This window comes from Pararobbsia silviterrae, from assembly GCF_003628125.1.
In the GTDB taxonomy this organism is placed as follows: domain Bacteria; phylum Pseudomonadota; class Gammaproteobacteria; order Burkholderiales; family Burkholderiaceae; genus Pararobbsia; species Pararobbsia silviterrae.
This window is the reverse complement of record NZ_RBZU01000007.1, coordinates 115,705-172,456: the sequence shown is the minus strand read 5'-3', so window position 1 is coordinate 172,456 and position 56,752 is coordinate 115,705. Positions and strand designations below refer to the sequence as shown.

General features: G+C 63.5%; 53 protein-coding genes and 1 pseudogene (2 of these 54 running past the window's edge). 29 read left to right on the top strand and 25 right to left on the bottom strand.

Features of this window, described 5'->3' with window-relative positions:
* Positions 1–138, bottom strand: partial view of an ABC transporter substrate-binding protein gene (locus tag D7S86_RS16765; RefSeq protein WP_205962833.1) — the 5' end (the start) only. 1,092 nt of this gene lie to the left of the window's left edge; 138 of the gene's 1,230 nt are visible here — the first part of the coding sequence; the start codon lies at positions 136–138; its stop codon lies beyond the left edge, outside the window.
* Positions 139–573: 435 nt separating this feature from the next.
* On the opposite strand from D7S86_RS16765, the gene abiEi reads away from it, so the two are divergent.
* Together abiEi and D7S86_RS16755 are read left to right on the top strand one after the other, a co-directional pair.
* A complete protein-coding gene (gene abiEi / locus D7S86_RS16760; protein WP_240648225.1) occupies positions 574–1,116 on the top strand; it encodes a type IV toxin-antitoxin system AbiEi family antitoxin in 543 nt (180 codons plus the stop codon).
* Positions 1,109–2,008 carry a nucleotidyl transferase AbiEii/AbiGii toxin family protein gene (locus D7S86_RS16755; RefSeq protein ID WP_121087997.1) on the top strand — a complete coding sequence of 300 codons (900 nt, stop codon included), beginning with the start codon at positions 1,109–1,111 and terminating at the stop codon, positions 2,006–2,008. Before abiEi ends, D7S86_RS16755 begins: the two co-directional genes overlap by 8 nt.
* On the opposite strand, the gene D7S86_RS16750 is transcribed toward D7S86_RS16755, so the two are convergent.
* From D7S86_RS16750 to mhpA, 5 genes are all read right to left on the bottom strand, one after another.
* Positions 2,005–2,382: a nuclear transport factor 2 family protein gene (locus tag D7S86_RS16750; protein WP_121087996.1), complete on the bottom strand. Its 378-nt coding sequence runs from the start codon at positions 2,380–2,382 to the stop codon at positions 2,005–2,007. The genes D7S86_RS16755 and D7S86_RS16750 overlap by 4 nt on opposite strands.
* 185 nt (positions 2,383–2,567) lie before the next feature.
* Positions 2,568–3,497 (bottom strand): 3,5-dioxohexanoate:acetyl-CoA acetone transferase, encoded by a 930-nt coding sequence (gene kce / locus D7S86_RS16745; RefSeq protein WP_121088124.1) that lies wholly within the window; start codon positions 3,495–3,497, stop codon positions 2,568–2,570.
* Positions 3,498–3,532: 35 nt separating this feature from the next.
* Entirely contained in the window at positions 3,533–4,402 is an 870-nt protein-coding gene (locus D7S86_RS16740; protein ID WP_121087995.1) for a fumarylacetoacetate hydrolase family protein, read from the bottom strand.
* Positions 4,403–4,547: 145 nt separating this feature from the next.
* Positions 4,548–5,513 (bottom strand): VOC family protein, encoded by a 966-nt coding sequence (locus D7S86_RS16735; protein WP_121087994.1) that lies wholly within the window; start codon positions 5,511–5,513, stop codon positions 4,548–4,550.
* Between the two features lie 34 nt (positions 5,514–5,547).
* A complete protein-coding gene (gene mhpA / locus D7S86_RS16730; protein ID WP_121087993.1) occupies positions 5,548–7,116 on the bottom strand; it encodes a bifunctional 3-(3-hydroxy-phenyl)propionate/3-hydroxycinnamic acid hydroxylase MhpA in 1,569 nt (522 codons plus the stop codon).
* 110 nt (positions 7,117–7,226) lie between these two features.
* Here mhpA and D7S86_RS16725 point away from each other — a divergent pair, with 110 nt between their 5' ends.
* Complete coding sequence (locus D7S86_RS16725) at positions 7,227–7,946, top strand: TetR/AcrR family transcriptional regulator (RefSeq protein WP_158602000.1); 720 nt, start codon at positions 7,227–7,229, stop codon at positions 7,944–7,946.
* 26 nt (positions 7,947–7,972) lie between these two features.
* Here the strand turns inward: D7S86_RS16725 and D7S86_RS16720 are convergent, their stop codons facing one another.
* Entirely contained in the window at positions 7,973–9,796 is a 1,824-nt protein-coding gene (locus tag D7S86_RS16720) for a sigma-54-dependent Fis family transcriptional regulator (RefSeq protein ID WP_121087991.1), read from the bottom strand.
* 209 nt (positions 9,797–10,005) lie between these two features.
* Between D7S86_RS16720 and D7S86_RS16715 the strand changes: the two genes are divergently transcribed.
* From D7S86_RS16715 to D7S86_RS16685, 7 genes are all read left to right on the top strand, one after another.
* Positions 10,006–10,779 (top strand): coniferyl-alcohol dehydrogenase, encoded by a 774-nt coding sequence (locus D7S86_RS16715; RefSeq protein ID WP_121088123.1) that lies wholly within the window; start codon positions 10,006–10,008, stop codon positions 10,777–10,779.
* A gap of 127 nt (positions 10,780–10,906) precedes the next feature.
* The gene (locus D7S86_RS16710; protein ID WP_121087990.1) at positions 10,907–12,358 is read left to right on the top strand and encodes an aldehyde dehydrogenase; all 1,452 of its coding nucleotides are present in this window, start codon (positions 10,907–10,909) and stop codon (positions 12,356–12,358) included.
* A gap of 111 nt (positions 12,359–12,469) precedes the next feature.
* The gene (locus D7S86_RS16705; RefSeq protein WP_121087989.1) at positions 12,470–13,792 is read left to right on the top strand and encodes an ABC transporter substrate-binding protein; all 1,323 of its coding nucleotides are present in this window, start codon (positions 12,470–12,472) and stop codon (positions 13,790–13,792) included.
* Between the two features lie 25 nt (positions 13,793–13,817).
* Positions 13,818–14,549, top strand: a complete 732-nt coding sequence (locus D7S86_RS16700) for an ABC transporter ATP-binding protein (protein ID WP_121087988.1) — start codon at positions 13,818–13,820, stop codon at positions 14,547–14,549.
* The gene (locus tag D7S86_RS16695) at positions 14,546–15,274 is read left to right on the top strand and encodes an ABC transporter ATP-binding protein (protein WP_121087987.1); all 729 of its coding nucleotides are present in this window, start codon (positions 14,546–14,548) and stop codon (positions 15,272–15,274) included. The genes D7S86_RS16700 and D7S86_RS16695 overlap by 4 nt, the downstream gene beginning before the upstream one ends.
* Positions 15,271–16,155, top strand: coding sequence for a branched-chain amino acid ABC transporter permease (locus tag D7S86_RS16690; RefSeq protein ID WP_121087986.1), 885 nt, complete (start codon positions 15,271–15,273; stop codon positions 16,153–16,155). Before D7S86_RS16695 ends, D7S86_RS16690 begins: the two co-directional genes overlap by 4 nt.
* Positions 16,156–16,159: 4 nt before the next feature.
* Complete coding sequence (locus D7S86_RS16685) at positions 16,160–17,230, top strand: branched-chain amino acid ABC transporter permease (RefSeq protein ID WP_121088122.1); 1,071 nt, start codon at positions 16,160–16,162, stop codon at positions 17,228–17,230.
* A 14-nt stretch (positions 17,231–17,244) separates the two neighbouring features.
* On the opposite strand, the gene D7S86_RS16680 is transcribed toward D7S86_RS16685, so the two are convergent.
* Entirely contained in the window at positions 17,245–18,279 is a 1,035-nt protein-coding gene (locus D7S86_RS16680) for a substrate-binding domain-containing protein (protein ID WP_158601999.1), read from the bottom strand.
* A 169-nt stretch (positions 18,280–18,448) separates the two neighbouring features.
* Here D7S86_RS16680 and D7S86_RS16675 point away from each other — a divergent pair, with 169 nt between their 5' ends.
* Complete coding sequence (locus D7S86_RS16675) at positions 18,449–18,742, top strand: acylphosphatase (RefSeq protein WP_121087984.1); 294 nt, start codon at positions 18,449–18,451, stop codon at positions 18,740–18,742.
* 21 nt (positions 18,743–18,763) lie between these two features.
* On the opposite strand, the gene ydiK is transcribed toward D7S86_RS16675, so the two are convergent.
* Positions 18,764–19,906, bottom strand: coding sequence for an AI-2E family transporter YdiK (ydiK, locus tag D7S86_RS16670; RefSeq protein ID WP_240648224.1), 1,143 nt, complete (start codon positions 19,904–19,906; stop codon positions 18,764–18,766).
* 271 nt (positions 19,907–20,177) lie between these two features.
* Between ydiK and D7S86_RS16665 the strand changes: the two genes are divergently transcribed.
* On the top strand, positions 20,178–21,035 hold the full coding sequence (locus D7S86_RS16665; protein ID WP_121087982.1) for an NAD-dependent epimerase/dehydratase family protein: 858 nt from the start codon (positions 20,178–20,180) through the stop codon (positions 21,033–21,035).
* A 56-nt stretch (positions 21,036–21,091) separates the two neighbouring features.
* Here D7S86_RS16665 and D7S86_RS16660 read toward each other — a convergent pair whose 3' ends face one another.
* From D7S86_RS16660 to D7S86_RS16645, 4 genes are all read right to left on the bottom strand, one after another.
* Complete coding sequence (locus tag D7S86_RS16660) at positions 21,092–22,345, bottom strand: enoyl-CoA hydratase/isomerase family protein (protein WP_121088121.1); 1,254 nt, start codon at positions 22,343–22,345, stop codon at positions 21,092–21,094.
* A 414-nt stretch (positions 22,346–22,759) separates the two neighbouring features.
* Positions 22,760–22,972 carry a 30S ribosomal protein S21 gene (gene rpsU, locus D7S86_RS16655; protein ID WP_121087981.1) on the bottom strand — a complete coding sequence of 71 codons (213 nt, stop codon included), beginning with the start codon at positions 22,970–22,972 and terminating at the stop codon, positions 22,760–22,762.
* 418 nt (positions 22,973–23,390) lie between these two features.
* Positions 23,391–23,987 (bottom strand): IMPACT family protein, encoded by a 597-nt coding sequence (locus tag D7S86_RS16650; protein ID WP_121087980.1) that lies wholly within the window; start codon positions 23,985–23,987, stop codon positions 23,391–23,393.
* A 113-nt stretch (positions 23,988–24,100) separates the two neighbouring features.
* Positions 24,101–24,772 (bottom strand): NAD-dependent epimerase/dehydratase family protein, encoded by a 672-nt coding sequence (locus tag D7S86_RS16645; protein ID WP_121087979.1) that lies wholly within the window; start codon positions 24,770–24,772, stop codon positions 24,101–24,103.
* A 206-nt stretch (positions 24,773–24,978) separates the two neighbouring features.
* On the opposite strand from D7S86_RS16645, the gene D7S86_RS16640 reads away from it, so the two are divergent.
* Entirely contained in the window at positions 24,979–25,389 is a 411-nt protein-coding gene (locus D7S86_RS16640) for a VOC family protein (protein ID WP_121087978.1), read from the top strand.
* Between the two features lie 680 nt (positions 25,390–26,069).
* Here the strand turns inward: D7S86_RS16640 and D7S86_RS30440 are convergent.
* From D7S86_RS30440 to D7S86_RS16625, 3 genes are all read right to left on the bottom strand, one after another.
* Positions 26,070–27,344 carry a DUF2242 domain-containing protein gene (locus D7S86_RS30440; RefSeq protein ID WP_121087977.1) on the bottom strand — a complete coding sequence of 425 codons (1,275 nt, stop codon included), beginning with the start codon at positions 27,342–27,344 and terminating at the stop codon, positions 26,070–26,072.
* 291 nt (positions 27,345–27,635) lie between these two features.
* The gene (locus tag D7S86_RS16630) at positions 27,636–28,580 is read right to left on the bottom strand and encodes an SMP-30/gluconolactonase/LRE family protein (protein ID WP_420813252.1); all 945 of its coding nucleotides are present in this window, start codon (positions 28,578–28,580) and stop codon (positions 27,636–27,638) included.
* Positions 28,581–28,845: 265 nt separating this feature from the next.
* Positions 28,846–29,091, bottom strand: a complete 246-nt coding sequence (locus tag D7S86_RS16625; RefSeq protein WP_147432369.1) for a hypothetical protein — start codon at positions 29,089–29,091, stop codon at positions 28,846–28,848.
* 490 nt (positions 29,092–29,581) lie between these two features.
* Here D7S86_RS16625 and D7S86_RS16620 point away from each other — a divergent pair, with 490 nt between their 5' ends.
* The 3 genes from D7S86_RS16620 to D7S86_RS16610 all read left to right on the top strand — a co-directional run bounded on the left by D7S86_RS16620 (position 29,582) and on the right by D7S86_RS16610 (position 33,067).
* Positions 29,582–29,851 carry a bacteriocin gene (locus tag D7S86_RS16620; protein ID WP_121087975.1) on the top strand — a complete coding sequence of 90 codons (270 nt, stop codon included), beginning with the start codon at positions 29,582–29,584 and terminating at the stop codon, positions 29,849–29,851.
* A 199-nt stretch (positions 29,852–30,050) separates the two neighbouring features.
* Positions 30,051–30,320: a hypothetical protein gene (locus D7S86_RS16615; protein ID WP_147432368.1), complete on the top strand. Its 270-nt coding sequence runs from the start codon at positions 30,051–30,053 to the stop codon at positions 30,318–30,320.
* Between the two features lie 329 nt (positions 30,321–30,649).
* A complete protein-coding gene (locus tag D7S86_RS16610; RefSeq protein ID WP_121087973.1) occupies positions 30,650–33,067 on the top strand; it encodes a serine/threonine protein kinase in 2,418 nt (805 codons plus the stop codon).
* 18 nt (positions 33,068–33,085) lie between these two features.
* On the opposite strand, the pseudogene D7S86_RS16605 reads toward D7S86_RS16610, so the two are convergent.
* Positions 33,086–34,279, bottom strand: a pseudogene (locus tag D7S86_RS16605) (formylglycine-generating enzyme family protein); the annotation flags it as partial.
* A gap of 524 nt (positions 34,280–34,803) precedes the next feature.
* Here D7S86_RS16605 and D7S86_RS16600 point away from each other — a divergent pair.
* The 8 genes from D7S86_RS16600 to D7S86_RS16565 all read left to right on the top strand — a co-directional run bounded on the left by D7S86_RS16600 (position 34,804) and on the right by D7S86_RS16565 (position 46,709).
* Entirely contained in the window at positions 34,804–35,211 is a 408-nt protein-coding gene (locus D7S86_RS16600) for a DUF4399 domain-containing protein (RefSeq protein WP_240648242.1), read from the top strand.
* A 56-nt stretch (positions 35,212–35,267) separates the two neighbouring features.
* Positions 35,268–35,699 carry a DUF4399 domain-containing protein gene (locus D7S86_RS16595; protein ID WP_121087971.1) on the top strand — a complete coding sequence of 144 codons (432 nt, stop codon included), beginning with the start codon at positions 35,268–35,270 and terminating at the stop codon, positions 35,697–35,699.
* A gap of 259 nt (positions 35,700–35,958) precedes the next feature.
* Positions 35,959–37,383 (top strand): efflux transporter outer membrane subunit, encoded by a 1,425-nt coding sequence (locus tag D7S86_RS16590; protein ID WP_121087970.1) that lies wholly within the window; start codon positions 35,959–35,961, stop codon positions 37,381–37,383.
* A gap of 142 nt (positions 37,384–37,525) precedes the next feature.
* The gene (locus tag D7S86_RS16585; protein WP_121087969.1) at positions 37,526–40,036 is read left to right on the top strand and encodes an FHA domain-containing protein; all 2,511 of its coding nucleotides are present in this window, start codon (positions 37,526–37,528) and stop codon (positions 40,034–40,036) included.
* Positions 40,014–41,387, top strand: coding sequence for a beta-barrel domain-containing protein (locus tag D7S86_RS16580; RefSeq protein ID WP_121087968.1), 1,374 nt, complete (start codon positions 40,014–40,016; stop codon positions 41,385–41,387). The genes D7S86_RS16585 and D7S86_RS16580 overlap by 23 nt, the downstream gene beginning before the upstream one ends.
* 165 nt (positions 41,388–41,552) lie before the next feature.
* Positions 41,553–42,305 (top strand): peptidylprolyl isomerase, encoded by a 753-nt coding sequence (locus tag D7S86_RS16575; RefSeq protein WP_121088118.1) that lies wholly within the window; start codon positions 41,553–41,555, stop codon positions 42,303–42,305.
* Between the two features lie 25 nt (positions 42,306–42,330).
* Positions 42,331–45,390, top strand: a complete 3,060-nt coding sequence (locus D7S86_RS16570; protein WP_121087967.1) for a peptidase domain-containing ABC transporter — start codon at positions 42,331–42,333, stop codon at positions 45,388–45,390.
* Positions 45,387–46,709, top strand: a complete 1,323-nt coding sequence (locus D7S86_RS16565; RefSeq protein ID WP_121087966.1) for a sigma-54 interaction domain-containing protein — start codon at positions 45,387–45,389, stop codon at positions 46,707–46,709. The genes D7S86_RS16570 and D7S86_RS16565 overlap by 4 nt, the downstream gene beginning before the upstream one ends.
* 116 nt (positions 46,710–46,825) lie before the next feature.
* Here D7S86_RS16565 and D7S86_RS16560 read toward each other — a convergent pair whose 3' ends face one another.
* Together D7S86_RS16560 and D7S86_RS16555 are read right to left on the bottom strand one after the other, a co-directional pair.
* Positions 46,826–47,593: a PP2C family protein-serine/threonine phosphatase gene (locus tag D7S86_RS16560; RefSeq protein WP_121087965.1), complete on the bottom strand. Its 768-nt coding sequence runs from the start codon at positions 47,591–47,593 to the stop codon at positions 46,826–46,828.
* Between the two features lie 122 nt (positions 47,594–47,715).
* Positions 47,716–48,003, bottom strand: a complete 288-nt coding sequence (locus tag D7S86_RS16555; RefSeq protein WP_121087964.1) for a hypothetical protein — start codon at positions 48,001–48,003, stop codon at positions 47,716–47,718.
* 635 nt (positions 48,004–48,638) lie between these two features.
* Here D7S86_RS16555 and D7S86_RS16545 point away from each other — a divergent pair.
* Positions 48,639–49,118, top strand: a complete 480-nt coding sequence (locus tag D7S86_RS16545) for a lecithin retinol acyltransferase family protein (protein ID WP_205962836.1) — start codon at positions 48,639–48,641, stop codon at positions 49,116–49,118.
* Positions 49,119–49,223: 105 nt separating this feature from the next.
* Entirely contained in the window at positions 49,224–49,460 is a 237-nt protein-coding gene (locus tag D7S86_RS16540; RefSeq protein WP_121087961.1) for a hypothetical protein, read from the top strand.
* Between the two features lie 53 nt (positions 49,461–49,513).
* Here D7S86_RS16540 and D7S86_RS16535 read toward each other — a convergent pair whose 3' ends face one another.
* On the bottom strand, positions 49,514–49,987 hold the full coding sequence (locus D7S86_RS16535) for a response regulator (RefSeq protein WP_158601998.1): 474 nt from the start codon (positions 49,985–49,987) through the stop codon (positions 49,514–49,516).
* Between the two features lie 243 nt (positions 49,988–50,230).
* Complete coding sequence (locus D7S86_RS16530) at positions 50,231–50,824, bottom strand: hypothetical protein (RefSeq protein ID WP_147432366.1); 594 nt, start codon at positions 50,822–50,824, stop codon at positions 50,231–50,233.
* A gap of 586 nt (positions 50,825–51,410) precedes the next feature.
* Between D7S86_RS16530 and D7S86_RS16525 the strand changes: the two genes are divergently transcribed.
* The gene (locus tag D7S86_RS16525; RefSeq protein ID WP_121087958.1) at positions 51,411–51,974 is read left to right on the top strand and encodes a cytochrome b; all 564 of its coding nucleotides are present in this window, start codon (positions 51,411–51,413) and stop codon (positions 51,972–51,974) included.
* Positions 51,975–52,108: 134 nt separating this feature from the next.
* Here the strand turns inward: D7S86_RS16525 and D7S86_RS16520 are convergent, their stop codons facing one another.
* Together D7S86_RS16520 and D7S86_RS16515 are read right to left on the bottom strand one after the other, a co-directional pair.
* On the bottom strand, positions 52,109–52,435 hold the full coding sequence (locus D7S86_RS16520; RefSeq protein ID WP_121087957.1) for a nucleotide pyrophosphohydrolase: 327 nt from the start codon (positions 52,433–52,435) through the stop codon (positions 52,109–52,111).
* A 36-nt stretch (positions 52,436–52,471) separates the two neighbouring features.
* On the bottom strand, positions 52,472–53,860 hold the full coding sequence (locus D7S86_RS16515) for a TIGR00366 family protein (protein ID WP_121087956.1): 1,389 nt from the start codon (positions 53,858–53,860) through the stop codon (positions 52,472–52,474).
* 587 nt (positions 53,861–54,447) lie between these two features.
* Between D7S86_RS16515 and D7S86_RS16510 the strand changes: the two genes are divergently transcribed.
* Both D7S86_RS16510 and D7S86_RS16505 read left to right on the top strand, forming a co-directional pair.
* Positions 54,448–54,711, top strand: coding sequence for a hypothetical protein (locus D7S86_RS16510; protein WP_205962832.1), 264 nt, complete (start codon positions 54,448–54,450; stop codon positions 54,709–54,711).
* 48 nt (positions 54,712–54,759) lie between these two features.
* Positions 54,760–54,978 (top strand): RNA-binding S4 domain-containing protein, encoded by a 219-nt coding sequence (locus D7S86_RS16505; RefSeq protein WP_121087955.1) that lies wholly within the window; start codon positions 54,760–54,762, stop codon positions 54,976–54,978.
* A gap of 99 nt (positions 54,979–55,077) precedes the next feature.
* Here D7S86_RS16505 and ppk2 read toward each other — a convergent pair whose 3' ends face one another.
* The gene (gene ppk2, locus D7S86_RS16500; RefSeq protein ID WP_121087954.1) at positions 55,078–56,004 is read right to left on the bottom strand and encodes a polyphosphate kinase 2; all 927 of its coding nucleotides are present in this window, start codon (positions 56,002–56,004) and stop codon (positions 55,078–55,080) included.
* Positions 56,005–56,176: 172 nt separating this feature from the next.
* A protein-coding gene (locus D7S86_RS16495; RefSeq protein WP_121087953.1) for an IclR family transcriptional regulator crosses the window boundary here: on the bottom strand, positions 56,177–56,752 show its 3' portion. It continues 243 nt past the right edge of the window; the window shows 576 of its 819 coding nt (coding positions 244–819); the start codon falls outside the window, past its right edge — the gene reads right to left on this strand; the stop codon is at positions 56,177–56,179.

Genomic DNA, 56,752 nt, shown 5'->3' with positions numbered 1-56,752 from the left:
TTCGGTGAACGGGTTCGGTTCGTCGACGGTCCAGACGTTGAGCGTCTGCTGGTCGGCCGCGAGCGCGGCGGGCGACACCGACATCATTGAAACGACGGCGCTGATCGCCGCGGCGGCGGCGGTCAAAGTCTTTCTCATGTGCTCCTCCAGATGGAATATGGGCGCGCATTATCGCGCTTCTTGTATGCCCGTCGCCCCGAGGACGTCCGCTTCGAGGTCAGGCAAGGCGACCTTTTCCGGAACGTTCCGGAAACGTTTCCGGGAATGGCTTAGATTTTTGTCCGTGATCGAGCGGATGTCAAGGCTCGATCCGATTTTGTCGTGCTAGACGAGACGGGGGTCTGCGGTCGAGGCGACCGCGCGGCGCGGGTTTCGCTCGCATGAGCAGCGAGCGCGTGGTAACCCGTTCAGGGAAATTCCGGATGTCGAAGCGTCGAATCGACGCTTTTTCGCGGTTTTATCGTCGAATTCAATATCTCGACATGAAATCGACTTTTTTATCGTATTGACGTCGAGCGATTGACGATCTGTATCTCTACGCCTAATCTACTTAAATATCGATTTCATGTAGGGATGACTATGCGCACGAAAGCGCTGATTTCGGCGCTGGATCGCTGGGATCGCGCGGGGATCTGGGCGTACAGCGACAAGACGCTCGAACTGATGTTTCGCGGCGAATCCAAAGCCACGCTTCGCAAGGCGCTGACCGCGCACTGCCGGTCAGGCTTGCTCCTGCGCGTCACGCGCGGGCTCTATGTCAATCCACGCGCGCGCAGTTTGCCGGGCGACGTGCAAAGCGCGTTAGTGCCCTTTCTCCGACCGTGGGACAGCAATTATGTGAGCCTTGAATCGTCGTTGTCGGACGCAGGCTGGATTTCACAGATTCCGTCGCGGCTGACTTTGATGACGACGGGTCGCGGCCAGACGTTCGACACGCCGTGGGGCGTCATCGAGTTTGTTCATACCGCGCGACGCGGCGGGAGTCTGTCTGACGGCGTCGTGTTCGACGAGCGTCGAAAACTTCATGTCGCGACGGCGGAGCGCGCTTGGCGCGATTTGAAGCGTGTCGGGCGAAACCAGAACCTCGTTGCACCTCCCGAGATGCTCCATGCGTAATCAAGAAGATCTTTTGGCGCTTGCGCGGCGTTATGCGACTGATCGTCGCGCCCCGGTTGCTACGATCACCAAGGAAATTCTGCACTACGAGATCCTGCACGCGTTGCAGGAGAGTGGTGCGCTCGGGTATTTGACCTTTCAAGGCGGAACATCGCTGAGACTCTGTTACCAGGGCAATCGCTATTCGGAGGATCTCGATTTTGCCGGTGGTCGAGCATTCGATCCGGCGGTGATGACTTCGTTTTGCGATCTGCTTAGGCGGGAAATCGCCGACGCGTATGGACTGGTCGTGACGGTCAACGAACCGGAAGTCGGCGCGCATGACGGAAATGCGGCCGTCAAGGTGTCGCGTTGGAGCGCGCGTATCGCGGTTCCCAATGCAGATCGCAGCGCGCCGCAACGCGAGTTGATCAAGATCGAAGTGGCGAACGTGCCGGCATACGACCCCGACTTGGTGCCGGTGGCGATCAACTATCCCCACTTGCCCGTGCCCATCTCGCAGATGCTGATTCCCGTCGAATCTCGCGACGAAATTCTCGGGGACAAGATTGTGGCGCTCGGCGCACGCCCATACTTCAAAGCGCGTGATGTCTGGGACATCAAGTTTTTGCTCGACAAAGGTGTCGCGGAATCCAACGGGCTCAAGTACGTCGGACGCAAGCTTGGCGACTATGGCCTGCCGATCGATGCCTTCAAAGCGAGCCTGGCCGAACGTATTCAAGAACTCGGCAGGGCAGACACAGCCGAACGATTCCGAAAGGAGATGATCCGCTTCGTGGACGCGACTGTCGCGCACTATCTCGAAGGGCCTGCCTTTGTCGCGAAGTGGATGGAGCGCTCGATTCGGCTCGCGGAGCAGGTTATTGCCGCCGATCTCGAGCGGTTTGATTAGCTCGCCACGAACCCCTGGATCGCGATGGCGCGCCATGTGCCGTCGCTGTGCATCCAGACGGCTTCGTAATCGCTCGCGACATCGAACGTGCCCTTCGGCGTCGTGATCGTGGCCGACATCTTGGCGCGCAGCAGCGCAAAGCGCTCGCGCGCGATGAGTTCGGTGACGTCGAAAGCCAGCGCTTCATAACGCATCGTGCCGTCTTCGAGCTTGTCGAGGTAGCTCTCGCGAGTGTCGCGCAGGCCCGTCGAATGGAGATAGACGAGCGATGCGTCGAACAGCGTGCGCAATGTCGCGGTGTCGGCCGCGAGCATCGCGATGCGCCGCCGTTCTTCAAGCGCGCGGATATCGGCCGCGAAATCACGGTCGGTCATGGAGGTTCTTCCTTTGAATGGTGTTGCTTGGCGCCGACCATCTGGACGACGCACGACGCACGACGCACGACGCACGACGCACGACGTGCCGATGTTCGAGCATTCGGACGGTTCGATGTGCGAATGCGGTGTGCGCTCGCCGACACGCCCGCGCGGAGCCTCGTGCGCGCCCTCGACACGCAGACTCAAAGCCGCGTCTTATCGCGCCCCTTGAGCCCTAGCATCTGCCGCGCATCGGCCGGTGTCGCGATCTCGAAGCCGAGCCTTTCGAGCACCTCGCGGATCATCTCGACCTGTTCGGCATTCGATGTCGCGAGCCGGCCCGGCCCGATCGACAGCGAATCCTCGAGACCCACGCGCACATTGCCGCCCATCAGCGCGGCCTGCGTGATCAGCGGCATCTGATACTTGCCCGCGCCGAGCACCGACCAATGATAGCCGTCGCCGAACAGCTTGTCGGCGATGCGCTTCATATGCACGAGATTCTCGGGGTCCGGTCCGATGCCGCCGAGTACGCCGAGCACGAACTGCAGGAACATCGGCCCCTTGATCAGACCGCGATCGACAAAGTGCTTGAGGTTGTAGAGATGCCCGACGTCATAGCACTCGAACTCGAACCGCGTGCCGTGTCCGTCGCCGAGCCGCGCCATGACTTCCTCGATATCCGCGAACGTGTTGCGGAAGATCGTATGACGCGAGCCGTCGATGAACGGACGCTCCCATTCATGCTTGAACGTCTTGAGCTTGTCGAGGATCGGGAAGATCCCGAAATTCATCGAGCCCATATTGCACGAGGCCATTTCGGCCGACGCATCGAGCGCGCCCGCCAGCCGCTCGTCGAGCGTCATATTGACCGCACCGCCCGTCGTGATGTTGATCACGGCATCGGTCGCGGCATGAATCTTCGGCAGAAACTGCCGGTAGACATCGGGCGAAAACGCGGGCCGGCCGTCTTCGGCGTGGCGCGCGTGCAGATGCAGCACCGCCGCGCCGGCCTGGGCGGCCGCGATCGCGTCGCGCGCGATGTCCTCGGGCGTGGCCGGCAGATACGGCGACATGCTCGGCGTATGAATCGAACCCGTCACCGCGCAGGTGATGATGACTTTGCGTGTCATGGTCGTATGTCCCGGTTGTGTGCTTTTGTTGTCGATCAAAACGGTTCGGCGACGACCACGTTCTCGATATGTCCGAGACCGTCGATCTCGACGCGCATCACGTCGCCGACATTCAGAAAGCGCGGCGGCTTGTGCGCGGCGCCGACGCCCGAGGGCGTGCCCGTCGCGATCACGTCGCCGGGTTCGAGCGTCATGACGGTCGACAGATAGGCGATCTGCTGCCAGACGTTGAAGATCATCTCGCCCGTGCTGACCTCCTGGCGGCATTCGCCGTTGATGAGCATGCGCATCTGCAACGCATGCGGATCGGCGATCTCGTCGGGCGTCACGAGCCACGGGCCGAACGGACCATGCGTGTTGAACGACTTGCCGAGCATCATCGTCGGCGAACGCATTTGCCAATCGCGAACCGAGACGTCGTTGCAGACGACATAGCCCGCGATGACCGACGCCGCATCGGCTTCGGACACATGCCGGCACCGGCGGCCGATGACGACGCCGAGTTCGGCTTCGTAGTCGAGCTTGTCGGACACCTTCGGCATATGCACGGGATCGAAGGGGCCGTTCACGCACGACACCTGCTTGTTGAACCAGACTTGACTATCGGGAACCTGGAGGCCCGCGGCCTTCGCTTCCTCGACGTGGCGGCGGTAGTTCATGCCGATCGCAAGGAACTTCGACGGATTCGGCACGGGCGCGTCGAGGCTCACGTCGGCGAGCGGATAGGTCACGGCATCGGCGACGCGAATCTCACGTGCGCGATCGAGCAGCGCGGGGCCGCCTTGAAGCAGCGCAAGCATCGTGTTCGGCAATGTGCGATCGCTGGCGGGCAGATCGACGATCTGCTGTCCTTCGACTTTGCCGATCGAGCGATGGCCGCGGCATTGGAATGTGACGAGTTTCATATCGGGTGATGAAGCGTTCTGAAATAAGGGGAAAGGAGGGCGACCGCGTGGGCGCGTCGCCGTGACGTTCGTCGAACGCGCCGGATGCGCGCGCCGTGCTTTAGGCGTTTTGCGTCTGTTCGGTTGCGTCGATGCGCGACGTCCGTTACGCGCCGTGCTCAGAATTCGCGAAGAAGATCGGCGGCAGGTCCGGGCCCCAGAGATACATCGAGTCTTCGGGCGCATGGTCCTGGGCGACCCAGTCGACCGACGCGGGGATGTAGTCGAGCGTCGCGCTGAACTCGGAAAAGCTGCCCCACGGGTCCTGCACGTAATAGAAGTAGTTCGAACCCAACACATGACGGCCGAGCCCCCAGCCGTTCTTGTAGCCCGCCGCGGCCATCTGCATGGATCCGAGTCCGACTTCCTCGACGGTCGGCACGTCCCAGCTCAGGTGATGCAGCGCCGGGCCCGAGCTCATGGCCATCGCGAACAGATGATGATCGCCGCCGTGCGGCGCATGAATGAACGCGACGCCGTCGCCCGAGCGATCCGACAAGCGCAGCCCGAGCACGCGCTCGCAAAAGTCGATCTGCGCGGGCACGCTCGCCGTCGCGAACGCGATATGCGACAAGCGCGTGGGCCGGACCTGTTGCGTGACGCGCCGGTAAGGCGCGCAGCGCGTGCCGTCGACGGGGAGCGGCGGGCTCGTATGGCTCGCTTCGTCGAGCGTCGTCTTGACGCCGGGCCGAATCTGCAGCGGCACGCCGTCGGGATTGCGGATCCAGAATCCCGATGAATTCGAGTCCGAGTCGGAATCCGAGTTGGCGTCGGACGGCGGCGCGATGGTTTCGACACCGGCCGCAATCGCGCGCGAGCGCAATGCATCGAGGTCGTCCGCGAAGCAATGAAGCGTGAGCCAGTCGAACTTCTTGCGCGCGCCTTCGCGCAGCCGTCCCCAGACATGGGGCGAACCGAAGGTCCGGATCAGCAGGCCGCGCTCGCCGTCGGGCTGCACGTCGAGGCCGAAGGCCGTATAGAAGCGGCGGGCCTCGTCGAGCGAGGGCACCGTCATGTGGAACTCACCGATCGAATGAATACCGAGGCGGTCGTGCCGGCGATGTGACGTCATGCGTGTCTCCTGTGCGATAGGGGCGATGGGCCGTTCAGGCCGGTTCCATGGCGAGGCGCCATGCGTCGACGAGCGCATCGAGTTCGTGTGCCGTACGGGCGGCGCCGTAGCTGTAGAAATCGGGCCGCACGAGCACGGCGAGCGCGTCGTGCTCGGTCAGATACTTCGCGTACACGCCGTTGACGTCGCGAAAACCGCCGGGACCGAAGTGTGCGACTGTCACGCCTTGCGCGTCGAGTGCGTCGCGATTCTCGCGGCTGAGCGCATCGAGCGCGGCCTGATCGCGCGCGATCAACGCGAAGCCCGCGCCGAAGACGTCGTCGAACAGATCGCACCGGCCCTCGAATTCGACGACGCCTTGCGGCGTCAGCCATCCGCTGCCCGGCGACTGCGCGTCATAAAGCCCCGCGCCGAGCCGCGGCTGCGGCGACGCGGGCGGTGTGAAGCCGGGCATCGCCTGGGCGGCGAGCATGGCCGCGTCGCGCGCGGCCGCCGCCGCGGGATCGGTGATGCAGATGACTTTGCCGAGTTCGATCGAGAAGCCGATCATTTCGCGCACGTGATTCAGGCGCTCGGGCCCGTAGCTGTCGAGCAGACGCTCGCTCGCGGTGCCGCTCAGAATGCCGTCAAGACGCCAGGCGAGCGCGGCAGCATCGCGCAGGCCGCTGCACATGCCCTGGCCCGCGAAAGGCGGCATCAAGTGCGCGGCGTCGCCCGCGAGCAGCACGCGGCCCGCGCGCCAGTCCTTGGCCCAGCGTCCGCGGAACGTATAGACGGCGTGCCGCTCGAGGATCGCGTTGTGCGGCGCGATATCCCATCGTGCGAGCAGATCCCACGCCACGCTGTCCTGGTTCATCTGCTCGGCGGTTTCGCCGGGCAACAGCATGAATTCCCAGCGACGCCTGCCGGGTCCGCCCGGCACGATCGACGTCGGGCGCGCGGGGTCGCAGAGCTGCCACGTCTTGGGCACCCACTCGCGCGGCTCGGTCGGCTTGACGTCGATGACGAGCCAGTCGAACGCAAAGCCCAGATCCTCGAACGCGATGCCGAGCGCCTGACGTACGACCGAATTCGCGCCGTCCGCGCCGACCACATAGCGTGCGCGCACCGTATCGACGTCGCCGCTCGCGGTCCACTTGCCGTTCACGAGCTGTCCGGCCTCAATGTCGATGCGCACGCCGTCGGCGTCCTCGTGCACGGCGGCGGCCGACCAGCCCGAGCGCACGGTCACGTTCGGCAGCCGCCGGACATGGGTATCGAGCACGCGTTCGAGCTCAGGCTGCGCGAACATCGTCGATACGGGCCATCCGCTCGGTCCCGTGCCGCTCCAATTGAAGTCCATGAGCACGTCGTGATTCGCGTTGCGCCATTGATAGCGCTCGGTGGGCTCGACGATGCGCTTGATATCATCCATGACGCCGGAGACCTGAAACAGGCGCGCGATCTCGTGGTCGTAATGAACCGCGCGCGGCAGCGGATAGAGGTCGGGCCAGCGTTCGACGACGGTCACGCGATGTCCCGCGCGGCCGAGCATCAGCGCGAGCAGTTGCCCGGTCGGTCCATAGCCGACGATCGCGACGTCGACAGGGATGTCTGCCTTCATGTCTCCTCCAGAGTCTGCTTTTTTATAATGACAAATCAGTTCAAATTGGAAATCATTGTCAACTTGATGAATCGGTCCATGCAATGGGGGAAACCCGAGGAGGCGTGTTAATGGCCAAGGGTTCGAAGATGCCGCGCGGCGAGGAAGAGGCGGCCGCGGAAGATCATCGCGTGCGGACCGGCGCCGTGCGTCGTGAAGCGACGCGGCGCAAGCTGCTGAGCGCGGCGGTCGAAGTGTTTGCGCAGAAGGGACCGGACGCGGCGTCGATCGACGATTTCCTCGCGGCGGCCGGTGTCGCGCGCGGGACGTTCTACAACTACTTCAAGACGACGAGCGAGCTGCTCGACGCGGTGACCGCGGAACTCAACGACGAGGTGATTCTCGCGATCGAGATGTGCGTCGCGAAGATCGAGAATCCGATCGAACGTGTCTGGACCGGGTGTCTGATCTTTGTCGACATCGCGGTCATGCATCCCGCATGGGGCGCGTTCATCACGCGCACGGGGATCCGCGAGGCCGCGAGCGGGCGTTTGACGAACGTCTATCTGCCGCGCGATCTCGCCGCGGCACGCGAGCGCGGCATCGCGAAGTTCACGAACGTGCGCGCGGCCAAGGACTTGCTGCTCGGCGCCATTCATCAAAGCATCGAGACGGTGCTCGCGGGCGTGGAGCCGGCCGAGCATTCGCGCGCGGTCATGCGGCTCGCATTGAGCGCGCTCGGCGTGCTGAAGTCGACGATCGACCGGCTCGAACGCATGCCGCTGCCCGATATCGCGTTGCCCGACGGCTTGCAATCGCTCGAAGCGGCCGCCGACAAGATACGCGCCTGAGGCATCGGGGGCATCGCGCTCGCGCGCTAGATGAGTCCGTGCCGCTTCAGGCGATACGCGAGTTGCGCGCGTGTGAGACCGAGCTGGCGCGCGGTCTCGGCGACGTTATAGCGATTGGCCGTGAGCGCATTGCGATACGTCGCGATCTCCTTCGCCGAGACGGGCGCGGCGCCGTTCGCGTGTGCGGCCGCGTGGGCGCCGTCGCGTGAGGGGGGCGGCTTGCGCACGGGCGCCTCGTGCGCGGGAACGGACGCCGCGCCCGCCGCCTGCACAAGGCGTCCGCCTTCGTTGACCGAGAGCATCGAAATCTGATGCGCTTCTCCGCCGCGAAACATGTGGTGGACATCGATCGGCTCGCCGGGGCTCACCATGATGACGCCGCGTTCGACAAGGTTCTGCAGCTCGCGGATATTGCCCGGAAAGTCGTACTGCAGCAGCGCCTGCACCGCATGCAGCGTGAAACCCGGGACCGCGCGTCCGTGCTGCTCCGTGTAGCGCCGCAAGAACACGTCCATCAGCAGCGGGATGTCGTCGCGCCGCTCCTTGAGCGGCGGCAGCACGATCGGAAACACATTGAGCCGGAAGAACAAATCCTCGCGAAAGCGTCCGGCCTCGACTTCATGCCGGAGATCGCGATTCGTCGCGGCGACGACGCGCACGTCGACTTCGATTTCGCGCGTGCCGCCGACGCGTTCGATGCGGCGCTCCTGGAGCGCGCGCAAGAGCTTGCCTTGCGCGACGAAGCTCAATTGCGCGATCTCGTCGAGAAACAGCGTACCGCCTTGCGCGCGTTCGAAGCGTCCGGGACGCGAGACCAGCGCGCCCGTAAACGCGCCTTTTTCGACGCCGAACAATTCGGATTCGATCAACGTATCGGGGATTGCCGCGCAATTGACCGCAATGAATGGCGCATTCGCGCGCGGGCTGATCGCATGGAGCGTTTGCGCGAAGCGTTCCTTGCCCGCGCCCGACGGACCCGTGAACAGCACGGTCGCCTGCGTCGAGGCGACGCGTTCGCACAGATGCCGCGCGGCGCTGAAGCTCGACGAAATACCGACGAGTTGCGAGCTTGCCGCATCGGATGCCGCGTGCGGCGCAGGCGTATGCCGCGCGTGGCGATCGGTACGCGGCGTCGTGGCGACAAAGCTTTGCCGGATCTGCATCGCCGATGTATCCGGCACGAAGTAACGCAAGTCCTGTTCGGGATCGTCCCAATGATCGGCGGGGCGTCCGACGATGCGGCAGACGTCGGCGCCGCTCGAACGGCACGCGACTTCGCGATAGATGATCATCTTGCCCATGAACGCGCTCGCGTATCCGCTCGCATAGCCGATCTGCATCCAGCACGCGGGTTCGGCGCCGATGCCGAATGCGGCGATATGTTCGTCGTCCTCGCTCGAGTCGTGCCACAAGTACTCGGCGAAGAAATCGCCGCGCGCGATATCGAATTCGAACTTGATCGTCTCGGGCCGCACGATGCCTTCGAGCTTGTGCATGCGCGGGCCCGCGTGAAACGCATTGGCCGGATCGCTGTCGGGCCATTTCCTCAAGACGAGTTCCGCGTCGCGCGCGCCGGCCGAATATCCGACGCGCGTGAGCAGCGAGCGCGCGTGCTCGTGTCCCATGCTCGCGATGAGCTCGTTGCGGAACGCGCCGAATGTCGAGGCGCGCCAGAGCAGCATGCGTTGATCGTTGAGCCAGATGCGTCCGTCGCCGGGAGAAAACACGAGCGATTCCGTGAGGTCGCGCAGCGTCGGTTGCGCGCCTTCGTCGATGTCCGCGCTCGTGCGGGCCATGGCGGCATGACGTTGGAGTTCGGTCAGCGACAGGCGCGACGGTGTTCTTTTCATGCAGGGGAAACCCTCAAGCCGGATGAGACTTTGATCAAAAAGTGATGATCGATTTTAAATCAATATCGCAGTTTTCGATTCGGGGTAATCACGAGGCGTCTTGCATGAGCACATTGTTTTCATGAGTGAATTTTTCGCGCATGATGCTGGCATCGCGTTTGCGTATATCCGGCCTCATTCCACTCAAATCAAAACGGAGACGGATGTTCATGCTGGACGGCAAAACTCTCATCGTGACCGGCGCGTCGTCGGGTATCGGCGCGGCGACCGCGGCGCTCGTCGCGTCGCAAGGCGCCGATGTCATCTCGGTCGACATCGTCGCGCCGGCGATGCCCGTGGGCCGTTTTATTCAGGCCGATCTCTCGGATCGCGCATCGATCGATCGATTGGTCGCGAGCTTGCCCGACGGGATCGACGGGCTTGCGAACATCGCGGGCCTGCCGCCGACCCGGCCGGCCGCGGACGTCGTGCGCGTCAATCTCGTGGGTCTCAAGTATCTGACCGAAGCGATCGTGCCGAAACTCGCGAACGATGCGTCGATCGTCAATCTCGCCTCGCTCGCGGGTCTCGGATGGCCCGAGGCGACCGAGGCGATTCGCGCGAGCGCAGCGCTCGATTTCGACGGCGTGCCGGCGTTTTGCGATGCGCATGCGATCGAAGGCGCGCGCAGCTATTTCTTCTCCAAAGAGGCCTTGATCGTCTGGACGATGCAGCATCGCTGGACCTGGCGTTCGCGCGGCATCCGCATGAATGCCGTAAGCCCGGGGCCCGTCGATACCCCGATTCTCAAGGATTTCATCGAGACGCTCGGTGCGCGCGCCGAAGAAGACATGCGCACGATGGATCGCCCGGGCAGGCCCGGCGATATCGCGCCCGTCGTGGCGTTTTTGCTTTCCGACGCGTCGGCCTGGATACGCGGGACGAATATTCCGGTCGACGGCGGCATGTTTTCGGATGTGCTGTGCCGGATGCACGGCCTCTGATGCGTCGCTCGATCGTGATCGAGCGAGCGGCACCCTGGCACGATCGCCGTCGTCATGACGGCTCCTTCAACCCTTGCGGACATGGTCGAGTCGCATCGCATCCGTGCGATGCGCAGACCCAAAACGAATGAACGAAATATCCATGCTGATTGGCGGCGAGTCGGTCAAGGCTCGTAACGGAAAGACTTTCACACGCGCGAACCCGCTCGACGGCAGCGTGGCGACGACGGCGCCGGCCGCGTCCCCCGAAGACGCGCAGGCCGCCGTGTCGGCCGCCGCGGCCGCGTTTGAAGGCTGGTCGCGCACAGGCCCGGGCGAACGCCGCGCGCTGTTGAGCAAGGCCGCGCACGCGCTCGAAGCGCGCGGCGCGGATATCGCGGCCGCGATGGCGGCGGAGACGGGCGCATCGGGTCTGTGGGCGGGCTTCAACGTGCACCTCGCGGCGCGGATGCTGCTCGAAGCCGCGTCGCTGACGACGCAGATCAACGGCGAAGTCATTCCGTCGGACGTGCCGGGCAGCCTCGCGATGGCGGTGCGGCAACCGGCCGGCGTCGTCGCGGGTATCGCGCCGTGGAACGCGCCGGTCATTCTCGGCGTGCGCGCGATCGCGGTCCCGCTCGCATGCGGCAATACGGTCGTCTTCAAGGGCAGCGAACTGTGCCCCGCGACGCAAGGCCTGATCGTGCAGGCGCTGCAGGAAGCCGGTTTGCCCAAGGGCGTCGTGAACTTCGTGACGAACGCGCCTGAAGATGCGCCCGCCGTCGTCGAGGCGATGATTGCGCATCCGGCGGTCAAGCGCGTGAACTTCACGGGCTCGACGCACGTCGGCCGCATCATCGCGGGCACCTGTGCGAAGTATCTGAAATCGTCGGTGCTCGAACTCGGCGGCAAGGCCCCGTTCATCGTGCTCGACGACGCGGACATCGATGCGGCCGTCAACGGTGCGGCGTTCGGCGCGTTCGCGAATTCCGGCCAGATCTGCATGTCGACCGAACGCATCATCGTCGACGAACAGGTCGCGGACGCCTTCGTCGCGAAGCTTGCCGCGAAGGCGCAGGCGCTGCCGCTCGGCGATCCGCGCAAGGGGCCGACCGTCCTCGGTTCGGTCGTCGACATGTCGACCGTGCGCCGCTGCAACGAACTCATCGACGATGCGCTCGCCAAGGGCGCGAAGCTCGTGTGCGGCGGCAAGGCCGAAAACACGCTGATGCCCGCGACGCTCATCGATCACGTCACGCCGCAAATGCGTATTTATGCCGAGGAGACTTTTGGTCCCGTCAAGGCCATCGTGCGAGTGAAGGGCGAGGAGGCGGCGGTGGCCTGCGCGAACGACAACGCATTCGGTCTGTCTTCCGCGGTGTTCACGCGCGATACGGCACGCGGCTGGCGCGTCGCGCAGCGCATCGAGGCGGGGATCTGCCACGTCAACGGCCCGACGGTTCACGACGAGGCGCAGATGCCGTTCGGCGGCGTCAAGGGAAGCGGCTGGGGCCGCTTCGGCGGCCGCGCGGGCGTCGAGGCGTTCAGCGAACTCCGGTGGGTCACGCTGCAGACGGCGGAACGGCACTACCCGTTCTGATCGGCTGAAGGCGGCAGCTTACGGGTATCACGCGGCATGCGCGCGGTCGCGCGCATGCCGCGGCGTCGGTCAATACAGTCGGTCAATACAACTACACGGACGGAGACACAGATGACGGACACGAAAAACAGCACCCCTGCCTCGGCAACGCTCGACAGCGCTTCGCGTCGCACCGTACTGGGCGTCGCGGGCGCGACGGGCCTGGCGCTCATGCTGCCGACGCTTGCGCGCGCGCAATCCGCGGGCACGCTCAAAGTCGGTTTCGTGAGCCCGCGCACGGGGCCGCTCGGCAGCTTCGGCGAAGGCGATCCGTATGTGCTCGATCTCGCGCGCAAGTCGCTTGCGAACGGCGTGACGATCGCCGGCAAGAAGTATGCGGTCGAGATTCTCGATCGTGATACGCAGTCGGATCCGGCGCGCGCGAGCCAGCTCGCGAAAACGCTGATCAATAGCGACAAGATCGATCTGATGCTGACGACGTCGACACCCGAGGTCGTCAATCCGGTGTCCGATGCCTGCGAAGCCGCGGGCGTGCCGTGCATCGCGACGGTCATGCCGTGGGAGGCCTGGTATTTCGGCCGCGGCGCGAAGCCGGGCCAGCCGTCGCCGTTCAAATGGAGTTATCTGTTCTCGTTCGGCGTCGCCGACTTCGTCAAGTCGTATCTGTCGCAATGGGCGCAAGTGCCGAACAACAAGAAGGTCGCGGCCCTGTTGCCGAACGACGCGGACGGCAACGCGATTCGCGCGGCGATGCTGCCCGATCTGACCAAGGCGGGTTATACGGTCGTCGACGGCGGCCGCTACGAGACGGGCACGACCGATTTCTCCGCGCAGATCGCGAAGTTCAAGGAAGAGCACTGCGAGATCCTGCTGACGTTCCCGATTCCGCCGGATTTCGCGACGTTCTGGCGTCAATCGGCGCAACAAGGGCTGACCAAGCAGATGAAGGTCGTGCAGGTCGCGAAGACGGGCCTGTTCGCCTCGACGATCGAAGTGCTCGGACCGCTCGGCTACAACATCTCGGTGGCCGCCTACTGGCACAAGAACTTCCCGTACAAGTCGACCTTGACGGGCGTCTCGGGTGTCGAGCTTGCCGATGGCTATGAAAAGGGCACGGGCAAGCAATGGAACCAGCAGCTGGGCGCGACGCTGTCGCTGCTCGACGTCGGTTTCGCGGCGCTGGCCGCGAGTTCGGACCCGCGCGACAAGGCCGCGGTCGCGAAGGCGATCAGCAGCCTCAAGACGCAGACGATGATGGGTCAGATCGACTTTGCGAAGGGCCCGGTGCCGAACGTGTCGCCGACGGCGATGATCGGCGCGCAGTGGATCAAGGCGCCCGCGGGATCGAAGTTCAAGTACGAGTACGTGATCACGGAGAACGCGTCCGATCCGACCGTGCCCGTCGCGCACAAGCTGATTCCGTACGCGTCGTGACGGCGCAGGAGTGTCTTTGAGCACCATGGCAGAGCAGATCCTTCTGAATGCTCAGGGCATCGTCAAGCGATTCGGCGCGCTGACCGTGCTCTCGGGCGTGGACTTCACGGTTCGCGCCGGAGAGGCGGTCGGCATCGTCGGACCGAACGGCGCGGGGAAAACGACGTTGCTCGCGGCGCTGTCGGGGTCGTTCGGCATCTCGGCGGGCACGATCGCGTTGCGCGGCGAGGACATCACGCACGTGAGTGCCGCGCAGCGTTGCCGTCTCGGCATCGCGCGCAGCCATCAGGTTCCGCGTCCGTTCAACGGCATGACGGTCTTCGAGAACGTCCTGACCGCCGCGATGCACGGCGGCGGATTCGGCCGGCAAGAAGCGTATGACCGCAGCCTCGACGCGATCGAACTTTGCGCGATGACGCACGTCGCGAACCGGCGCGCGGAAACGCTCGGGCTGCTCGATCGCAAGCGTCTCGAACTCACGCGCGCGTTGGCGACGAATCCGCAATTGCTGCTGCTCGATGAAATCGGCGGCGGCCTCACGGACGGCGAGGCCGTCGAACTGATCGGCACGATCCAGACGCTGCGCAAGCGCGATATCACGCTCGTCTGGATCGAACATATCGTGCACGTGCTCGTTCAGGTCGTCGAACGCCTGGTCTGCATGGATGCGGGCAAGGTCATCGCGGACGGCACGCCCGATGCGGTGTTGTCCGATGCGGCGGTCGTCAGCGCCTATCTCGGGGGACACGCGGCATGACAGCGCTCAAAGTCAGGGGACTCGAAGCCCAGCACGGTCTGCTCAAGGCCGTGCGCGGCGTCGATCTCGATTTGCAGGACGGCGAGCGTCTCGCACTCGTCGGCGCCAACGGCGCGGGCAAGACGACGCTCTTGCGTACGCTCGCCGGGATTCATCGCGCGTCGGCCGGCACGATCGAATTCGACGGCGTCGACGTCACGTCGACGCCGGCCCATCGGCGCGCATCGATGGGCATCGCGCTCGTGCCCGAGGGCCGGCGCTTGTTCGGTTCGTTGTCGGTCATCGAAAATCTGCGCGTCGCAAGCGCGGCGAACCGCAAGGGCGCATGGAACGTCGATACCGTGCTTGACGCGTTTCCGCAGCTCAAGCCCAAGATCAAAGCGGCGGCCGGATCGTTGTCGGGCGGTCAGCAGCAAGCCGTCGCGATCGGGCGCGCGTTGATGACCAATCCGCGTTTGCTGCTTCTCGACGAAGTCTCGCTCGGTCTGTCGCCCGCGGCCGTGCAGGGCGTCTACGAGTCGCTGGCCACGGTCGTCAAGCAACGCACGACGCTGATCCTCGTCGAACAGGACCTGCAGCGCACGTTCGATTTCGCGGAGCGCATCGTCTGCATGCTCGAAGGCGGCGTCGTCGCCACGGGTCGCACGGATCAGATGACGCGCGACGAAGTCATGGGGTATTACTTCGGCCATCGGGTCCGCAAGGAAAGCGAGGCGCATGCATGAGCTGGTTGAATCAGATTGTTCAGGGTGTCTTGCTTGGCGGGTATTACGCGCTGCTCGCTTGCGGCATTTCGTTCATGTTCGGCGTCATGCGGATCATCAATCTCGCGCATGGCAGTCTCGCGGTCGTCGCGGCCTACGGTGTGTTCTATCTGGCCGACCGCTATGAGCTGAATCCGTTTATCGGGCTCGCGTGCGCGATCCCCGTCATGGCGATCGTCGGCTGGATTCTGCATCGGCTCGTGCTCGAACGCAGCGCGCGCGCCGGCGAACTCGTGCCGATCCTCGCGACGTTCGGCCTCGCCGTCGTGCTCGACAACACCTTGTTCGTTTCGTTCGGCGCCGATACGCGGTCGCTCGCACCGTATATCGACACGCTCGCGTACGACGGCGTCGATATCGCGGGGCTCACGCTCGGGCATCTGTCGTTGCTGACGTTCGGCGTGGCGGTCGTGCTGCTCGGCGGGCTTCAGCTCATGCTCGACCGCACGCCGCTCGGACGCAAGATCCGCGCGGTGGCCGACGATCCCGCGACCGCGCAACTCGTCGGCGTGAACGCCGTCGCGATCAATGCGATCGCCGCGGCGATCGCGATGGCCACGGTCGCGATCGCGGGCGTCTTTCTCGCGATGCGCGCGACGGTCGATCCCTATGCGGGCGGTCCGCAACTGATCTTCGCATTCGAGGCCGTCATGATCGGCGGCATCGGTTCGCTCTGGGGCACGCTCGGCGGCGGTATCGCGCTGGGCGTCGCGCAGAGCATCGGCGCGAAGATTCATAGCCAGGGCTTTCTGATTGCGGGCCACGTGCTGTTCCTGGTCGTGCTGCTGTCGCGCATTGTCCTGAACGGGCGCTCGCTGCGCTCTTTTGTCCGCACTCGTTGACATGATGAATTCGAAATCGACCGCGCCGCGCGCGAACGACGATACGCTGCGCGAAAGCCCCGCGGGCGCGGCGCGCGAGGGCTATGCCATTCATCGCTGGACGCGGACCTCGCGGGCCTCGGTCACGGGACTCGTGCTCGTCCAGTGCGCGCTGATCTTCGCGCCGTGGCTGCTGAGCGCCGAGTTCGTCGATCGGCTCACGATCCTCTTTATCTACGCGATTCTCGCGTTGATGTGGAATGCACTCGCCGGCTATGCGGGACTCGTATCGGTGGGCCAGCAGGCATTCTTCGGACTCGGCGCGTATGCGGCGGTCCGCATCGCGAGCTTCGGGGTCAATCCGTATCTCGCGATCGTGCTCGGAGGGCTCGCGATCGCGCTCGTGTCCGTGCCGATCGCGTCGTTCATGCTCAGACTCGGCGGCGGCGAGTTTGCGATCGGCATGTGGGTCGTTGCGGCGCTCGCGCATTTGCTCGTGAATCTCGATACGCTCGTTCAGGGCGAGACGGGCACTTCGTTGATATCGCTTCAGTCGTATGCGACCGACACACGCCGGATGTTCACGTACTGGCTCGCGCTTGCCTGCATGGCGGGGCTCGGATGGTGCGTGTTCGCGTTGTTGAGGAGCCGGGCCGGCAGCGCGTTGCAGGCGATCCGCGACAACGAGGAGGCCGCCGCATCGATCGGGATTCGCGTGTTTCCGGCCAAGCGCCTGATCTTCGTGCTGTCGGCATTCGGCTGCGCGCTCGCGGGCGCGCTCTGGCTCGCGACGGCGATCACGTTCCAGCCGAACACCTACTTCGGCGTTCAGTGGACGGCATATATGCTGTTCATGGTGCTCGTCGGCGGCATCGGCACGTATGAAGGGCCGATCATCGGCGCGGTCGTCTTCTTTGTCATCGAGACGCTGTTCGGCGGCACCGGCGTCGCCTATCTGATCGGACTCGGCGTCGTCGCGGTACTGTTTGCGCTCGTGTTGCCCAAGGGGATCTGGGGCGCCGTCGAAGCCCGATTCGGCATTCAATTGCTGCCCGTCGGCTATTGGATTCGACGCGGAGACGCACGGCGTTCGTGAGCCGCCGTGCGCATTTATGTCTGCGGACCGGCGTCGCTCGTGCGTGCCTTGAGTTGAAGCGGCCACACTTCCTGCACGAGCGTCGCGGACCGCTGCGCGTTGACGCTCGGCAGCCGGGCCAGCATCGCTTCGCCCATGCGGATGCCGAGTTCGCGCACGGCGATCGAAAAGCCCGTGAGGCGCGGCGATAAATACTCGGGGACTTCGCCCGTCAGCACGCCGCCGCTGATCGCGACGTCCTTGCCGGGCCGCAAGCCGAGTTCGGCGAGCTTGCGATAGGCGCCGATCGCCATGCAGTCGCTCTGAAAAATAATCGCCGTCGGCGGTTCGGCGGACTCAAGCAGCGCGCCCGTCACGCGATAGCCGCCGCGCTCGCTCAATTCGTCATGCCGCGCGAGTGACGCGTCATACGCGATGCCGCAGCGTTTGAGCGCGCGTTGATAGCCGTTCAGATAGACGTGCGCCTGCATCGCATCCTGCCCCGGCATGCCGATCGCGATCCGCGTGTGACCGAAACCGACGAGCCGCTCGATCGCCTGCTCGGCCGCCGTTTCGAAATCGAGGTCGATCCAGGCGTGCTCGCCGCCCGATTCGCTGCGGCCGAACGCGACGAACGGAAAGTTCTTTTCGGCGAGATAGTCGAGCCGCGGATCGTGACGCCGCGTGCCGGAGATGATGACGCCGTCGACCTGCCGGCGTTCGACGATGCGCTTGAGCCGCGTCAGTTCGTCCTCGTCGGTCTTGCTCTGGTACATCGCGAGATCGAGCTGCGATTTCGACAACGACTCCTGGATGCCGTCGGCAAGCGTCAGGAACAGCGAGAGCGTGTAGTTTTCCTCGGGGCTGCGCATCGGCAACATCAATCCGACCGTGTCCAGACGTCCCTTGCGCAGGCTTTCGGCCGCCTTGTTCGGCGAATAGCCGAGTTCGGCCGCGGCTTCGAGCACGCGTTGGCGCGTCGCCGCGCTGACTTCGTCGCTGGCGTTGAGCGCGCGCGAGACCGTCGCGATCGACAGGTTCAGGTGGTTGGCGAGTTTCTTGATGCCCACAGCGACTCCGGAAAGTTCGGCTGGATTATAAACGCGCCCCTCGGGGCCAAGGCCGATTTGCACTTGGCGCCGGCCGAGCACGATTGTTGCGTCGTGCATGCGGGGCCTGTCATTCGCGCGAACAGGCCCTAGAATATCGCCCGACTTGAACTTGCATCGGAGCGTCATCATGGTGAGCCACGCCAAAGAACAGATCGAGACGTATCACGTCCATGTGCGCGGGCGCGTGCAGGGCGTCGGGTACCGGTTTTCGACCGTGCGCCGTGCCCATGAACTCGGCATCGGCGGATGGGTGCAGAACCGCGAGGACGGCACGGTCGAGGCCGTCATCCAAGGGCCGCCCGATCAGGTCGACCGCATGCTCGAATTCATGCGCAAGGGACCGCCCGCGGCGCGCGTGACGGAACTCGAAAGCGAACGCAGCTACGCCGAACGCAAATACGACCGCTTCGAACAGCGTTAAACGCCGCGTGCGCCGAACCTCCTAGACGTCTTGCGCGCGCTTGACGGGTGCATGATCGGCGTCGGCCGGCGCCGTGAGCAAGGCGTCGATGACGGGGTCCGCCGAGTGTTCGGGCGGGACTTCGTCGATCCATGCGCGCAGCAGCGTGAACGTCACGGCGAGAATCACGGGTCCCATGAACAGGCCCACGATGCCGAACGCGAACATGCCGCCGAGCACGCCCGAAAGAATCAGCAGCATCGGCAGATCGACGCCGCGCCGGATCAGCATCGGACGCAGGAAGTTGTCGAGCATCGCGGCGAGCACGGTGATCACGATGAGCACGACGCCCGTCACATGCGCGTCGTGCCAGAACAGATAGACGATGCCGCCGACGAGCGGCGGCAGCGGGCCGATCTGCGCGAGGCAGAGCATCAGCATGATCGCCGTGAGGATGCCCGCGCCGGGCACGCCGCAGATCCACAGACCGATGCCGCCGATCGCCGATTGCGCGATCGCCGTAACGACGATGCCGAGCGCGACGGCGCGGATCGACAGCCCCGTGAGCCGAATCGCCGCCGTGCCGCGTTCACCGGCCGTGCGCGCCGCGAAGCGCATCATGAGGCTCGCCGCGGCCTCGCCGTTCATATAGAGAATGCCCGCGATGATGATCGTGATGCACATATGCACGACGAACGCGCCGACGATGGCCGCATGCCCGAGCATCCAGCGCGCGGCAAGCGTCAGATAGGGTTCGAGCTTTGCGAGCAGGCCGCCGGGGCCCGCATCCGAGAGCTTTTGCCATTCGCTGGCGGCGCGGCTGCCGAGCAGCGGCAGTTTCGCGACCCAGTCGGGCGGCGGCGGCAGCGAATAGGTCGGCAGCGCCTTGATCGAGTCCATGATGTCCGCGGCGTGCTCGGCGAGCGTCGAGATCGCCGAATAGAGCGGCAGGACGATGACGACGACGAGACCCGCGAGCAGGATCGCGGTCGCGAGCCAGCGCCGGTTGCCGAGCCGGTGCTGGAGGCCGAGCATCAGCGGCCAGGTCGCGATGACGATCGTCGCCGCCCAGATCAGGCCCGGTATGAAGGGCCGCATCACATAGAAGCTGCCGGCCGCCAGCGCGGACAGGATCACAATGACCAGCAGATTGCGGGCGAGGTCGATGTTCTGGGCTCGATTCAATATGGGCTCCATGGCGTGAGCGCGCAAGCGTACCGCAACGGCGATCGCGAAATGCGCGGTCTCGATTCTGGCACATCATCGGGTCAATCGATTTGACAACAAGAATAGGCGATGCATCGCGCCTCGGATCGATGCGGTGCGCACCTCGTGTCGATGTATCGAGGCCATTGCTGAGCCCGATGCATTTCACCGTTGCCGATCGCGTACAGGCAGAGCCGTCGAATCGGGCGTACGCTGTGCGCCACACTCAAAACCCACAGGAGACAGCGGTATGGCAAGAATCGTCGTGACGGGCGGAAGCGGCAAACTCGGCCGCGCATGTGTGCGCGATCTGCTCGAACATGGGTACGATGTCGTCAACGTCGATACGGTATTGCCCGCGCAGCGCGTGTGCCCGTTCGTCAAAGCCGATCTCGAGGACCTCGGGCAGACGCTGGAAGTGCTCTCGCAGATCGACGACCGGTTCGACGGTGTCGACGGCGTGGTCCACCTCGCGGCGATTCCGGCGCCCGGGCTGCAAACGAACGCGGTGATTTTCCGCACGAACGCGATCACGACCTATAACGTGTTCGAGGCAGCTCGGCGGCTCAAGATTCGCAATGTCGTCTGGGCGTCGAGCGAGACGCTGCTCGGCCTGCCGCTCGATATCCCGCCGCAACGGATTCCGATCGACGAGGCATGCGATGCGCGTCCCGAGTCGGCGTATTCGCTGTCGAAACTCGTCGGCGAAGAAATCGCGAAGCAGTTCGCGCGCTGGGATCCCGAGCTCAAGATCCTTGGCCTGCGGTTTTCGAACGTCATGGAGCCGGCCGATTACGCGGCCTTTCCGTTCGATGCCGACCCGGCCTCGCGCAAATGGAATCTCTGGGGCTATATCGACGCGCGCGACGGCGCGCAGGCGATCCGCCGCGCGCTCGAAGCCGACGTCAAGGGCGCCGATCATTTCATCATTGCCAATGCCGATACGGTCATGACGCGGTCGAACCGCGAACTCGTCGCGGCGTTCTTCCCGTCGGTGCCGTTCAGCGAGCCGTCAGGCCCGAACGACACATTGTTGTCGATCGACAAGGCGCGGCGCGTGCTCGGCTTCGCACCGCAATTCAGTTGGCGAGACCCGGCCTCGCGTTAAATCGCGCGCTCAATCTCGTGTTAGCACGCGTGTTAAACCCCGCGCTTTAGCGCGCGTCAATGCGCGCCAAGATCGCGCAACGGATGAGCATCGGGCGACCACGGCGAGGTCATGAAATGCTCGATGCGCTCGCGCGAGACCGCGTCGAGCGTGGCAGGATCCCACTTCGGCGCGCGGTCCTTGTCGACGAGGTGGGCGCGAACGCCTTCGCGAAAATCGCCTTCCTCGATCGAGCGGATCACGATGCCCATTTCCATCCGGAAGCTGTCCGCGAGCGTCATCCCGCGGCCGCGAAGCAGGGCCTCGCGCGTGACATGGATCATCGTCGGCGAGTACGCGGTCAGCGCACTGAGCGTTGCATCGAGCCAATCGCGTTCGGCCTGTGCGGCTGTGTCGTCGGGCAAGGCTCGACGCGCGGCGCGCAGCGATTCGACGATGGCCTGCGGCGACCGGTCGCTTCGAAAATGTTCGGCAATCCAGGCGTGTTGACGCGCGATCGGCGCGTGCGCGGCCTGCGATGACGCGGCGTGCCCGGATGTCGATGCCGACGGTGCGCAGGCGTGTTGGAGCGCGGCGCGCAGTGCGTCGAATGACGGCGTGCCCGACGTATCGATGCGGGCGAGGCGCGCATCGAGGCCTGATGGATGGCCGGAATTGAGATCTGAATCAAGGCCTGAATCGTGGCCCGCAAGCGTGTCATGTGGGACGCAGACGTCGGCGAGACCGCATGCGAGCGCGTCCGGGCCGCTGAGCGTGACGCCCGTGAGGCCGACATACAGCGCGGTTTCGATGGGCATGGCCGCGAGAAAATGCGTCGCGCCGACGTCGGGCACGAGACCGATTTTCGTCTCGGGCATCGCGATCCGGCTACGGTCGGTCGCGACGCGTAACGACGCGCCTTGCGCGAGCCCCATGCCGCCGCCCATCGTGACGGCATCCATGATCGCGACAACGGGTTTGGGAAAGCGATGGATCGCGAAATCGAGCCGGTATTCGTCGGCGAAGTAACGTTCGAGATCCGCGCGCGTATCGTGACCCGGGCGTAAGAGGGCGCGTACGTCGCCGCCCGCGCAGAACGCCTTGTCGAGCGCGCTGTCGAGGACGACGGCAACGATGTCCGGATCGGCGCGGCATTGTTCGAGCCGTGCGGCGATCGCATGGATCATCGGCAAATCGAGCGCGTTGAGTGCGGCCGGGCGATTCAGCGTGATGCGCGCGATGCGATCGATCGTCCGGAACAGAACGGTCGGGATATCGGCGCGATGGGGCGATGCGAGGTGCGATGTGCCGGTGTCGGGCGATACGCTCATGTCGACGTGCGCGGGGGCGGCCCGCTCGCTCAATGAAGTCCGAGCATTATCGTATCGATCGATGCGCGTGTCGTGCGCGAGGCGCAAGCGATCGGCAGATCGCTAACGGTGAACAAGCACAAACGACGAGCAAACACGAACAGCACGCAAATCGTTAACGATAGGCGTGCAAAAACACCTCGCACGTTTCACGTGCAGGTCAATGCGTTTTCAAGCAGCAAATCGCGTTGTTCGCGGTCTGAATCGAAATCCAGCGGAATCGCGCGATACATGAAGCACGGCAGGTCAGGGCAACGTCATCGGGGCCGAAACTCGGCAACAGTGCGATCGGCACCCGGACCTTTAGCGTGACAGGGCGTCACGCCCATGCATCGGACCGGCTCATGCCGGACCGTATGCATCGAAACGCTGTGCTTAGTAGAGCTTCTTCGGCAGCTGATCGCGGCGCAGACGCTTGCGCAGGCGGGCGACGGCAGCAGCCTTCTTGCGCTTGCGCTCGGTCGTCGGCTTTTCGTATGCGGTACGTGCGCGCAGTTCGGTGATCAGGCCATTGCGTTCGATGGTACGGCGGAAACGGCGCAGTGCTACGTCAAACGGCTCATTTTCCTTGATGTGGATGGTTGTCATGCAATCCTTCGGTTTGATGTCAGAGTGTGCAGCGAATTGCGCCATGCAATCCGTCGTAGTCATCCGCCAGTCATGCATCGCGGAGACGAGAACGCGCAGTATACACGCGTCAGCCGTCCGGCTAGCGCTTTATGCAAGCCAGAACGTCATAAAACTCAAGTTTTTGAGCCATTTACGACAACGCGAACGGCTCCGGTCCTCAAAATCGTGTCGATCCGCCGCGATCGAACGGGATCATACGACTGATCGAAACAATCCTGGGGAACCTAACAAAACCGGCTCGACGTATCGAACCGGCGCCGCATTGTCGCAGATTCGGGCGCGTTCGTAAAATCCGATCTTTCGTCTCAATGACGAAAGAGGCCGATTGCCCCCTGATTGCTTTCTATTTGCTTTCGATATTGTCCCGCAGCGGTGCTCAGTCCTCTGTGTCGAATAGCAGTGCGCGGCCGCTCGTCATATCGCGCAAGGCGTCGCGTGCCTCGGACAGCGCCGCGACGGGCAGCCGAATGCGCATGCGCACGCGCATCCCGTACGCTGCATCGGCCAGTTCGTAGGCGCCTTGTTCGATCCAGCGGCGAATCAGCGTCTCGTCCGCATAGTCGATCTCGACGTCGATGTCGCCAAGCGGGATGCGTTCGACGCGCTCGGCACGCTGCATCGCACTCGCGATCGCGTCGGTGTACGCGCGCACGAGCCCGCCGGCACCGAGCTTGATGCCGCCGTAATAGCGAATGACCGCCGCGAGCACGCCGTCGACATCGTGATGTCTGAGCACTTCGAGAATGGGTCGACCCGCGGTCCCCGACGGCTCGCCGTCGTCGGACATGCCCGATTGCCCGCCCGCGAGCAGGGCCCAGCAGATATGTGTGGCGCCCGCATGCGCGGCGCGCAATGCATCGAGCTCGGCCATGGCCGCGACACGGTCTTCGACCGGAATCGCCAGGCCGATAAAGCGGCTTTTGCGGATGTCGATTTCGACGCTGACGCGGTCGCGGAGAGTGAAGGTCGGCAAAGCGGGATGAGGGGGCGATTCAAGGCAGCGCGACTATAAACGAAATCGGCGCCGCCGCCATGCGGCGCCCGATGATCGTTTGCGTTCGAACGCCGATATGCGTCGACTGCGGACTATCCGTCGCGCTGCGCGCGATAGATGTCGGCACTTTCAAGAATGTGCGTCGGATATCCGTGCAGCGCGACGGCGATCATCGCCTTGCCGACCTGTTCGGTCGTGCTGATGCGTTCGGGGAACAGCGCGCGAAGCACGCCGATCAGCGGCCCCGTTATCGTATAGAGCGTTTGATAAAGCGCGGTTTTCGAGCGAATGCCGTGCAGAGGCTGGATTGCGCCGGGCCGGAACATATAGGCGGCCTTGAACGGCAAACCGAGCAAGGCATTCTCCGTGCGTCCCTTGACGCGCGCCCACATGGATCGTCCGTGTTCCGTGCTATCCGTACCTGCGCCGGATACATACACGAAGGTCATCGCAGGGTTCAGGCGCGCGAGCGTTTCGGCGGCGGCGAGCGTGAGCGTATAGGTCAGGCGCGCATAGTCGCGTTCGTTCATCCGTGCCGACGAGACGCCCAGGCAAAAGAAGCACGCGTCATAGCCCGAGAGCAGATCGTCGAGTTCCGAGTAGTCGAACAAGCTCGGCTGGACGTATTGCTCGAGTTTCGGGTCGTGCTGTTCGGTCGCTTGCCGACCGACGGTCAGCACGCGTGTGACGCGTGCGTCGAGCAGGCATTCGCGAAGCACGCCTTGTCCGACCATACCGGTCGCACCGAAAATAATGACGTTCATGGTCTGCCGAGGCCCCGAGACTGGATGTTGGACATGGTGGGTCATTGTTGAGCACGCGCGCGCGATTTGCAAAGCCGGCCGTCGCGGTGCGTGTCGAGCTCGGCGACGTGCCGCATGGCGTCGTGCATGATCCTCTGCGTCGGACGTCTGCCGCCGCGCATCGGATGCGGACCGCGCGTCACGATCGCACTCAAATGGAATGACGCATGTTTACCTATGTGACGTTGGGCAGCAACGATATCGAGCGGTCGATCCGATTCTACGATCCCGTGATGGCGTCGCTCGGCCATCGCCGATGCCACGAGGGCGGCGTAACCGATTTATTTGAATGGGCGGGGTGGGGCACATTTGAAGACGGTCAGGTCATCGAGCTCGCGCTCTGGCTCGTCAAACCATTCGATGGCGGAGCCGCGACGGCAGGCAACGGCGCGATGATCGCGTTCGATGCGCGCACGCGCGCCGATGTCGATGCGTTTCATCGCGCCGCGCTCGAATCGGGTGGGGTATCGGAGGGCGAGCCCGGCGTGCGGCCCCACTACGGCCCCACGTTTTACGCCGCGTATGTGCGCGACCCGGACGGCAATAAGTTGGCCGCGGTGTGTCGAACCGCCGTTTGAATGCGTGCGGACGCGGGCGCAGCCTCGTAGTGCGCGCGCCCGATCGGAACCGATGCGTCCCGTTTAGCCGGCTCGGGCAGGCCTGAGATCGAGGGTTATCGTGTATTGAGCGGTAAGCGCGCGCGTATCGCGCCCCGATTAATTCGATGTCGATCCTAAGATTGACTTAAGAATCGCGCAGCACACTGGGTCCTGCAGCTTCCCCTGTGCTGCGAGTGTGCTTTCGGGGCCGTCCGTGAACGGCCCCCTTTTTTTGCCTGTGCATTTTGAATGTGCGCCTTGACGAGCGCAGGCACGAGCCTTCTTTAGCGGCTTCGATACGGCGGTCGCGCCTCGATAGCGCGCGACTCGACGCTGTGTGCGGCAGGCATATTCGAATTCGCGAGTCCGGCAAGCGCAAGGCATGCGACACGCGCGGGCGCGATCCGCACTCAGCGCGGACGATCTTTAAGCGAATCGGGTACGGCCGTTAAGTGAATCGGTTCGACCTTTTAAGCGACGACGACCCATTACGCCTAAAACGCCTAAAACGCCTAAAACGCCTAAAACGCCTAAAACGCCTAAAACGCCTAAAACGCCTAAAGAGCGCGCTAAGCATTGCTCTCGGCGGTATGCGTTCGACTGAAGGGATCGATGGCGCGACCCCGCCGCGCGCGGGCGGGGCGCATTGGAAAGGGACTTTACTTGGCGGGGCTGGCCGGCGACGTTGCGTCGGCTTCCGCCGTCACGACGTTCGAAGCAGGACTCGCTGTCGCCGCCGCGCCGTTTTCCACTGTCGATGCGGGCGCCGGAGCCGTCTCGGTAGCGGGTGTCGCCGAGGGCGACGTCGACGGAGCGGGCGCGGGCGATGCCGCCGGCGTGGCGGCAGGCGATGTATTCGATGTCGTCACAGGCTCGGTGACGGGGCTCGCGGTCGGCGCTGTCGGAGCCGCAACGGCAACGGCCGCGCTCGACGTGTTTGATGTGCTCGATGCGCCTGATGCGCCCGAAGTACCTGACGTGCTCGATGTGCCGGATGCGCCTGATGCGGTCGATGTACCGGATGTGCTCGACGTACCGGACGGGCTCGCAGGCGCGACATTGGCAGCCTGCGCCGGTTTCGCGGCGACCGCCACAGACGTCGCCGCGCTCGGCGCGGCTGCTTCTTGCGGTGCGATCGATGTCGGGGTGGATGTCGGGGTGGATGTCGCCACGGCCGTGGGGGCGGCGGCAGGCACCGTCGCGGCTTGGGCGGACGCCACGGGTTGAACGACGCTTTGCGACGACGGGCCGGCACCGGCTGCCGGGCTCGGCGTCGCCTGGCTCGTTGTATCGTGAGCCGCATGCGCGCTGCCTTCGGCGGCGTGCGGCGGCTTGACGGGGTCCGGCATCGGCGGCGGCGGCGTCACGGGTTTGACGGGCGCGGGCTTTTCAGGCGCCGTATCGATGTAGTACTTGACGAGGTTGAAGAACCGGTCATAGAACACGCCCGCCGGGATCGTCTCGCTGGCGATCTTGACCATCGAGTCGTCGCTCGATCCGATCGGCAGCGACACGGACCCGAGCACGCTGAGTCCGACACTCGCCGACGTGCTTGTCTTCTTGAGCGTATAGCGATCCTGCACGGCGCTCACATAGGCCGTGCTGTTCGGGCTGTCGGGATCGTCCGAGGTGCAGACCACGTGGAATTCGATGGTCACGTGCGAATCGGCGTCGGGCTGGAAATTCTTCGAGCCGTCGATGAGGTCGAACCGTGTCGACGTCGTCATATAGCCCTGGCTCAGCAACGCACGTCGCGCGGCCTGGCAGGTCGCGGCCGCGCCAACATTGAAGTTCCGCGCGAACGGACTCGCTTTCGAGTCGAACTGCTCGCTCTGATAAAGCGGCTTGGGTGTCGAACATCCCGCGAGCGCGGTCAGCACCCCCCACGACAACGCGACCCACGCCAACGACGACATCCCGGATTTGATCTGCATAAGCGAATTCAGTAACAGCCAGACTGACCTAGACCGATCCGATCGCTCAACGTGCGATCTCGCGTGCAAATAGGTCGCGCGCTCGTGCGCCGAAGCTTACATTTAGCTCGCAAGCACGGTCATGTATCGGCGCGGCAATTATAGTTTTTTTCGAATCCGCTGCCTTCTTTAATGTGCAGTGCATCATCTCTCGGCGTCTTACTTCAGACGTAAAGGCTGCCGCTCTCGCGAACAAGCGCGGCAAGCCTGACCGATTCGCACGCATGCCGCGCATGCTCGACCTCGGCGCGCTTAGCCTCCCGCCACGCCTTGCGTATTCACGTAGAGCGAATAGAGTCCGTGGCTCGCCGCCATGAATAAGCGATTGCGATGCCGCCCGCCGAAGCAGAGATTCGCGCAGCGTTCGGGCAGCGCGATATGGCCGAGCGGCTCGCCGTGCGGCGTGAAGACGCGTACACCGTCGAGTTCGGCCGTGCCCATGCCCCAGCCGCACCAGAGATTGCCGTGGATATCGACGCGGAATCCGTCGGGTGTGCCGCCTTGCGAATCGATGACTGTGCGCGGATTGCTCAGCGTCTTGCCGTCTTCACTGACGTCGAAAGCGCGGATCTCGCGCGGATTCGAACGCGATTCGACGATATAGAGCACGCGCTCGTCGGGCGAGAACGCCAGTCCGTTCGGTCCGAGCATGCCGTCGTCGACGAGCGTGACGTCGCCCGAGTGCGGATCGATCCGGTAGACCGCCGGCGCGAGTTCGGCCGTGGCCTGTTCGCCCTCGTAAAAACCGTCGATCCCGAACGTCGGATCGCTGAACCAGATCGAGCCGTCGGATTTGACGATGACGTCGTTGGGCGAGTTGAGCCTGCGGCCCTGGTAGTGATCGGCGAGCACGGTCACGCGGCCATCGTATTCGACACGCGTGATGCGCCGCGTCAAGTGTTCGCACGAAATCAAGCGGCCTTCACGATCGCGTGTGTGTCCGTTCGCGAAGTTCGACGGGCTTTGCCATGTCGTGACGGCGCCGCTCGTCTCGTCCCAGCGCAGCACGCGATTGTTCGGAATGTCGCTCCAGAGCAGATACCGTCCGTCGCCGAACCAGACAGGTCCTTCGGACCAGCGGCAACCGTCGTAGAGGTGTTCGACCGACGCGTTCGCGAGTCGCAAGGCGTTGAAACGCGGATCGAATGACTGGATGGCGGGATCGATATAGCGGCGATTCGGTTCGAGCAAAGGCATGGCGATGTTCGACGGAAGAGGTTGTGGGTGTGTGTCGTCGATACAGATGCGGGGCGTTCGATCCGGTTCGGCTTCGCGAATCGGATCCTAGCCGGTGCGCGCATCGCGCGACGACGGCGCGACAGGAAAACCAGCGCGACAGCATATCAGGTCGGCGGGATGGGGCGGCGAGGCGGGCGGAGGACGTGATGTCGGCCCGCGATCGCATGCATTCGATCGGATCGCGCGGATCCGCGAGTCGTTCAACGCATCGATTCGAAGTGCGCTATTTCTTAGTCTGCGAAGCAGGCGGACTTGGCGTGCGCGACGCGTCTTGCGCGGCGTCGTTCGCATGCGCATTCGGAAATCCGGGTGGATAGTCGAACACGCGCGACGGACGCGGCAGCGACGTGGGCGTCATCGAGACAAATGTCGATGCGGTCCGCGTTCTCGCGCCGCCGACGATCGACGTCATCGCCACGCGGTCGAGCTCGATGCTCTCGGGAAGATCCTTGATGATCAGGGTTGCCATGAATAAAAGGCCTCCGACGTTCATCCGATGAACCGGTCGCGCATGAAGCGAGGCCATCCGCGAACCGACGCGACCTGACTCTACCTCCAATTTCAACGCGCGGCGACGCGCGATGCGTCGCGGCAACGGTTTCGATGCCGGCTTTGCATCTATGCCTTTCCTATGGTCTTGGCATGCCACAGTCGATCAATGACGACATCGATTCGACGATGTGCTCAGACCGATAGACGAGTCTCCGATCGCGCCGATGCACGATGGTGTCGAACGCAATCCGACAACTGCGCGTTAACTGTCTTCGCGCAACAAACACATCGTTCGGGATCCGAATCGATGTGTTCGCTAAGCAATGGCAATGCGGCCGGGAATTTCCTTGGATTATCAAAGTTTTGCGTCGAATAAGCGCTTGGCACGCGCGACATGGCACACCTCTCGCATAAGACGATGCGAGCGCAAAGAAGTGCTCGCCAACCCAACTCTCAAGGAGATCATCATGAACGCCACTCTCTCGATCAAAGACCTCGCCATCAACAAGGAACTCTCGAACAAGGAACTCGCTTCCGTTCGCGGCGGTTCCAACTACTCGTCGATCGGCAGCCAAGCGCAACAAGTCGTCGGCGGCGGCGGCTTTCTGAGCGGGACGTCGAACATGGGCACGTATTCGCCGGTCGTTCAGCAAGGCGGCGATACGACGACGACGGTGAACCTGTCGAGCATCACGAGCGTGTTGAGCCAATTGACGGCGTGGAATCAACAAGCCTGAGTGGACGCGCGGAGCCGTTCACCTCGCACGCCGTCCGCGCGTCGCGGTGTCCTGCTCCGCTTCACCGGCGACCCGCACGCTCCGACATTCAGGACCTCGCCGCCGATCCCGGCACACGATGTGAAAAGACGGCGCCGCATCGATGCATGCGACGCACGAACGCCACGGCGAACCCTTACCACACGAACGGAAGACAATCATGACCTCGAATATCGCAATCCAGGACCTCGACCTGACACACGAACTCTCGGACAAAGCCATGTCCGAGGTTCGCGGCGGCATCAACTTCTCGGGGATCGGTAGTCAGTTGCAGGAAGTCGGCGGTGCCGGCGGCTTTTTGAGCCCCGTCACGAATGTCGGCGTCTATCAGCCGATCGTCACGCAAATCGGCGACACCAACGTCAACGTCAATCTGTCGAGCGTGACCAGCGCGCTCAGCGATATGGCGGCGGCCATCAAGCAAGGCTGACCACGCCTGTCATATCGGCGCGGCGGCAACGTTTTCGGTGCGCGGCCCGCGATGACGAGATCGTCGACTCGTATCGCGGGCGTGCTCCGCTTTTCTTGCGCGGCGGTGGCGAGGTGGCCACCGTCTTTTTTTATCGATTGGCGCGGTAGCAGGTCAATGTTCATGGTTCGGATACCGAATGGAATGTTTCGATCTTCGATCCATGTTGAGAATATGTCCGATTTGCGAAAGGGGCACCTGGAGCCTAGTATCCAACAGAGCATGCCGTTGCTTGAGGCATGTGAAAGGGCATATTCCCGACCGATCTCGAGCCGCATCGAGTTGCGCAGATGGCTAGCCTTGCTCTCGTCATTCACAACTTTCGCAGTGGTGGCCTGACGCACGACGAGTTTTTCGAACAGATTGACAGCACGTTGTCCGCGGACGGGGTCAATTCCGCACGGCTTCTCGAAACGCTCAAGGACGAGCAAAGCCGTATGCCGTTGCCCCCGGATCTGTATGCCGAGTTGCGCCGCCGGATCGAGTTGCTGTCTGCGTCGAATGCTCCGAGTGGCGTCGAGGAAACGCGCGTGCTCGCGGCCGACACGGCCGTGCCGCCCGCCGTTGCGCCATCCGGACGGAATGCGGACACGCCCGCGCTGGCGGAGCTCGACTCGACAAAAGGCATCGGCGACACGCTCAATAATCGGTTCGTGCTCGAAGCGTGTCTGGGCGTCGGCGGCATGGGCACGGTCTACAAGGCACTCGATCTGCGCAAGCTCGAAGCCTCGGATCGACGCCCGCATGTCGCGATCAAGGTCCTCAATCTCCAGTTTCGCGGCAATCCGAAATCGCTGATCGCGCTGCAGCGCGAGGCGCGCAAAGCGCAAACGCTCGCGCACCGCAATATCGTGACGGTCTACGATTTCGACCGCGACGGCCCGGTCGTCTTTTTGACGATGGAATATCTGCAAGGCAAGCCGTTAAGCCGGGTCTTGCGTGCGCAAGGATTCAAGGGCATGACGCTTGCCGAAGCGTTACCGATCGTGCGCGGCATGGGTCATGCACTGGCCTATGCGCACGAGCGCGGTTTCGTGCATTGCGATTTCAAGCCGGCCAATGTGTTCTTGACCGATGCCGGCGAAGTCAAGGTCATCGACTTCGGGATCGCGCGCGTGTTCCAGCGGCCCGAGCAGGAAACGGACGCGACGGTCTTCGACCCGGGCAGCCTCGGCGCATTGACGCCCGCGTACGCAAGCCCGGAAATGCTCGAACATCTCGAACCGGACCCGCGCGACGATGTCTACGCGCTGGGTTGCATCACATACGAAATGCTCACGGGCACGCATCCGTTCGACCGGCTTTCGGCGACGCAGGCGCGCAACGCGCACTACAAGTTGCGGCGTCCCGAATCGCTCGGCGCGCGCCCATGGCGCGCGCTTAAAGGCGCGTTGGCATTCGATCGCGAATTGCGCACGCCGAGCGTCGCGCGTTTCGTTGCCGATATGGGCGCGCAGCCGCGCGAACCGTCGCGTCCCGGCATGCTCGCGAAATCGGCGATCGGCTTCGTCGTGTTATCGATCTGTGCGTTCGCCGCGTACTGGTATCGCGGCGTATCGACCGGGCGCATGGACGAGCCATCCGCGGTCGCCCAATTGCCCGCGAACCCGGCGCCCGAAATCTCCACGTCGAAGGCATTGAATACCGTGCCCTCCGTGCCCGCCGCGCCGGCGAGTACGGTACCGCCTCAAGCGGTCGCTTCGGCCGCCGCGTTGACGCGCAGCCCGACACCCCCGACCGTGTCGCTTGCCTCGGCGACGGTAAGGACGGCTGCCGCCACGGCATCGCCGGCAAGCGTGCCGCAGGCCGTGACGAACGTGAACTCGACGAATGCGCTGGCTTCGCTCGCGTCCTCATCCGTCGCGGTGACATCGCCAGCCGCATCGGCATCGATGGCCGCGATGGCGCCGGCCGGCGCTTCGGCGCTCGGGATGGCCGCTATCGCGCCGCCGGGATCGGCGACGTTGTCGGCTGCGTCCGCGGTCATGCCGAGTGTCGTCGCGACGCCGGCGCCGAATCCTCAGGCGGCGGCCTTATCGCTCGCCGCTGTGACGCCCGTGCTCGCGCAGGTTCCATGTTCGGCGCTGAGCGCGAACGTCCACGAGCATACGGTCGAGGTCCGTGGCTTCGCGCCCGCGAACTACAGTGCAGCAAAGATTTCCGACATGTTGCGTTCGGTCAATGGCGCGACGACGCGCGAGGTCCATGTCGAGCCCGTGGCCAACGACACATGCACGGTGATGCAAACCCTTTCGCCATATCTGAGCGCGAATTGGCAGGACGGACATGCGGCCGTCGTTCATCCTCGCGAACATAACGGGCACTTGAACGCGGGCGACGCACTCGTCGTCGATGTGACGACGCCGGGTTACGACACCTACGTCAATGTCGATTATTTTCAGTTGGACGGCAGCGTCGTGCATCTCGTGCCGAGTCTGCGCGAGAAGGACAATCAGGCGCCGCCGCATTTCGCGGCGACGGTCGGCAGCGAAGGGAGCTGGATTATTTCGAAGCCGTTCGGCTCGGAACTCATCGTCTTGACGACCACGCCCGAGCCCGTCTTCGATACACTGCGTCCGCCAAGCGAATCGCGCGCGGACTATCTCGCCGCGCTCGCGCCGCGCCTCAAGCAACTCGCCGGAAAATACGGCACGGACAAGGTCGATGTCGATATCGCGCAAATCAATACACGCGCGGCACATCGTTAAGCGATGCGCCCGATTGCGTCACTTGACGTCGCGCGCGACGCGGAATCCGTTTTGCGACTGACGTACGCTCGCGCTGTACTTGAAGCGCGTCGATGCGGTCATGTAGTCGCCGCCTTCGCGCCATGAACCGCCGCGAATCACGCGTGTATTGCACGCGGGATCGTCCCAGACATGACCATCGGCGGGCGCGCCCTTGAATGTGTTCTGCCAGCAATCGGCGACCCATTCCCATACGCCGCCGTTCATGTCATAGAGCCCGAACGGATTCGGCGGAAACGCCGAGACGTCCGACGGCCCGTCGGCGCGCCATGGGTCACCGCAGTCCTTGCAGTTCGACATGCCTTTCTTCATCTGGTCGCCCCACCAATAGTGCGTCTCCGTGCCCGCGCGATCGGCATATTCCCATTCGGCTTCGCTCGGCAAGCGATAGGGCTTGCCGCTGATCTTGCTCAGCCATTTCAGGTATTGCTGCGCGTCGTCCCAACTCAGATCGCGCGCCGGTTGCGTCTTCACCGTATTCGTTTCTGCGGACAGCTTCGCGCACGCGCCCGCATCGACGCATGCATTCCATTGTTCGACGGTCACCGGATATTTTCCGATTGCAAAGGCTTGACCGATCGTAACGCGATGCGGCGGGCGCTCGGACGGATCGCCCGTATTGCTGCCCATCGTGAAGGCGCCGGGTTGGAGCGTCACGACGATCGGACAATCCTTGCAATCGCGGACTTCGTTTGCGCCGGCGTGCTCGGCAACCGGAGCGGGCGTATTGGCGCTCGGTGACGGGGACGCGACGGCGGCCGCGCCGACAGACGCATGGGCGACGCTCGCTTGCACGGGAGTCGCGGGAGGCGGCGTGCTCGCGGCCGCATGCGTCGTCGATGTCGTCGACGGGATCGATGCGGCAGCAGGCGCGGGTGCCACCGCGGTCGCGACCGCAGTCTTGGGCGCGGCGCTTGGACTCGCGGAAACGGCCGGCGCCGTCGACACGTGCGGCGCGGGCGGCGCCGTCGGGACAGCCGCAGGCGCGGACGCGACGCTCGCAGCCGACGCCGACACCCGCAAACGATCGATACGCGCATGAGCGAGCGGCGCGAAGCGGCCATTCGGATAAGCCTTCAAATAGGCCTCGTAGTCGCTTGCGTACGTGCTGTCCTTGATCGAATCCCAGAACGTGATTTCGTATTGTTCGGAACTGTCCTTAGGCATCACGCCCGCGTCGACATGCGCGCCGCCAAGCGTCCCGATGCAGACCATCACAATCAGCAGAAGATGTCGCCACATAGTCGAACCCTGTTTGACGTTGTTCCGATCGGTGCCGCTGTTGCGCACGGTTTGCGATCGCCTTCCGGCTCACGTGTGTGCGATGAACGCGCGGTCCTTCGCGCGCAAAGCTTCGATGCTCGATTCAATCGTTCGGATCGCTGATGATGTATTCAATACGAACATCAACAAACATAGCAGTTTGTGCATGCAGACGTTAGGACGCGCTAAGACATGCATGCGATGCCTTGCAGGCAAGGTATCTTTTTAGCGGACCGCATCCTAAGCTACTGACGGTACGGAGGGCGTGGCCGGCTTGATTCGTATGAACACAGTCGTGCGTGCGAACCCATCGGATAGACGAGCGGAGATTGCCGCGTATGCGAAGAAGACAGATGCTGGGCGCACTCGCTGTGACGTCGGTTGGCCTGTCCACGCGCGTGGGCGCGCAGAATGCGGCATCGGCATCGAAGCCCATGCCGTCGACGGCGACCGCGTCGCCGGCGCCGCCCACACATGTCGCCGGCGCGACACCGTCGCCGTCGAACGCGCTGTGCTACATCATCTGGCCGCCCGACGGCGCCGTGATATCGGGCGGCAAGCTCTGGGTGCGCATGGGGCTGCGAAATATGGGCGTGTGTCCAAAGGGCTTCAATGTGCCGAACACGGGCCACCATCATCTGATCGTCGACACCGATCTGCCGCCGTTCGATCAGGAAATCCCGTCGGATCGCCAGCATTTGCACTATGGCGCGGGTCAAACCGATGCGCGTCTCGAGCTGGCGCCGGGCAAGCACACGCTTCAATTATTGCTGGGTGACGCGAATCACCGGCCGCACGATCCGCCGGTCTATTCGAAGAAAATCACAGTCCTCGTGCGTTGAGCGTTGTCCTCGCGCGGCGTCTCATTGTCGATCCATCGCGTCGGAGAATGCGCACCATGAACAAGCGTTATGCACTGGCCGCGGTGGCGGCGGCGTTCAGCGCTGCCTATCAGAGAGCGGTCGCGGGTCCGACGCCGTCGCCGCCTGACGCGTTCTGCTATGTCGGCTTTCCGAACAATAATCAGACCGTCGAGGCGAGCAAGCCGTTTCGTGTTTGGTTCGGCTTGCGCAATATGGGCGTCGCCCCTAAAGGCATCATATTTCCCAATACGGGGCATCACCATTTGCTGATCGACACCGATCTGCCGCCGATGGATCAGGAAATTCCGTCGGATCGCAATCATCTGCATTTCGGCGCGGGCGAAACCGAGACGTCGATCCAATTGGCGCCCGGCAAGCACACGCTCCAGTTGCTGCTCGGCGACGCGAATCATATTCCGCACAATCCGCCGGTCTATTCGAAGAAGATCACGATCTACGTGAAATAGCGCGGTGTCGTCGCACACACGACACCGGGCGCCGATCTGTTGGATCCGGACAGACATGTGCATCACGAGACCCGCGCCGATCGGCGCGCACGCGCTGGCATAACCGATGCATGAGTCTGGTACGCGCAGACAGGACGCCGATGGAGGGCCAAGCGCCGCATCCGTCGCCGCCGCGTTCTGTTCGATCCGCGTCCATCGGGAGGCTATCGTGCAATCGACGACCCGTCATATCGGCAGCGTACATCCGGCAAGATTCCCCATGTTCGCCGCGGGATGCGTGTGCGCGGCCGTGTTGTTGTCCGGCTGCGTCGATGTAAGCATGCGCGCATACGAACGCCCGGCGACGCCCGAAAAAAACCATTGGACCCCATCGGACGCGATTTCCGTATCGGCCGCCGACACGATTTCTCCGGACTGGTGGAAGGCATTCGGCGATCCGACGCTCGACGCGCTGATCCAGAAGGCCATCGCAGGCAACTTCGATATCCAATCGCTTGCGGCGCGCATTCGCGTCGCAAGCGCCGAGGTGACCGAAGCCCACGCGGGTGCGCTGCCGACGGCCGATCTCGGCGCGGGGGTCAATTATCAGAAGATCACGAACATGGGGCAGGGCTTCACGAAGCAATACAACGTGGCGGGCCAAGTCAACTGGGACATCGACGTCTGGGGCGCGGTCGAGAAAAGCGTCGAAGCGCAACAAGCCGAATTTCACGCGACCGAAGCCGACTGGCGTGCGGGCTATCTATTGCTCGTGTCGAACGTCTCGACCACGTATTTCCAGGTCCTTCAGCTCGACGACCAAATCGCGCAGCAGCAGACGACGCTCGACACGAATCGCCAGATCGCGGCGATCCTTGAACGCATGAACGAGACGGGCCTCGTGCCGAAGACACAGGTCTTGCAGCAACGCGCCGAAGTAAATCGGCTCACGACCGATCTGCTCGAATTCAAGCGCTCGCGGGATCTCGCCAACAACGCGCTTGCGACGTTGACGGGCACGCCGGCTGGCGAATTTCAATTGCCCGCCGGACATCTGCAGCAACGTGTGCAATTGCCGCCGGTGCCGGCCGGGCTGCCGGCGCAGATGCTCGCGCGGCGGCCCGATATCGTCGCGGCCGAATTCCGCGTGCTCGAAGCCTATAAGCTCACGCATTCGGCCAAACTCGCGCAATTGCCGACGATCAGTCTGACCGGACACGGCGGCTCGTCGAGTTTTGCGCTCAATACGCTGCTCAAATCGTTCACGTACGGATTGATGCCGAGCATCGACATCCCGTTGCTGGACCCGACCGTACGCGCGCACGTCAAGACCACTGAAGCGCAGGCCGATGTTGCGGAACACGACTATCAACGCACGGTGATGACCGCGTTTCAGGACGTCGAAAACGCGCTCGTCAATATCGATGCCGACCGCAAGCAACGTGCCGAGATCGACCAGCAAGTCGCGCAACTCAAGGTCGTGGCCGATCAGGTCGAAGCGCAGCTCAAGGAAGGCGTCGTCTCGCAGCTCGAAGTATTCGAAGCCGAGCGCTCATTATTGAGTGCGCAACAGCAACGGCTTGCGAATCATGCGCAGAGCCTTTCCGACACCGTCTTGCTCTATCAGGCACTCGGCGGCGGATGGCCGTCCGTCGACGTGCAGGCGCATGCGGATTCGGATTTCCAGCCCGAAACATCGAATTGACTACGGCCATGCGTGACTTACAATCCCCAATGTCTCCGCTCATTAAGCGGATCAGTACAACGAAGCTTATCCGCTGCGATGACGGAACGCCGGCGTCCGGCACGATCGCAGCCGCGCATAGGCGGTGCGTGTGAAGCTCGCCATGGCTCAAGCCGAAGCTCCGATGGCCGACAAGCGGGCGGCCGCGGGTCACGTCTGCGACGTGGTCCTGTCGCCGATCTCGGATCCGACGCTCGGCGTGATCCGGATTCGCGAGACGCTGTTTGCGATCGGCCGCGGTGAACCGCCTTTCGCGACCTTGCCCGGCGATCGCGTCGCGCAGCTCTCGCGGCGGCATGCGCGCATCTTCATCGAACACGGCGAAGCCTGGATTGCCGATCTCGGCAGCAAGAACGGCACGTCGGTCAATGGCGCCGAAGTTCGCGAACATCCCGCGCGTCTACGCGACGGCGACGCATTGTGTCTCGGCGGCGCGCTCGCGTATCGCGTCACGCTCGAAGCGCATAAGCCGGTCTCGTCGAAGCCGCGTGTCGTGCGCATGGCCGGCGTCACGCTTGCACCGGAACGTACCGATCTCGGACTTCAGGAACTCGATCTCACGAGTTTTCCGTTTCTGATCAGCAAGGCCGACGAACGTTTTGCGCGCTATCGAAAAACGCATCCGCATCAAGTCAATTACGTGTCGCGGCGTCACGCGCATATTTTCATCAATAACGACACGGCGTACGTCGAAGACCTCGGCAGCACGAACGGCACGTTCGTCAACGGGATGCGGCTCGAAGAATCGGCTCAGGTCCTTCACGACGGCGACGTCGTCGCATTCGGCGGCAATCATTTCGCGTATCGCGTGCATTTGAAGCGAGAACAGGCCGATGCGACGTTGACGCGGTTGCGCGCGACGCGTGGCGCCAACGACGACGCGGCCGATCCCGACAAGACGACGTTCGTGGCCGCCGCGCATTCGTTTCTCGACATTTTTTGCGTCGATCCCGCCGCGCGCCAGGCCGACGAAATCAATCGCGACACGCCCGATCACGCGCCGGTCGAAACGGCCGGGCACGGCGGTCGGCATCGACACGCCGTGGGGGCGGCATTTGTCGGGGAATGGATCAAGACCCTATCGAGCGCCGACGCACCGTTGATCACGCGCCGACGCCTGTTTTACGCGTTTTTCGGCTTGCTCGTGCTCGCGGCGATCGCAGTCGGCCTGTACCGCGCGAACGGCAGCGAACGCGAGATCCATGACGCGATGAGCGCGGGACGCTATGACGAGGCGGCGACGTTGTCCGATCGCTACCTCGCGCATCATGCCGATGCGGGGCCGTTCATCTCGATCGGCACGGAAGCCGTTTTCAAGGCTCATCTGCCCGAGTGGCTGAGCGCGGTCGCTCGAAGCGATTTTGCCGTCGCGCGTGCCGTGATCGACCGCATGCGTGCGCAAAGCGCCCGCAATCGCGACGCGGGGGCCTTGATTCACGAACTCGAATGGGCCGACGATCTCGAACGGTTCGTCGTCGGGCGCGGAGGCGCTGAGGCGCCGATTCGTCTCTACGAGGACGAAGCGCGGATCGACGATCTCGTCAAACGTTGGGATGACGACCCGGCCGCGCATCAGCGCGCGCTCGACCGGATCGCGTCCTATGCGCCGGCCTTTACCGATCGGTATGCGGATGTGTTGAGTCATCTGCGCAAGCTTCAGAGCGACCACTCGGTCTACGTGCCTGCGATGCAACGGCTCGATTCGGCGATCGTATCGGCGCTTGCGGCAGACGATGTGGGCGCCGTCGAGGCGTTGCTCGACGATGCCGCCGAAAAATATCCGCGCATCGGCGGTCTCGATCGCGTGCGAGACGATCTGCACCGATTCGAAGCGCTCGATAGCGCGTTGCACGCAAAGAAACTCGGCGCGCTCGTCGAGCAGCTTAAAACGGCGCGATTCGCGACGCCGCCGTTCGAAGCGCATTTCGGACAGATGCAGCAATCGCTGCTGCCGTCCGCGCCGATCCGCATCGCGTACAAGACGGCCATGGCCGCCTGGCGCGACGGCGACACCAAGCATGCGACTGCGGTGTTGAGCCCGCTCACGGCCGATCCGACGTGGGGGCCTGTTGTCGCGGCCGATATGGCGCACAAGAAGACGATCGTCGACGCATATGCCGCATTGCAGGCGGCGCGCGGCACGCCGGCCTATCCGGATCGCTTGCTCGCGTTTTACGGTCTGCTCGATCCGAACGACGACGTGTATTACGTCCATGCGGTGCAGCACGATGTCGATGCGATGCGCGACCCGGCGCTCGCGCGTGCACACGACCTGATCGAGCGCGCACAGGCGCAATGGCTCAAGTATCGCGACAACGGCGCGATCGACGGCACGCAGCGGCTCGAATCGAGCATTTCGCCGAGCTTCCGGAGCCAGGCCCGTTTGCTTTCGGATGCACGCGCGTCGGCGCACCAGGGCATGCGTATCCTGACGCAGCTCAAGGCCCAGTATCCGGCCGACTATGCGCAGCTTGGCGATGCGCTCGATGCCGAGATCGAACTCCAGCGGCGTTCGCTCGATGCATTGCGCATGGTGTTGGCGCCGTCGCTGCTCAAGGAGAAACTCGCCTTGCTTGAAGGAGGGGACGACGATGAAGCCCGAACGTCGCCTTAGGCCGCTGTCGATCGCACTCGAAGATCACGGCGAGGAAGGCATCGCGATTCTGACGGCCGAGCCTCGGCGGCTCATGCTGAGTCTCGTGGTGGCGATTTTCGGGCTTGTCGTCGCGGGGCTCGCCTGGTCGTTCGTCGGACGCGCGGACGTCATCGTGACCGCGAACGGCACCTATGCGCCCGAGGCCGAAGTGCGTCGCGTCTATGCGCCGATCGACGGCGAACTCGCGGACATCTTTATTGCCGAGGGACAACCGGTCTCGCAGGGCGACGTCGTGGCCCGGCTCAATGCGCGCGGCGCGATCGAAGCGGCGACGAGCGCACTCGAAGCACGGCTCAAGCTCGATGACGCCGAACGTGAATGGAAGGATTTCCCCGAGAAAAAGGCATTGATGGTGCGTAAGGCCGAAGCGCTCAAGGCACAGCTCGAAGTCGCCGAGCATCAGCATGAACAGCGCGTCTCGGAGGGCACGACGAAGCTCGCCGAGGGACAAAAGGCCGAACTCGAAGAAGCGCGCAGCGCGCTCGATAGCGCGGCCCACGCACGCGATGCCGCGAAACAGGAACTCGACAAATATACGCATCTGTTCGAGCAGCCCGGCGGCGGCGGTATCGCGGAGCTGCAAGTCGCGGCGAAACGCAATGCATACGTCGAGGCCGAAAACAATGCACGTGTCGCGCAGGCCCATCTTGCCGAACTCGATTTTCGTTTGAGTCACGAATACGAGCAGGCCAAGGCCGTGCTTGAAACCAGCGATCAGGAAAGTACAAACCTGAAGATCCAGTACGACGAGGCGACGCGCGACATCGAGGATACCGAGGACAAGCTCCGGCTCCAACTGCAGACGGCGCGTCTGGTCGCCGAAGCGGCCGCGCGCATCAAGTTCGAGAATATCGACAAGGACAATTTTCTGTTGATCGTCGCGCCGGTCTCGGGCGTGATCACCGATGTGACGTCGACGCAGCGCGGCGACAAGGTGCAGGCCAATATGCCGCTGGGCGCGATCGCGCCCAAGGATGCGCGCGCCGTCGTCAAGATCGAGATTGCCGAGCGCGATCGCGCGTTTCTGCGCGAAGGGCAGCCCGTCAAGCTCAAGTTCAATGCGTTTCCGTATCAGCGCTATGGCGCGATCGACGGCACGCTCGAATATATCTCGCCCGCGACGAAACCCTCGGCGCAGGACAAGCAACCCGTCTACGAGGGACGCGTCGCGCTCTCGCGCAACGATTTCGAGGTGGCGGGCAAGCGTTATCCGTTGCGCTATGGCATGACGGCGAGCGCTGAGGTCATCGTGCGCGAGCGCAGGCTGATCGACCTCGGTCTCGACCCGTTCCGCGAACTCGCGGGTTAGCGAAAGGCGGGATTGCACGGCGCGGCGTGCCGAGCGGCGGCGCCTCGCGAATATCGAATGACGGCCGGACGTACCGACCGCACCGGCCGCCTGGCAGTCGCGACATCGAACGGGGAATGGATCGACCTGCGCCGTATGCGGCGCCCACGTCAAGGAGTGGACGAGATGACCCCGATCGTGCGTATCGACGATGAGGCAATCGGCGTAGAAGACTTCATGCGGTGGCTCAAGCTGACCGGGCAATTCGAGACGTTGATCGAGCAGCTCGTGCGCGAGAAGCTGGCCGCGCATGCGGCGCGCAAAGCCGGCGTCCGGCTTGAACCCGATGACGTGCAGGCACGCGCCGATCAGTTTCGCCGCATACGCGGACTGCATCGCGCGACCGATATGAATCATTACCTCGACGCGCTCGGCGTCAGTCTCGACGAGTTCGAACAATTCGTGACGGACGGCTTGTATCAGGAGCGCATGCTCGACCACGTCGGCAGCGATGACGCGATTCGCGAGTACTTCATGTTGAATTCACCGAAATTCGACGCGATCGAAGTCAGCCATATCGTGCTCGACGACGAAGGCAAGGCCAAGGAGATGATTTCCGTGCTTCGCGACGACCCCGCGAGTTTCGCCGACATGGCGCGCGAGCATTCGATCGCCGATACGCGCGATGCGGGCGGCGTCATCGGCAAGGTCCTGCGCGGCTCTCTCAAGAGCGATATCGAGGCGAAGGTCTTCAATGCCGAAGTCGACGATCTGCTCGGACCGTTCGCCTCGCCCGACCGATCGTGCTTCGAGATCTTCGCGGTGACGGCCAAGCATCCGGCGGCGCTCGATGCCGACGTGAGCGCGGAAATCCGGCGCTTGCTTCGCGAGGAATGGCTCGTCGCGCGCGCGCAGGAACATGTGATTGCGGCGCGCTGAACGCGGCGCACCCGGAGAGCACGGCATGGACGCGCCATCTGAAACCCAGTCGGTCGGCGAGTGTCTCGCAACCGTCGAGATTTTCTCGACGCTGTCGCGCGACGAGATCGAACAGCTCGCTGCGCAGACGCAATCGCGCCGCTTTACTTTCGGCGAAACCGTCTGCAACGCGGGGGACGAGGCGGACGGCGTGTTCGTGATTCGCTCGGGATCGGTGCGTATCTTTACCGAAGAGCACGGCAAGGAAATCAGCATGGGCGTGCGCAAGGAACGCGAGGTCTTTGCGGATGTCGCGATGCTGCGCGCCTATCGTCACGAATCGTCGGTGCGGTCCTCGGGAAAAACGGAACTGTTGCTGATTCCGCGCGCGGCGATGGAGCCCGTGCTTGCCGTCAATCCGGCCGCGCTCGCGTTCATGACGAGCTATGTCGCGATCAACTCGGCCGGCGGCTTCGTGGCGCGGCTCTTCGATCTGCGCAACAAGCTCACGAAGACCGAACTCGAGGAATATGTGCGCAGCGTCGGCGTCAAGCGCATCGCCGCGGGCAAGACGATTCTCGCGCAAGACAGCCGCGAAGACCGACGCTTATATGTCGTGCGGCAGGGCGAGGTGCGTATCGTCCGCAAGGAAGACGGCGAGGATTTCGTGATCGCGACGCTGCGCCCGGGCGAGATCTTCGGCGAAAAGGCGTGCCTGTTGCGGCAGGAACAGATGGCGTCGGCGATCGCGCTGACCGATACGCGGCTCCTCGTGATTCCCGAGAAAACCGTGCATTTCATCCTCGAACGCAACCCGAAACTCGGCGAAGTGCTCGAAGAACGCGTGCGCTTCGCCGAACGCGAACTCCAGCGGCAGAAGAAGCTTGCCGAACGCCGCAAACGCCCCGTCGTGCTCGATTTGCATTCGAAGCCCGAATTCGGCGAGAAAGTCATCCGGCGTTTTCCGCTCGTCGAGCAAGCCGAGGAAATGGATTGCGGCGCGGCGTGCCTCGCGATGCTGTGCCGGCATTACGGGATTTCGATGACGCTCGGCAAGCTCCGCGAACTCGCGAATGTGACGACGCAAGGCGCGACGCTCGAATCGCTTGCGCGCGCGGGCGAGGCGCTCGGATTCACGGCGCGCGGCGTCCAATGCGTGCTGGCCTCGTTGAGCGGCTTCGAATTGCCGTTTATCGTGCATTGGGAGGGGTATCACTACGTCGTCGTCTATGGCATCTCGAAGGAACACGTCTGGATCGCGGATCCCGCGGTCGGCTTCCGGAAATTGCGCGTCGAGGACTTCGAGCGCGGATGGAGCGGCACCTGCCTCTTGTTCACGTCGACGAGCGCGATCGTCGAACAGGCCGTCGCGCGTTCGCCATGGCTACGCTTTATCGGCTATCTGAAGCCCTACAAGACCATCCTGCTGCATCTGTGTCTCGCGACCTTCGTCGTTCAGGTCCTCGGCGTCATTCCGCCGCTGATCATCCAGAACATTCTCGACGGCGTCGTCGTGCATCAGAATTTCAATTTGCTCCATGTGCTGATCGCGGGCCTCATCGTCTCGAATCTTTTTTCGCAGATCATGGTCACGATCCGCTCGTATCTCGCGAACTTCATGGTCCGCAATATGGACTTCGCGATGATGTCGCAGTTTTTCCAGCACACGATGTCGCTGCCCTTGTCGTTCTTCGTCAAGCGCAAGACCGGCGATGTGTTCGCGCGGTTCCAGGAGAATCAGACGATCCGCGCGTTTCTGACCGAGTCGACCGTCACGACGGCGCTGAATCTGCTGATGGTGTTTATTTATTTCTCGATCATGTTCGTCTACAACGTGAGGCTGACATTGCTGCTCATTGCGTTCGTGATCCCGATCATGGCGCTCACGGCGCTGGCGACGCCGCGCATCAAGGCGAACGCGCGCGAGATGTTCGCGTCGGCGACCGAGGCCAAGTCGTTTCTGATGGAGTTGCTCGGCGGCGTCGAGACCGTCAAGGGCATGGGCATCGAGCGCGCCGTGCGCCTCAAGTGGGAACGCAAGTACGCGAAGTCGCTCGACACGCAATACAAGGCCCAGGCGTTCAATATCGTGGTCGCGTTCGGCAGCCAACTGCTCAACGCGGCGACGACGATCGGCATTCTGTGGATGGGCGCGAGTCTCGTGCTCGCGCATGAACTGACGATCGGCCAATTGATCGCGTTCAATGCGTTCATGGGAAGCGTGCTTGCGCCGCTCATGGGGCTCGTCGGTCTCTGGAGCCTGCTCAACGACGCGGCGGTGGCCATGGAGCGGCTCGGCGACGTGCTCGATATCGCGCCCGAACAGCGGCCTGAAACCTTGCCTTCGCGCGTCGTGCTGCCCGAACTCCAGGGCGATATTCATTTGCGCGATGTCTATTTCCGCTATGGCGCGGACGACGCGCCGTATGTGCTCGCGAATATCAGCTTCGAGATCAAGCCCGGCGAAGTCGTCGCGATCGTCGGCCGCAGCGGATCGGGCAAGACGACGCTCGCGAAGCTGCTCGTCGGGTTCTACACGCCGACCGAGGGCAAGATGAGCATCGACGGCTACGATATCGACGTGATCGACAAAGCCTACTATCGCGCGCAGATCGGCTATGTCATGCAGACCAATCTGCTGTTTTCAGGCACGATTTCCGAGAACATCGCATGCGGCGACGAAGCACCCAATCGCCGCCGTATCGAAGACGTCGCGAAGATGGCCGATGCGCACGGCTTTATCTCGAAGCTGCCGCTCGGCTATGAACAGGTCGTCGGCGAGCGCGGCATCGGCCTGTCGGGCGGGCAGATCCAGCGGCTTTGCATCGCGCGCGCGCTCTATCACGAGCCGCGTCTGCTCGTGTTCGACGAAGCGACGTCGTCGCTCGATACGCAGTCGGAAAGCAATATTCTCGCGAACATGCAGGAGATCCTCAAAGGGCGCACGGCCGTCATCATCGCGCATCGCCTGAGTACCGTCATGTCGGCCGACAAGATCCTCGTGCTCTATGAGGGCGCCATCGTCGAACAAGGCCGTCACGCGGAACTCGTCGAGAGGAAGGGCATGTATTACCAACTCGTCCAGAAACAATTGAGCGCCGGATGAAGATCCTTGACCAGATTGTCCCGTCCGGCCCGGCGATCTCGTACGCCAGCCTCATCGAAAAGATCGAGATCTTGCGCTCGACGCTCCGATGGTCGTCGCGGCTCGAACGCGCGGACATCGAGAAGCTGCTGCGCCAGGCGAGCACGTTGCGCGACGAGGTCATGCAACTTTCGCATACGGAGCGCTTCGTGCAGGCCGCGTCCGGCGACGTCGAGCAGCTGTCGGCGAAGCCGGCCGCGGGCGGCGACCGGCGGCGCGCGCTGCTCGCGCGGAGCTTTATTTTCGAGGGCACGTTCGGCGACAATTCCGCGCTGCTCGAAGCGCTCGAAATCGCCGAGAAAGCCGCGCCGACCGATTTACCGGTACTGATCGACGGAGAAAGCGGCACGGGGAAGGAATTGATGGCGAAGGTCATTCACGCAAACGGCGGACGTTCGGAACGGCCTTATATCTCGGTCAATTGCGGCGCGATTCCCGACAATCTGCTCGAATCCGAATTGTTCGGACACAAGCGCGGCGCGTTTACAGGCGCGGCGAACGATCGCAAGGGCAAATTCGAAAGCGCGCATACGGGCACGATCTTTCTTGACGAAATCGGCGAGCTGCCGTTATCGGGACAGGTCAAGCTGTTGCGCGTGCTCGAATCGCACGAGATCCAGCGCGTGGGCTCGGACGAGGTCATCGGCGTCGATACGCGGATCGTCGCGGCGACGAATCGGAACCTGCGCCGGCTCAGCGAAGAAGGGCGCTTTCGCGAGGATTTGTTTTACCGGCTCAGCGTCATTCATGTGAGCTTGCCGCCTTTGCGCGAGCGTCGCGACGAGATCCCGTTGCTGATCGCGTACTTCAGCGACGAGGCCGCCGACATGCTCAAACGCAGGCCCGTCAAGCTGACGCCGCGCCTGCGCGATTTCCTGATTCACTACGGATACCCGGGCAATATCCGCGAGCTGCGCAATATCCTGTATCGGATATCGTGTCTCGCGGGCGATGTCGCGAGCATCGAGCATCTGCCTGTCGACGTGCGTCCCATGACGACGCATGCGGGCGCGGCGAGCCCGGTGTCGGCCGGCGCCGTATCGGTGACCTCGCTCAGCGAGGCCAAGCGCGCCGCGAGCGACGAGGCCGAAAAGGCGTTTCTTCAGCGCGGTTTGCAGGAGGTCGGCGGCACGGTGGCCGAACTCGCGCGTCGCGTCGATATGAATCGGTCGCACTTACAAATGCTGCTCAAGAAGCACGGATTGCATTCGAAGGACTTCCGGCACGCGCATGAGCCGAAGTCCGACGACGATGCGGCGCTGCCCGGTGCACCGTCATAAATCCCGCACGAGACGCCGGGCCGGACATGGCGTGCGGTGGTCGTGTGTCGTGATCGATATAAAGCGAAATACGGCGATGCGCAGCGACGTATAGCGACGTATAGCGACATAGAGCGTCAGAGCGCCGGATTCAACAGGGTCTTGTCGGTCGCGGTGTCGTCGGCGCGTACGACGACGGCCGAGATATTGTCGCGTCCGCCGCGTTCGAGGGCGAGATCGACGAGCGTCTCGCTCGCCGCGCGGCAGTCGAGCCGCGCGAGCGTCTCGAGGATTTCCTGCGCGCGCAGTTCATTGCTGAGCCCGTCGCTGCAGAGCAGAAAGATATCGCCGTCGGCGACATCGACCACGCTTTCGTCGAGATCGAGCCGATCGGTCGCGCCGACCGCGCGCGTAATCAGATGCAACGCCGGATGATGCAACGCTTGCTCGTCGGTCAGTTGCCCCCTCGACTTCATCTGCTCGACCTGGCTATGGTCGCGCGTCAGGAGTTGCAGACGGCCCTGACGACATCGATAGATGCGACTGTCGCCGGCCCAGAGAAACGCGCATTGCCGTTCGCGCGCGATCAGCACGACGACCGTGCAGCCGATACGCTGGACCTGACGCGCCGCCGCTTCGATGCGCAGCAGATGATTGGCCTCGATGAGACGCGTGCGCGCATCGGCGACGCCGCGCACGAGATCGGCGGCCGGTTCGATCGCGCCGAGCGTGTCGACGACGAGCCGGCTTGCGACATCGCCGACCGCGTGACCGCCCATGCCGTCGGCCACGGCCCAGAGCCCGTGTTCGGGGCGATCGAGGCACGCGTCTTCATTGACCTCGCGCACGAGGCCGACATCGGTCCGCGCGGCCGATGTCCATCGAAATGGAGTAGGACACTTCACGGCGCACCTTGATGTCACCGGCGTCAGCGCGCTGAATCAGCCGCGACGCATGACACCCGCTTCAATCGTGCGCGCGCGGTCCGATCCGCCCGACACCCCCGCGCACGTCCAGGTTGGCATCCTCACGCTGCGTTGCTGCCCGTCGCCGTCGTCGGCACGACGAGTACGGCATTCGATCCCGTATTGGCCACGTCGATCGTCTGGAACTGATTGTTCATCTGGTTAGCATAGAAACTATTGTTGGTCTGGTACAGGTTCACGATCGGCACGTTCGAGACGACGGGCGTCGGCGGCACGTACGGCTGGATCCAGCCGAACACCCACGGCGCGCCGCCGCCCTTGATTGCCGACATGGCCTTGCGGTCCAGCGCAAGGTTCAGGCTCAGATCACCGATTCGGATGGAAGCCATGATGGGACTCCGATGAGGGCCGCGCATCGACGGCCGAGTTGAATGACGATGCCCCTGTCGTGCAAGGGCCATGCCATCGATGCGCTTTGATGCGCGGATGCGCGCGCATCGCGTCGCACGCCTTGCATGGCGCGGCGTTCGGTGTGCTTGCGCACGGATGCATTCTCGAATGAAACGTGCCGCGCGTTGGGGCGCGCCCGACAGACGCGCACGCTGCGCCCGCGCGAATCCAACACTTATCCGACACGTCGGCGCTCGATCGGATCGATGCGGCCTGCATGCGCCGCACGATCGGATCGACGTGTGTCGGTTTCAAACGAACGCATGCGGCCGATGCGTGTTTGCAGACTTGAAACACATTCGTCGATCCGTGCCGACGTGCTTCGATCGAAGGCCCGCCGAATGGGGCGATCGCGTGCATGGCCCAATTGATGCGTGATGTTCGGCAACCGCGTGAGACCGATGCCGATGAGGCGAAACACCGACCCACGCGACGTCACGAAACGAGGCGAGCCATGAACACCCTCACGCAATCGAACCCGACGATCCGCATCGCGCCGCCCGCGTGCTTCGAGGTTTTTCACGATGCATGCGCAACGCCCGACGGCGTGGCACACGATGCGGATACCGACGTCATGGACACCTACGACGCGACCTCGCTCGATTACCCGCTGATCGGCGAGCCCGCATGCGGCACGCATCTGGTCACGCAACGCCGCGGCTATGAACATCATGGCGTCTATGTCGGCCACGGACGCGTCGTGCACTACGCGGGCTTTGCCGATGCGGCGCAACGCGCGCCGGTCGAGGAAGTCACGATCGAATGCTTCGCTCGCGGTCAGACGATGTGGGCGCGCTTGCATCCGTTTGCGAAATACACGGGCGAAGAGGCCGTTGCGCGTGCGCGTTCCCGGCTCGGCGAGGACCGCTATCGGCTGCTCACGAACAACTGCGAACATTTTTGCGTTTGGTGCCTCTTCGGCGAGGCGCGCAGCAAACAGGTCGAGGCATGTCTCGCGCATCCGCGCATCGCGATCAGAACGGTCGCGAGCCTGGCGCGCGCATTGATCGGTTACGGGAGGAGAAGCGGACGCTTCGCGGCTCAGGCCGTCTGACGTTCGTCGAGGCAGACCCGGCGAAACGGCCGCTCAAGCGGATCGAAAATTCGCCGTTATCACAACTAGAAGGACAGCACGGGGTTGTGCGCGTAGGAGACCATCATGAACGCCACCGAAAAATCGCTGCATTGGATCGTCGACAAGTGGCTCGCACCCACCGCGTCGATGCCCGCAAGGGTCGCGCAAGTTCAGCGCGATCCCGCGCAGCGACACCGCTTCGTGCGCGTCGAAGCGCTCCGTCCGACGGGGCTTTTGTCGATCGTGTTCTTCCGGCACGACGATGGGACGTGGAACGTCTACCCGCCGGCATCGGAGCGGCCCGCGATCCACGCGTTCTGATCGCGGCCGCTGAACCTGCCTGAATTCCGGTGTTTGAAGCTACGCGCCGGATTTCAGCGATGCCGCGAGACGTTGGCATCCCTGAACATCGTGCCCGGCCCGAAAAAGTCCTCGAGCATCGTCAATAGCGCATCGATGTCGCATGGCTTGGGCATGCATGCATCGAAGCCCGATTCGCGACAGCGCACGATATCGGCCGGTTCGTGCAGCAACGCCGAATGCGCGATCAGAAAGCAATCGGGCGCGAGTCCGTCACGCAACACCGACGCGACCTCCCAGCCGTTGCCTTGCGGCATGCTCAAGTCGAGCAGCACGACCTGCGGTTGCCAGCGCCGCGTCATGAGCACGGCATCGAGACCGGTGCTCACATGGCGCGCGCTGAATCCCTCGACTTCAAGGATCGTGACCATCGATCGGGCGAGCTCGACGTCATCATCGACGACGAGCACGCGGCGATGCGATGCGGTCTGCATGACAGGGAGCCCGGTCGCATAGGGCATCTGCCGGTCGTAGTCGTTGTAGGGCATCGGAGTATCCGGTTCGTGACGGCGCGCGGACCCGGCGTCGGTGCACATCACGATACAAGAGAACACGCGAATCGACAGACTGAGACAGGCCTTGAAAACATGCGTTTACGCGTGCGGACGCGCACGGATCGAGGCTTTGCGCGCGCCCTTGGGATTATCCCGAACAGGGCTCACGCGGCGTTACGCTGCGTTCGATCGAACGTTCGAACGTTTCCAAGCCGGGGAGTCGAACGGGACTCGGCGCTAGGCCGGCGGCGATGCACCCATCGCGCGAAACACGTCGGCGACGAAATCGTCGAGCTGCGCTTCGAAATCCGCGTCGTTCGGATCGAGATCCGCGTAGGTCGGTTTCCCCTGCGCTTTGCGGACGGTATCGACGTAGGCCTCGATCACATCCATCGACGCGTAGATATTGCGCGAGGCGTCGTATTGGACGCCGGTATGTCCGGTGCCGGCGCGCGCGTTCGGATAGACGGGCGGGCGTCCCGCATGATTGGACGCGTCGAGCGCGCGCAAGTCTCGGTCGAACGTGCGCGATGCGCTCGCGTCGCGCCGAATCGTGACCGCCCAGGTCGCCGCGCTCGACAGTTTGTCGATCCATCGGCGCGGCGTGCCTTGGGTCGCGCGCACGCGCGCGCGCGCCTGAGCCTGCCGGCGTCGCACGCTATGCGCGATGCGCGGCGACAGCGCGTCGAATGCGGCCGCGGCACGGCCCAGCGCGCAGGGAATGCCGGCGCGGCGCGCGCGCCGCATTTCGCTCGGGCGCACGAGACGCGGACCCAGCAGCGTGGGTCTGAGTTGAAGCCGATTCACGATCTGAAAGGTATGAACGCGCATGGCGTGCGTGCCCACGCGGCGCGGAAGGCGTCGTGCCTGACGTCGAACACGCGGTGACGCGACACGGCGTGCAATGCGGAGCAATGCTGACATGTGTGTCATTGTAACTTCAACTGACGGCGCTGAAAGTTCACTGCAATGATTTGCAATATGGCTAAGCCCGCTCCGACCTTCGCATCGTACGCGAAGCAATTCAAACGCGAAGAGCGGGACGCGCTCGCGCATCGCGCGTCGAGCCCTTCGTCAAGGGGGCGGCGGCTTGGCGGGTGGTGAATTCAGGCTGTCAATCCGTGTATGCACGCAACAGCGCGGGCCGCGCGGACTCTACCGCAATCATGTGTCACGACTTGACGCTGCGTCTCAATGCGTGTCGCGGCGGCGCCAATCGGTCTCGCGATGCGGGGCTCGCGTACGCGAACAGGCCGACTGAGCATATCGATCGGGTTGCGCTATAGTCTTTCGCAATTTCCATGGCATGCGATCCGGGTAAGCGGGTCCGATCCCGAATCCGCCGCGCGACCGCGACGAGGCGGAACCCGGGCGGTCGCCTTACTCCGATGAATGGCCCGACGCCGAGGTGTAGCCGATGACACGATTCCGCGCCAGTTCGGTCCCGTCCCGTTATACGGGCACCGCGATATCCCTGCATTGGATCATTGCGATCCTGATCGCGGGCGCATTCTGGATCGGCTTCGTGATGACCGACATCCCGGGCTTCACGCCGACCAAGCTCCGGTATTTCTCATGGCATAAATGGATCGGCGTGACCGTGTTCGCGCTTGTGCTCGTGCGCCTGCTCTGGCGTCTGACGCATCGTGCGCCGCCGTTGCCGTACGGCATGCCGAAGTGGCAGATCGGCGCATCGCATGCCGTGCATTTCGCGCTGTATCTGCTGATGTTCGCCGTGCCGATGTCGGGCTACGCGTATAACTCGGCGGCCGGCATTCCCGTCATGTATCTGGGGCTCGTGCGTTTGCCGATGCTCATCGACAAGGATCCGGCGCTGCGGGACGTCCTCAAGCAGGTGCATCACACACTTGCCTGGGCATTGCTCGTCGTGATCGGCCTGCATCTGCTCGGCGTGCTCAAGCATCTGATCATCGATCGAGACGGGCTGCTGTCGCGTATGTTGCCGTCTTCGCGTCGCTGAGTGCGCCACACAAGCGCCGCGATGCGGCACTCGGCGTCTTAAGGGCTATTCGGCGCCTTAAGTACCTTAACCTTCAGTACCTTGAGCGTCCTTGACGCAGTCAAGCGCGTCGATCAGGCCGCGCGCCGGACGCATCACGCATCGGGTCGCGGATATTTGCGCGCGTTCATGACGATTTTCGCCTCGACCGCCGCATTCAAATCGACCTTCATGACATTGCAAAGCTGCGCGAGATAAATCGCGATGTCGGCGAGTTCCTGCCGCACGTGATCGGCTTCATCGCTTTGCATGACGGCGCGCGATTCATCTTCGGTCGACCACTGGAAAATCTCGACGAGTTCGGCCGCTTCGACGCTCAGCGCCATCGCGAGATTCTTGGGCGAATGGTATTTATGCCAGGCGCGTTCGTCGGCGAATTGCGCGGCGGCAGCCGCGAGTCCGGTGATGTCGATGAGTTTCAAGCGGGCCTCGGCGCGGTGGACGAAGCCCGTATTGGATCAGGGAATGAGCCAGAGCGCCAACAGATAGATCACGAGCGACACGACGAACGTGAGCGCCGTGTAACCCATGACGCGCTGGATCCGGATGCCCGCGATCGCGACGACGGGCACCGCCCAGAACGGCTGCAGCATATTCGATACGTTTTCGGCCATCGCGACGCCCATGGCCGTGCGTGCGACGTCGGCATGAATCGCGAGAGCCGCGGGGAGCACGAACGGACCCTGAACGGCCCAATGTCCGCCCGCGCTCGGGATCAGCAGCGTGATGATCAGCGAACTCAGGAAGCTCCAGACCGCGAGCGTCGCGGGCGTCGCGATCGCGACGAAGGCTTTTGCGATGACCGACGCGAGCCCGGTGCCGGTCATGATCCCCATGATGCCGCCATAGACCGGGTACTGAAGCAGCATCGGTCCGGTCTGCGCGGCCGCGCGCCGGATCGCTTCGGCGTACGCGATCGGCGTGCGTTGCAGCGCGAGACCGACGAGCAGGAAGATCAGAATCGTCGTGTTGATGTCGAGTTCGAAGCCTTTCGTCGACCACGTCATACCGAGATACCCGACGCCGAGCACGAGCAGCAGCAGCGTGCCGAGGATCGAGCGCTCGGCGCGCGCAGCGAACGAATTCGCGGCGGATTCGCGCGAATGCGCATCGCGCTCGACCGGCGCGTCCGCGCCGCGCTCGACGTACGGTTCGACATCGAGGTCCTTCGGATGAATAAGCACGAAGATCACGCCCATCACCACGACGACGAGAATCGTCGGCACGAGCACGAACGGCGCGAACACGGTCTGCGTGAGCGGAATGACCTGTCCCGTCGCTTTTTCGACGAGGTTCAGCGCATTGCCGTGTGAAGCCTGGGACAAGGCGATCGAGCTCGACAGGCCGCTATTGCAGACCGACCACGCGGAATAGCTGCCCGCGACGAGCCATGCGAAGTCGATCCGCGAGCGTCGCGCGATTTCGCGCGAGAGCAGGGCGCCGACGACGAGCCCGAGTCCCCAGTTGAGCCATGCCGCGATCCCGACCACCGGAAACACGAGCAAGGCCGCGCGACCCGGGGTCTGGACGCCCGCGGCAAGCGCGCGCAAGCCGCGCTGCACGACCGGCGCGGCGGCGATCGCATAGCCGGTCGCGAGAATCAGGATCATCTGCAGCGCAAAGCCGAGGATTTTGAAGGTGCCTTCGTACCAGGCGCTCAATACGGTCGGCAAGTCGCCATGCGGACCGAAAAAGCGCGCGAGGATGATGACGACGAGCGTCAATCCGATCGAGAGTACGAACGGGTCGGGCATGACCTGCTCGAAGACATAGACAAGGCTTGCGACGACGCCGCGTGAACGTCGCGCGCCGGTCGCGGCTGCGTGGGGATCAGAGTTCTTTTGCATGAGTGTGGCATTCCTGCGCCGCGGCGCTGCGTGCGCGCCGCGTATTGTGTATGGATGTCCGCTTGCCGGCCGGGTGTACGTGCCGATTCGAGTCCGCGTTCGAATCCGCATGACGGCCGTCAAGCATTGCATTGAAAGTAAATTGAAAGACTAAGGTGGCAATGCAGGCATGACATTACAACGTCTTGATCGGCATGTGCAGCTTAGGCCTTGGCCCGCGCGCAGACGCCAAGTCCAAACGTCAGGCAACGCGTGGCGATATGCAATGCAGTCCAACGCGTCTGACATCATCGGCTATGGTTCGCGATAGGCTGTCGTGAGCGACACGCCTCACTGACCACGTCGAGCGTTACATTGAACGCCATATCAAGCGGTGCATCGCGCGTCCCCTGACGCGCGACCCTAATCGACGCGCCAAGCGATCTGCGAAATGAAACAGACAGCCATACATATCATCTCAAAAGTACGAACCGGCTTATTTGAGATGTTTAGGAGCAAGGCTAAACATCCGTCTTCGCGCTTTCGAGCGGAACCTCGAATGGATTTGGAATTTTGCGCATAAAGTTCGCGCGCGGAATGCCGAAATCATGACGATGACACCGCACGATCTTCCCTTCATTCACCCTCGGCATCCCCGGTATGCGGCGCTCAGAGCGCTGAGCCAGGCCGTCGCCTGCATTCGCAAGGCTCAGGGTAAACCGTGTCATGCGGATTTCGTCGAAGGCACGCCCGAGTACGACAATGCGATCGAGGACTATGCGCGCGATGTCATACGCGCGTTTTGCGCGGACCCCGATCTTTCGGACTTCGGCCGTTATTCGATCGACGACGATCCCGCCGCCGACTTGTAAATCGAGAGGGGTCGGCTACACTCGCGGTCCATTCCACAAGGAGCCACGATGCCGAATATCGAATTCACGCTCGAAGGCGAGTACGTCGAAGTCAATCAATTGCTCAAGCTCGTCGGGCTGTGCGACAGCGGCGGCGCGGGCAAGATGCTCGTCGCCGACGGACTCGTGAAGGTCGATCGTCAACTCGAAACGCGCAAGACCGCGAAAATACGCGCGGGTCAGGTCGTCTTGTGCGGCGACGTGCGCATCGAGGTTAAGGCAGGGTAAGTAAGGCAGGGTAAGCGGGCGGGTCAAACGGGCACACTCACGCTTGTGCGCCCGCCGCGCGTCGATCGTCCCGAGCGAGACAATCGACGCACCTGGCAATCAATACAGCTCGGGCACGATCATCGACGTCGGCACGGGTTGCCGCAGATAGTCTTCATGATGTTCGCGCTGCGGCAGATGCACGGCCGTATGCTCGACCTCGTGATAAGGCACCTGATTCAGCAGATGCTGAATGCAGTTGAGCCGGGCGCGCTTCTTGTCGACGGCCTGCACGACCCACCACGGCGCTTCGGGAATATGCGAGCGCTGGAGCATGACCTCTTTCGCCTGCGTATAGAGTTCCCAGCGCCGACGGCTTTCGAGATCCATCGGGCTCAGTTTCCATTGCTTGAGCGGATCCTCGATGCGGCTCTGGAAACGCACCTCCTGCTCCTGGTCCGTGATCGAAAACCAATATTTGACGATCTGAATTCCGCTACGCACGAGCATCTTTTCGAACTCGGGCACGGAGCGGAAGAACTCTTCGTATTCGTCGTCGGTGCAGAAGCCCATCACGCGCTCGACGCCCGCGCGGTTATACCAGCTTCGGTCGAACAGCACGATTTCTCCGCCCGCGGGCAAATGTGCCGCATAGCGCTGGAAATACCATTGCGTGCGTTCGCGGTTGTTCGGCGCGGGTAGCGCCGCGACGCGGCACACACGCGGATTCAGCCGTTGCGTGATGCGCTTGATCGCCCCGCCTTTGCCGGCCGCGTCGCGGCCCTCGAACAGCACGACGAGCCGGTGTCCCGTGCTGACGACCCAATCCTGGAGCTTGACGAGTTCGCCCTGCAGGCGGAACAGCTCGCGGAAATACGTCTTGCGAAACGCGCGAGCCTCGTCGTCGAGGGATCCGTCGGCCGTCAGGATCCGGTCGTCGACTTCCATCTCGAGCTCTTCGTCATAGCTGTCGATCAGTTCCTCTTCCATGCGGCGCCGGCGCGCCTCGGACTCGCTGCTTTCAGGGTGAAGGTCTTGCTCGCTCATCGAACTGCTCCTGTGATCGGGATGCGCCGGCGGGGGCCGGGCGACGTGCGCGCGTAGCGCAAGGCTTTCGAGTGTTGCGTCGGCACGTTTCAAATGTGTGACTTCAACGAAACCGTGCGCGCCTAGCTTAGCGCGGAACCAGCCCGATCGGATGCGCGTCGCGGCCCGCCGATCAATCGCCTGACGACAGGACCGGGTGCCCGGGCGCGAGTTGCGAGCGCCGCTGAAGCAGCGACGCGCCGCCCGCGACCGCGAGTTCGCCTGCGGCATCGAGCAGTCGCGGCGCGAGTTCGATCATGCGTTCCTCGGTGAGCCGCGACGACGGCCCCGCGATACTGACCGTGCCCGTCGCTTCCTGTCCCCTGCGCCGGATCGGCGCGGCCATCGCGGCCATCCCGGGCATGAACATGTCGACGGTCATGCTGTAGCCGCGCTTGCGCGACGCCTCGATGCACGCGAGCAATTCGCGCACGGTCTGCGGCGCGTTCGGGCCATATTCCTCGCGCGACCCGAAGCCTTGCTTCGAGACGAGTTCGATCGCCTTCTCATCGGGCAGCGTCAGCATCCAGGCGAGTCCCGCCGACGTGCACGAGAGCCGCGCGACCATGCCCATTTCCGGATCGTAGCGAAGCCCGGAACGCGCGCCCTGCGCGCGCGCAAGCCAGGCGATGTGGTCGACGTCGACGACGCCGAGCCGCACGAACTCGCCCGATTCGAGCGCGAGCCGGTCGAGGATCGGCTGGGCGAT

Excerpts from the sequence above, each read along its gene's own strand:
- abiEi (WP_240648225.1), top strand. The coding sequence starts at position 574 with ATGACTATGCGCACGAAAGCGCTGATTTCGGCGCTGGATCGCTGGGAT.
- D7S86_RS16755 (WP_121087997.1), top strand. The coding sequence starts at position 1,109 with ATGCGTAATCAAGAAGATCTTTTGGCGCTTGCGCGGCGTTATGCGACT.
- D7S86_RS16750 (WP_121087996.1), bottom strand. The coding sequence starts at position 2,382 with ATGACCGACCGTGATTTCGCGGCCGATATCCGCGCGCTTGAAGAACGG.
- kce (WP_121088124.1), bottom strand. The coding sequence starts at position 3,497 with ATGACACGCAAAGTCATCATCACCTGCGCGGTGACGGGTTCGATTCAT.
- D7S86_RS16740 (WP_121087995.1), bottom strand. The coding sequence starts at position 4,402 with ATGAAACTCGTCACATTCCAATGCCGCGGCCATCGCTCGATCGGCAAA.
- D7S86_RS16735 (WP_121087994.1), bottom strand. The coding sequence starts at position 5,513 with ATGACGTCACATCGCCGGCACGACCGCCTCGGTATTCATTCGATCGGT.
- mhpA (WP_121087993.1), bottom strand. The coding sequence starts at position 7,116 with ATGAAGGCAGACATCCCTGTCGACGTCGCGATCGTCGGCTATGGACCG.
- D7S86_RS16725 (WP_158602000.1), top strand. The coding sequence starts at position 7,227 with ATGGCCAAGGGTTCGAAGATGCCGCGCGGCGAGGAAGAGGCGGCCGCG.
- D7S86_RS16720 (WP_121087991.1), bottom strand. The coding sequence starts at position 9,796 with ATGAAAAGAACACCGTCGCGCCTGTCGCTGACCGAACTCCAACGTCAT.
- D7S86_RS16715 (WP_121088123.1), top strand. The coding sequence starts at position 10,006 with ATGCTGGACGGCAAAACTCTCATCGTGACCGGCGCGTCGTCGGGTATC.
- D7S86_RS16710 (WP_121087990.1), top strand. The coding sequence starts at position 10,907 with ATGAACGAAATATCCATGCTGATTGGCGGCGAGTCGGTCAAGGCTCGT.
- D7S86_RS16705 (WP_121087989.1), top strand. The coding sequence starts at position 12,470 with ATGACGGACACGAAAAACAGCACCCCTGCCTCGGCAACGCTCGACAGC.
- D7S86_RS16700 (WP_121087988.1), top strand. The coding sequence starts at position 13,818 with ATGGCAGAGCAGATCCTTCTGAATGCTCAGGGCATCGTCAAGCGATTC.
- D7S86_RS16695 (WP_121087987.1), top strand. The coding sequence starts at position 14,546 with ATGACAGCGCTCAAAGTCAGGGGACTCGAAGCCCAGCACGGTCTGCTC.
- D7S86_RS16690 (WP_121087986.1), top strand. The coding sequence starts at position 15,271 with ATGAGCTGGTTGAATCAGATTGTTCAGGGTGTCTTGCTTGGCGGGTAT.
- D7S86_RS16685 (WP_121088122.1), top strand. The coding sequence starts at position 16,160 with ATGAATTCGAAATCGACCGCGCCGCGCGCGAACGACGATACGCTGCGC.
- D7S86_RS16675 (WP_121087984.1), top strand. The coding sequence starts at position 18,449 with ATGGTGAGCCACGCCAAAGAACAGATCGAGACGTATCACGTCCATGTG.
- D7S86_RS16665 (WP_121087982.1), top strand. The coding sequence starts at position 20,178 with ATGGCAAGAATCGTCGTGACGGGCGGAAGCGGCAAACTCGGCCGCGCA.
- D7S86_RS16660 (WP_121088121.1), bottom strand. The coding sequence starts at position 22,345 with ATGAGCGTATCGCCCGACACCGGCACATCGCACCTCGCATCGCCCCAT.
- rpsU (WP_121087981.1), bottom strand. The coding sequence starts at position 22,972 with ATGACAACCATCCACATCAAGGAAAATGAGCCGTTTGACGTAGCACTG.
- D7S86_RS16645 (WP_121087979.1), bottom strand. The coding sequence starts at position 24,772 with ATGAACGTCATTATTTTCGGTGCGACCGGTATGGTCGGACAAGGCGTG.
- D7S86_RS16640 (WP_121087978.1), top strand. The coding sequence starts at position 24,979 with ATGTTTACCTATGTGACGTTGGGCAGCAACGATATCGAGCGGTCGATC.
- D7S86_RS30440 (WP_121087977.1), bottom strand. The coding sequence starts at position 27,344 with ATGCAGATCAAATCCGGGATGTCGTCGTTGGCGTGGGTCGCGTTGTCG.
- D7S86_RS16630 (WP_420813252.1), bottom strand. The coding sequence starts at position 28,580 with ATGCCTTTGCTCGAACCGAATCGCCGCTATATCGATCCCGCCATCCAG.
- D7S86_RS16625 (WP_147432369.1), bottom strand. The coding sequence starts at position 29,091 with ATGGCAACCCTGATCATCAAGGATCTTCCCGAGAGCATCGAGCTCGAC.
- D7S86_RS16620 (WP_121087975.1), top strand. The coding sequence starts at position 29,582 with ATGAACGCCACTCTCTCGATCAAAGACCTCGCCATCAACAAGGAACTC.
- D7S86_RS16615 (WP_147432368.1), top strand. The coding sequence starts at position 30,051 with ATGACCTCGAATATCGCAATCCAGGACCTCGACCTGACACACGAACTC.
- D7S86_RS16610 (WP_121087973.1), top strand. The coding sequence starts at position 30,650 with ATGGCTAGCCTTGCTCTCGTCATTCACAACTTTCGCAGTGGTGGCCTG.
- D7S86_RS16600 (WP_240648242.1), top strand. The coding sequence starts at position 34,804 with ATGCCGTCGACGGCGACCGCGTCGCCGGCGCCGCCCACACATGTCGCC.
- D7S86_RS16595 (WP_121087971.1), top strand. The coding sequence starts at position 35,268 with ATGAACAAGCGTTATGCACTGGCCGCGGTGGCGGCGGCGTTCAGCGCT.
- D7S86_RS16590 (WP_121087970.1), top strand. The coding sequence starts at position 35,959 with ATGTTCGCCGCGGGATGCGTGTGCGCGGCCGTGTTGTTGTCCGGCTGC.
- D7S86_RS16585 (WP_121087969.1), top strand. The coding sequence starts at position 37,526 with ATGGCTCAAGCCGAAGCTCCGATGGCCGACAAGCGGGCGGCCGCGGGT.
- D7S86_RS16580 (WP_121087968.1), top strand. The coding sequence starts at position 40,014 with ATGAAGCCCGAACGTCGCCTTAGGCCGCTGTCGATCGCACTCGAAGAT.
- D7S86_RS16575 (WP_121088118.1), top strand. The coding sequence starts at position 41,553 with ATGACCCCGATCGTGCGTATCGACGATGAGGCAATCGGCGTAGAAGAC.
- D7S86_RS16570 (WP_121087967.1), top strand. The coding sequence starts at position 42,331 with ATGGACGCGCCATCTGAAACCCAGTCGGTCGGCGAGTGTCTCGCAACC.
- D7S86_RS16565 (WP_121087966.1), top strand. The coding sequence starts at position 45,387 with ATGAAGATCCTTGACCAGATTGTCCCGTCCGGCCCGGCGATCTCGTAC.
- D7S86_RS16555 (WP_121087964.1), bottom strand. The coding sequence starts at position 48,003 with ATGGCTTCCATCCGAATCGGTGATCTGAGCCTGAACCTTGCGCTGGAC.
- D7S86_RS16545 (WP_205962836.1), top strand. The coding sequence starts at position 48,639 with ATGGACACCTACGACGCGACCTCGCTCGATTACCCGCTGATCGGCGAG.
- D7S86_RS16540 (WP_121087961.1), top strand. The coding sequence starts at position 49,224 with ATGAACGCCACCGAAAAATCGCTGCATTGGATCGTCGACAAGTGGCTC.
- D7S86_RS16535 (WP_158601998.1), bottom strand. The coding sequence starts at position 49,987 with ATGCCCTACAACGACTACGACCGGCAGATGCCCTATGCGACCGGGCTC.
- D7S86_RS16530 (WP_147432366.1), bottom strand. The coding sequence starts at position 50,824 with ATGCGCGTTCATACCTTTCAGATCGTGAATCGGCTTCAACTCAGACCC.
- D7S86_RS16525 (WP_121087958.1), top strand. The coding sequence starts at position 51,411 with ATGACACGATTCCGCGCCAGTTCGGTCCCGTCCCGTTATACGGGCACC.
- D7S86_RS16515 (WP_121087956.1), bottom strand. The coding sequence starts at position 53,860 with ATGCAAAAGAACTCTGATCCCCACGCAGCCGCGACCGGCGCGCGACGT.
- D7S86_RS16510 (WP_205962832.1), top strand. The coding sequence starts at position 54,448 with ATGACGATGACACCGCACGATCTTCCCTTCATTCACCCTCGGCATCCC.
- D7S86_RS16505 (WP_121087955.1), top strand. The coding sequence starts at position 54,760 with ATGCCGAATATCGAATTCACGCTCGAAGGCGAGTACGTCGAAGTCAAT.
- ppk2 (WP_121087954.1), bottom strand. The coding sequence starts at position 56,004 with ATGAGCGAGCAAGACCTTCACCCTGAAAGCAGCGAGTCCGAGGCGCGC.